This is a genomic window from Aquimarina amphilecti, assembly GCF_900109375.1.
GTDB lineage: Bacteria > Bacteroidota > Bacteroidia > Flavobacteriales > Flavobacteriaceae > Aquimarina > Aquimarina amphilecti.
On sequence record NZ_FOAB01000007.1, the window covers coordinates 1 to 57,671 of the forward strand.

Annotated in this window: 56 protein-coding genes (1 of these 56 running past the window's edge); 36 read left to right on the plus strand and 20 right to left on the minus strand. The window is 31.7% G+C overall.

Annotated features, from left to right (window positions below; all coding sequences use genetic code 11):
• Positions 1-532 (plus strand): T9SS type A sorting domain-containing protein (locus tag BMY33_RS17575; protein WP_139195694.1); only part of this gene is annotated, 532 nt, incomplete at its 5' end.
• A gap of 83 nt (positions 533-615) precedes the next feature.
• Here BMY33_RS17575 and BMY33_RS17580 read toward each other — a convergent pair.
• The 5 genes from BMY33_RS17580 to yaaA all read right to left on the minus strand — a co-directional run bounded on the left by BMY33_RS17580 (position 616) and on the right by yaaA (position 8,111).
• Positions 616-4,068 carry a pyruvate carboxylase gene (locus tag BMY33_RS17580; protein WP_091410993.1) on the minus strand — a complete coding sequence of 1,151 codons (3,453 nt, stop codon included), beginning with the start codon at positions 4,066-4,068 and terminating at the stop codon, positions 616-618.
• A gap of 176 nt (positions 4,069-4,244) precedes the next feature.
• Entirely contained in the window at positions 4,245-5,378 is a 1,134-nt protein-coding gene (locus BMY33_RS17585) for a TRAP transporter substrate-binding protein (protein ID WP_244543048.1), read from the minus strand.
• Between the two features lie 30 nt (positions 5,379-5,408).
• Positions 5,409-6,755 (minus strand): TRAP transporter large permease, encoded by a 1,347-nt coding sequence (locus BMY33_RS17590; protein WP_091410995.1) that lies wholly within the window; start codon positions 6,753-6,755, stop codon positions 5,409-5,411.
• Positions 6,755-7,258: a TRAP transporter small permease subunit gene (locus BMY33_RS17595; protein ID WP_091410997.1), complete on the minus strand. Its 504-nt coding sequence runs from the start codon at positions 7,256-7,258 to the stop codon at positions 6,755-6,757. The genes BMY33_RS17590 and BMY33_RS17595 overlap by 1 nt, the downstream gene beginning before the upstream one ends.
• Positions 7,259-7,349: 91 nt before the next feature.
• On the minus strand, positions 7,350-8,111 hold the full coding sequence (yaaA, locus tag BMY33_RS17600) for a peroxide stress protein YaaA (RefSeq protein ID WP_091410999.1): 762 nt from the start codon (positions 8,109-8,111) through the stop codon (positions 7,350-7,352).
• A gap of 337 nt (positions 8,112-8,448) precedes the next feature.
• On the opposite strand from yaaA, the gene BMY33_RS17605 reads away from it, so the two are divergent.
• Positions 8,449-9,813, plus strand: a complete 1,365-nt coding sequence (locus BMY33_RS17605) for a glycoside hydrolase family 99 protein (RefSeq protein WP_091411000.1) — start codon at positions 8,449-8,451, stop codon at positions 9,811-9,813.
• Between the two features lie 90 nt (positions 9,814-9,903).
• Here the strand turns inward: BMY33_RS17605 and BMY33_RS17610 are convergent, their stop codons facing one another.
• From BMY33_RS17610 to BMY33_RS17630, 5 genes are all read right to left on the minus strand, one after another.
• Positions 9,904-10,095: a cold-shock protein gene (locus BMY33_RS17610; RefSeq protein WP_027392365.1), complete on the minus strand. Its 192-nt coding sequence runs from the start codon at positions 10,093-10,095 to the stop codon at positions 9,904-9,906.
• A 130-nt stretch (positions 10,096-10,225) separates the two neighbouring features.
• Positions 10,226-11,548 carry an amidohydrolase family protein gene (locus tag BMY33_RS17615; protein WP_091411002.1) on the minus strand — a complete coding sequence of 441 codons (1,323 nt, stop codon included), beginning with the start codon at positions 11,546-11,548 and terminating at the stop codon, positions 10,226-10,228.
• An 88-nt stretch (positions 11,549-11,636) separates the two neighbouring features.
• Positions 11,637-12,731 (minus strand): helix-turn-helix domain-containing protein, encoded by a 1,095-nt coding sequence (locus BMY33_RS17620; RefSeq protein ID WP_091411003.1) that lies wholly within the window; start codon positions 12,729-12,731, stop codon positions 11,637-11,639.
• Positions 12,732-12,753: 22 nt separating this feature from the next.
• Entirely contained in the window at positions 12,754-13,800 is a 1,047-nt protein-coding gene (locus tag BMY33_RS17625) for an RluA family pseudouridine synthase (protein ID WP_244543049.1), read from the minus strand.
• A gap of 25 nt (positions 13,801-13,825) precedes the next feature.
• Positions 13,826-14,404 (minus strand): PASTA domain-containing protein, encoded by a 579-nt coding sequence (locus BMY33_RS17630; RefSeq protein ID WP_091411007.1) that lies wholly within the window; start codon positions 14,402-14,404, stop codon positions 13,826-13,828.
• A gap of 94 nt (positions 14,405-14,498) precedes the next feature.
• Between BMY33_RS17630 and BMY33_RS17635 the strand changes: the two genes are divergently transcribed.
• The 8 genes from BMY33_RS17635 (at position 14,499) to BMY33_RS17670 (ending at position 21,450) form a co-directional block, all read left to right on the plus strand.
• The gene (locus BMY33_RS17635; RefSeq protein ID WP_091411008.1) at positions 14,499-15,482 is read left to right on the plus strand and encodes a D-alanine--D-alanine ligase; all 984 of its coding nucleotides are present in this window, start codon (positions 14,499-14,501) and stop codon (positions 15,480-15,482) included.
• Between the two features lie 78 nt (positions 15,483-15,560).
• Entirely contained in the window at positions 15,561-16,022 is a 462-nt protein-coding gene (gene coaD, locus BMY33_RS17640) for a pantetheine-phosphate adenylyltransferase (protein ID WP_091411010.1), read from the plus strand.
• A gap of 29 nt (positions 16,023-16,051) precedes the next feature.
• Positions 16,052-16,798 carry a hypothetical protein gene (locus BMY33_RS17645; protein ID WP_244543050.1) on the plus strand — a complete coding sequence of 249 codons (747 nt, stop codon included), beginning with the start codon at positions 16,052-16,054 and terminating at the stop codon, positions 16,796-16,798.
• The gene (locus BMY33_RS17650) at positions 16,798-17,190 is read left to right on the plus strand and encodes a VOC family protein (protein WP_091411012.1); all 393 of its coding nucleotides are present in this window, start codon (positions 16,798-16,800) and stop codon (positions 17,188-17,190) included. The genes BMY33_RS17645 and BMY33_RS17650 overlap by 1 nt, the downstream gene beginning before the upstream one ends.
• Before the next feature lie 55 nt (positions 17,191-17,245).
• Positions 17,246-18,643: a DUF1800 domain-containing protein gene (locus tag BMY33_RS17655; RefSeq protein ID WP_091411014.1), complete on the plus strand. Its 1,398-nt coding sequence runs from the start codon at positions 17,246-17,248 to the stop codon at positions 18,641-18,643.
• A 10-nt stretch (positions 18,644-18,653) separates the two neighbouring features.
• Positions 18,654-19,847, plus strand: coding sequence for a DUF1501 domain-containing protein (locus BMY33_RS17660; RefSeq protein ID WP_091411016.1), 1,194 nt, complete (start codon positions 18,654-18,656; stop codon positions 19,845-19,847).
• A gap of 340 nt (positions 19,848-20,187) precedes the next feature.
• A complete protein-coding gene (locus BMY33_RS17665) occupies positions 20,188-20,529 on the plus strand; it encodes a hypothetical protein (RefSeq protein ID WP_091411018.1) in 342 nt (113 codons plus the stop codon).
• Between the two features lie 96 nt (positions 20,530-20,625).
• Positions 20,626-21,450: a class I SAM-dependent methyltransferase gene (locus tag BMY33_RS17670; RefSeq protein WP_091411020.1), complete on the plus strand. Its 825-nt coding sequence runs from the start codon at positions 20,626-20,628 to the stop codon at positions 21,448-21,450.
• A 16-nt stretch (positions 21,451-21,466) separates the two neighbouring features.
• Here the strand turns inward: BMY33_RS17670 and BMY33_RS17675 are convergent, their stop codons facing one another.
• Complete coding sequence (locus BMY33_RS17675) at positions 21,467-23,314, minus strand: SulP family inorganic anion transporter (protein WP_091411021.1); 1,848 nt, start codon at positions 23,312-23,314, stop codon at positions 21,467-21,469.
• Between the two features lie 151 nt (positions 23,315-23,465).
• On the opposite strand from BMY33_RS17675, the gene BMY33_RS17680 reads away from it, so the two are divergent.
• The gene (locus BMY33_RS17680; protein ID WP_091411023.1) at positions 23,466-25,211 is read left to right on the plus strand and encodes a M14 family metallopeptidase; all 1,746 of its coding nucleotides are present in this window, start codon (positions 23,466-23,468) and stop codon (positions 25,209-25,211) included.
• Between the two features lie 3 nt (positions 25,212-25,214).
• On the opposite strand, the gene BMY33_RS17685 is transcribed toward BMY33_RS17680, so the two are convergent.
• Both BMY33_RS17685 and BMY33_RS17690 read right to left on the minus strand, forming a co-directional pair.
• A complete protein-coding gene (locus BMY33_RS17685) occupies positions 25,215-25,895 on the minus strand; it encodes an ATP-binding cassette domain-containing protein (RefSeq protein WP_091411024.1) in 681 nt (226 codons plus the stop codon).
• Complete coding sequence (locus BMY33_RS17690) at positions 25,892-26,809, minus strand: hypothetical protein (RefSeq protein ID WP_091411026.1); 918 nt, start codon at positions 26,807-26,809, stop codon at positions 25,892-25,894. Before BMY33_RS17690 ends, BMY33_RS17685 begins: the two co-directional genes overlap by 4 nt.
• Positions 26,810-27,356: 547 nt before the next feature.
• Here BMY33_RS17690 and BMY33_RS17695 point away from each other — a divergent pair.
• The 7 genes from BMY33_RS17695 (at position 27,357) to BMY33_RS17730 (ending at position 33,310) form a co-directional block, all read left to right on the plus strand.
• A complete protein-coding gene (locus tag BMY33_RS17695) occupies positions 27,357-28,193 on the plus strand; it encodes a phytoene/squalene synthase family protein (RefSeq protein ID WP_091411028.1) in 837 nt (278 codons plus the stop codon).
• A 22-nt stretch (positions 28,194-28,215) separates the two neighbouring features.
• Complete coding sequence (locus tag BMY33_RS17700; protein ID WP_091411030.1) at positions 28,216-28,914, plus strand: lycopene cyclase domain-containing protein; 699 nt, start codon at positions 28,216-28,218, stop codon at positions 28,912-28,914.
• 178 nt (positions 28,915-29,092) lie between these two features.
• Positions 29,093-29,752 carry a carotenoid biosynthesis protein gene (locus BMY33_RS17710; protein WP_091411034.1) on the plus strand — a complete coding sequence of 220 codons (660 nt, stop codon included), beginning with the start codon at positions 29,093-29,095 and terminating at the stop codon, positions 29,750-29,752.
• On the plus strand, positions 29,749-30,369 hold the full coding sequence (locus BMY33_RS17715; RefSeq protein ID WP_091411035.1) for a 1-acyl-sn-glycerol-3-phosphate acyltransferase: 621 nt from the start codon (positions 29,749-29,751) through the stop codon (positions 30,367-30,369). The genes BMY33_RS17710 and BMY33_RS17715 overlap by 4 nt, the downstream gene beginning before the upstream one ends.
• Positions 30,366-31,469: a glycosyltransferase family 2 protein gene (locus tag BMY33_RS17720; protein WP_091411037.1), complete on the plus strand. Its 1,104-nt coding sequence runs from the start codon at positions 30,366-30,368 to the stop codon at positions 31,467-31,469. Before BMY33_RS17715 ends, BMY33_RS17720 begins: the two co-directional genes overlap by 4 nt.
• Positions 31,436-32,191: a tetratricopeptide repeat protein gene (locus BMY33_RS17725; RefSeq protein ID WP_091411039.1), complete on the plus strand. Its 756-nt coding sequence runs from the start codon at positions 31,436-31,438 to the stop codon at positions 32,189-32,191. The genes BMY33_RS17720 and BMY33_RS17725 overlap by 34 nt, the downstream gene beginning before the upstream one ends.
• Before the next feature lie 18 nt (positions 32,192-32,209).
• On the plus strand, positions 32,210-33,310 hold the full coding sequence (locus BMY33_RS17730) for a DUF4056 domain-containing protein (protein ID WP_091411041.1): 1,101 nt from the start codon (positions 32,210-32,212) through the stop codon (positions 33,308-33,310).
• A gap of 99 nt (positions 33,311-33,409) precedes the next feature.
• Here BMY33_RS17730 and BMY33_RS17735 read toward each other — a convergent pair whose 3' ends face one another.
• Entirely contained in the window at positions 33,410-34,378 is a 969-nt protein-coding gene (locus tag BMY33_RS17735; protein WP_139195695.1) for a hypothetical protein, read from the minus strand.
• Between the two features lie 81 nt (positions 34,379-34,459).
• Positions 34,460-35,065, minus strand: coding sequence for an NUDIX hydrolase (locus BMY33_RS17740; protein WP_091411045.1), 606 nt, complete (start codon positions 35,063-35,065; stop codon positions 34,460-34,462).
• Positions 35,066-35,073: 8 nt separating this feature from the next.
• Here BMY33_RS17740 and pyrE point away from each other — a divergent pair, with 8 nt between their 5' ends.
• Positions 35,074-35,715, plus strand: coding sequence for an orotate phosphoribosyltransferase (gene pyrE / locus BMY33_RS17745; protein ID WP_091411047.1), 642 nt, complete (start codon positions 35,074-35,076; stop codon positions 35,713-35,715).
• A gap of 13 nt (positions 35,716-35,728) precedes the next feature.
• On the plus strand, positions 35,729-36,121 hold the full coding sequence (locus tag BMY33_RS17750) for an orotate phosphoribosyltransferase (RefSeq protein WP_091411048.1): 393 nt from the start codon (positions 35,729-35,731) through the stop codon (positions 36,119-36,121).
• Between the two features lie 6 nt (positions 36,122-36,127).
• On the opposite strand, the gene BMY33_RS17755 is transcribed toward BMY33_RS17750, so the two are convergent.
• The gene (locus BMY33_RS17755; RefSeq protein ID WP_091411051.1) at positions 36,128-36,859 is read right to left on the minus strand and encodes a biotin--[acetyl-CoA-carboxylase] ligase; all 732 of its coding nucleotides are present in this window, start codon (positions 36,857-36,859) and stop codon (positions 36,128-36,130) included.
• 90 nt (positions 36,860-36,949) lie between these two features.
• On the opposite strand from BMY33_RS17755, the gene rsfS reads away from it, so the two are divergent.
• The 6 genes from rsfS to BMY33_RS17785 all read left to right on the plus strand — a co-directional run bounded on the left by rsfS (position 36,950) and on the right by BMY33_RS17785 (position 41,731).
• Positions 36,950-37,321, plus strand: coding sequence for a ribosome silencing factor (rsfS, locus tag BMY33_RS17760; protein WP_091411053.1), 372 nt, complete (start codon positions 36,950-36,952; stop codon positions 37,319-37,321).
• An 11-nt stretch (positions 37,322-37,332) separates the two neighbouring features.
• Positions 37,333-39,279: an ATP-dependent zinc metalloprotease FtsH gene (gene ftsH / locus BMY33_RS17765; protein WP_091411055.1), complete on the plus strand. Its 1,947-nt coding sequence runs from the start codon at positions 37,333-37,335 to the stop codon at positions 39,277-39,279.
• A 120-nt stretch (positions 39,280-39,399) separates the two neighbouring features.
• Positions 39,400-40,011, plus strand: a complete 612-nt coding sequence (locus BMY33_RS17770; protein WP_091411057.1) for an LUD domain-containing protein — start codon at positions 39,400-39,402, stop codon at positions 40,009-40,011.
• A 1-nt stretch (position 40,012) separates the two neighbouring features.
• Positions 40,013-40,822, plus strand: coding sequence for a phosphatidate cytidylyltransferase (locus tag BMY33_RS17775; protein WP_091411059.1), 810 nt, complete (start codon positions 40,013-40,015; stop codon positions 40,820-40,822).
• Positions 40,812-41,459: a phosphatidylserine decarboxylase family protein gene (locus tag BMY33_RS17780; RefSeq protein WP_091411061.1), complete on the plus strand. Its 648-nt coding sequence runs from the start codon at positions 40,812-40,814 to the stop codon at positions 41,457-41,459. The genes BMY33_RS17775 and BMY33_RS17780 overlap by 11 nt, the downstream gene beginning before the upstream one ends.
• 2 nt (positions 41,460-41,461) lie before the next feature.
• A complete protein-coding gene (locus BMY33_RS17785; protein WP_091411063.1) occupies positions 41,462-41,731 on the plus strand; it encodes an acyl-CoA-binding protein in 270 nt (89 codons plus the stop codon).
• A gap of 63 nt (positions 41,732-41,794) precedes the next feature.
• Here BMY33_RS17785 and BMY33_RS17790 read toward each other — a convergent pair whose 3' ends face one another.
• Positions 41,795-44,431 carry a valine--tRNA ligase gene (locus BMY33_RS17790; protein WP_091411064.1) on the minus strand — a complete coding sequence of 879 codons (2,637 nt, stop codon included), beginning with the start codon at positions 44,429-44,431 and terminating at the stop codon, positions 41,795-41,797.
• Between the two features lie 126 nt (positions 44,432-44,557).
• Between BMY33_RS17790 and BMY33_RS17795 the strand changes: the two genes are divergently transcribed.
• Positions 44,558-44,962 carry a DUF1573 domain-containing protein gene (locus BMY33_RS17795; RefSeq protein WP_091411066.1) on the plus strand — a complete coding sequence of 135 codons (405 nt, stop codon included), beginning with the start codon at positions 44,558-44,560 and terminating at the stop codon, positions 44,960-44,962.
• Positions 44,963-45,018: 56 nt separating this feature from the next.
• On the opposite strand, the gene BMY33_RS17800 is transcribed toward BMY33_RS17795, so the two are convergent.
• The gene (locus tag BMY33_RS17800; RefSeq protein WP_091411068.1) at positions 45,019-46,398 is read right to left on the minus strand and encodes an aspartyl protease family protein; all 1,380 of its coding nucleotides are present in this window, start codon (positions 46,396-46,398) and stop codon (positions 45,019-45,021) included.
• 104 nt (positions 46,399-46,502) lie between these two features.
• Between BMY33_RS17800 and BMY33_RS17805 the strand changes: the two genes are divergently transcribed.
• The 4 genes from BMY33_RS17805 to BMY33_RS17820 all read left to right on the plus strand — a co-directional run bounded on the left by BMY33_RS17805 (position 46,503) and on the right by BMY33_RS17820 (position 49,735).
• Positions 46,503-47,732, plus strand: coding sequence for a pyridoxal phosphate-dependent aminotransferase (locus BMY33_RS17805; protein WP_091411071.1), 1,230 nt, complete (start codon positions 46,503-46,505; stop codon positions 47,730-47,732).
• Between the two features lie 73 nt (positions 47,733-47,805).
• The gene (gene murB, locus BMY33_RS17810; RefSeq protein WP_091411073.1) at positions 47,806-48,819 is read left to right on the plus strand and encodes a UDP-N-acetylmuramate dehydrogenase; all 1,014 of its coding nucleotides are present in this window, start codon (positions 47,806-47,808) and stop codon (positions 48,817-48,819) included.
• 104 nt (positions 48,820-48,923) lie between these two features.
• Positions 48,924-49,130 carry a membrane or secreted protein gene (locus tag BMY33_RS17815; RefSeq protein ID WP_091411589.1) on the plus strand — a complete coding sequence of 69 codons (207 nt, stop codon included), beginning with the start codon at positions 48,924-48,926 and terminating at the stop codon, positions 49,128-49,130.
• A gap of 32 nt (positions 49,131-49,162) precedes the next feature.
• Positions 49,163-49,735, plus strand: coding sequence for an RNA polymerase sigma factor (locus tag BMY33_RS17820; protein WP_170837118.1), 573 nt, complete (start codon positions 49,163-49,165; stop codon positions 49,733-49,735).
• Between the two features lie 56 nt (positions 49,736-49,791).
• On the opposite strand, the gene BMY33_RS17825 is transcribed toward BMY33_RS17820, so the two are convergent.
• Positions 49,792-50,025: a hypothetical protein gene (locus BMY33_RS17825; protein WP_091411077.1), complete on the minus strand. Its 234-nt coding sequence runs from the start codon at positions 50,023-50,025 to the stop codon at positions 49,792-49,794.
• Between the two features lie 576 nt (positions 50,026-50,601).
• Here BMY33_RS17825 and lipA point away from each other — a divergent pair.
• Genes lipA through BMY33_RS17840 form a run of 3 tightly spaced genes read left to right on the plus strand, consistent with a single transcriptional unit; the run spans position 50,602 to position 54,753 of the window.
• The gene (gene lipA, locus BMY33_RS17830; RefSeq protein WP_091411079.1) at positions 50,602-51,474 is read left to right on the plus strand and encodes a lipoyl synthase; all 873 of its coding nucleotides are present in this window, start codon (positions 50,602-50,604) and stop codon (positions 51,472-51,474) included.
• A gap of 23 nt (positions 51,475-51,497) precedes the next feature.
• Positions 51,498-52,502: a type I glyceraldehyde-3-phosphate dehydrogenase gene (gap, locus tag BMY33_RS17835; protein ID WP_091411081.1), complete on the plus strand. Its 1,005-nt coding sequence runs from the start codon at positions 51,498-51,500 to the stop codon at positions 52,500-52,502.
• A 28-nt stretch (positions 52,503-52,530) separates the two neighbouring features.
• Positions 52,531-54,753 (plus strand): tetratricopeptide repeat-containing hybrid sensor histidine kinase/response regulator, encoded by a 2,223-nt coding sequence (locus BMY33_RS17840; RefSeq protein WP_091411082.1) that lies wholly within the window; start codon positions 52,531-52,533, stop codon positions 54,751-54,753.
• A 106-nt stretch (positions 54,754-54,859) separates the two neighbouring features.
• On the opposite strand, the gene lpxK is transcribed toward BMY33_RS17840, so the two are convergent.
• Complete coding sequence (lpxK, locus tag BMY33_RS17845) at positions 54,860-55,867, minus strand: tetraacyldisaccharide 4'-kinase (protein WP_091411084.1); 1,008 nt, start codon at positions 55,865-55,867, stop codon at positions 54,860-54,862.
• A 110-nt stretch (positions 55,868-55,977) separates the two neighbouring features.
• Here lpxK and BMY33_RS17850 point away from each other — a divergent pair, with 110 nt between their 5' ends.
• Both BMY33_RS17850 and BMY33_RS17855 read left to right on the plus strand, forming a co-directional pair.
• Positions 55,978-57,072, plus strand: a complete 1,095-nt coding sequence (locus tag BMY33_RS17850) for a Nif3-like dinuclear metal center hexameric protein (RefSeq protein ID WP_091411085.1) — start codon at positions 55,978-55,980, stop codon at positions 57,070-57,072.
• A gap of 3 nt (positions 57,073-57,075) precedes the next feature.
• Positions 57,076-57,671, plus strand: the 5' portion of a protein-coding gene (locus BMY33_RS17855; protein WP_091411087.1) for a zinc ribbon domain-containing protein. The gene runs 184 nt beyond the window's last position; the window shows 596 of its 780 coding nt (coding positions 1-596); the start codon lies at positions 57,076-57,078; its stop codon lies beyond the right edge, outside the window.

Consider the following 57,671-nt stretch of genomic DNA (forward strand, 5'->3'; position numbering starts at 1 on the left):
AGGAGTTCATACAATAACATATAGTTTTACGAATGCAAATGGATGTACTGATACAGCTTCAGATACTATTGAAGTATTTGGAATTCCAGACACATCTGTAGATGACACCTCATCACCAACTTTTACAGCCAACATTTCCGGAGCTTCTTACCAATGGATCGATTGTGACACCAATACTTCTATTTCTGGTGAAACAAACCAGTCTTTTACCGCAATAGAGAATGGTAGTTACTCAGTAGAAATCACTTTAAATGGATGTTCAGAAAGATCCTCCTGTTTTCTTGTTGCTACTCTTAGCGTGGAAGAGGAAGAATTAAAAGATCAAGATTTACGTATTTACCCTATTCCAACTAAAGGCCTGTTAAACATATCTGTTCCTATAAAAAAAGTGACAATATTCAATATGATAGGTGAAAAAGTTTTTGAAAGTAATACTAATACTTTTGATATTTCGGAATTAAACTCCGGTATTTACTTCGTAAATATTGAAGGAGAAAAAGGAAACACCGTAAAACGAATTCTAAAAGAATAAACTCTTATTCTGTAATCAAACAAAAAAGTCTCTAACTTTAAATTTAGAGACTTTTTTGTTTTATAAGTAAATACTCAACACCGTTACTTTAGTATAATTACCAAATCATCTGCTTCAACCATCGTTCCAGATTTCAAAACTATTTTCTTAATAGTAGCATCTTCATTAGCAGTAATTGTTGTCTCCATTTTCATAGCTTCTATAATAAACAATGGGTCATTTTTCTTTACCTCTTGACCGGTTTTCACTAATACAGAAGATAGAGATCCCTGTAAAGGTGCGCCAATTTGTTTACTATCTGCCTTATCGATTTTAGCGTGAACCACCTTATCTACTTTAATTGAATTGTCTTTAACTTCTACATTTCTTGTTTGTCCGTTTACTTTAAAGAAAACTGTTACCATCCCATCCTCATGGGGCTCTCCTATAGAAATTAATTCAATCAATAAGATTTTACCTTTATCTAGCTCTATGATAATTTCCTCTCCTGGAGTCATTCCATAAAAGAAATTCTTAGTTGGGATATTAACTACATTTCCATACTTAACGTGGTGATTATATGCTCCTGTAAATACTTTGGGATATAATTTATATGAAAGAAAATCTGTAATATCTAGTTCTCTACCCATTCCTTTCTTAAAGACTTTTACAAAATCTTTAAACTCTGTTTCAAAATCTACCGGTTCTAAATGGGCATTTGGTCTATTCGTAAATGGTTTTTGATCTTTTAAAATTGATTTCTGAAGATCTTTCGGAAAACCTCCTTCTGGTTGCCCTAATTCACCTTTAAACAAACTAACTACAGATTGCGGAAATGAAATAGTTTCTCCTCTTTCTTTTACATCTTCTATCGTTAAATTATTACTTACCAGATATTGAGCCATGTCACCTACAACCTTAGAACTTGGTGTAACTTTTACAATGTCACCAAATAGTGTATTAACCTCTCCATACATTTTGGTAATCTCATGGAAACGATCTGCCAACCCTAATCCTTGCGCTTGAGGTTTTAAATTAGAATATTGACCACCAGGAATTTCATGTTGATACACTTCTCCTGTCCCAGCCTTTAGGCCCGATTCAAAAACATAATAATACTCACGGACAGCTTCCCAATAATTAGAATATTCATTCAATTTTGTCGTATCCATAGAATTCTCGCGATCATGGAATTTCAACATCTCCATAACTGCATTAAAATTAGGTTGTGCTGTTAATCCAGAAAGTCCCCCTAATGCAACATCTACAACATCTACTCCAGCTTCTATTGCTTTTAAATACGTTGCAGATTGTACTGAAGAAGTATCGTGTGTATGTAAATGTATTGGAATATTAATTTCTGATTTTAAAGCAGATACCAATTCATATGCTGCATATGGTTTTAATAAACCGGCCATATCCTTTATTCCTAATATATGAGCTCCTGCATTTTCTATATCTTTTGCTAGTTGCACATAATACTCTAAGGTATATTTTGTTCGCTTTGGATCTAAAATATCTCCCGTATAGCATAACGAACCTTCTGCAAGTCCCTGCGTTCGTGTTCTAACATGCTCAATACAAGGAGCAATAGATTTCATCCAATTTAATGAATCAAAGATCCTAAATACATCTACTCCATTTTCCCAAGACTGCTCTACAAATTTACCAATAAGATTATCTGGATAAGCTGTATATCCAACACCATTAGACCCTCTAATCAACATCTGTAATAACAGATTAGGCATAGCTTTTCTCAAAGAACGAAGACGTTCCCAAGGATTTTCTTTTAAAAATCGAAGACAAACATCGAAGGTTGCTCCTCCCCAAACTTCCATACTAAAAACTTCTGGATGATTTTTAGCAAAACCTTCTGCAACTTTAAGCATATCATACGTTCGCATTCTTGTCGCAAGTAAACTTTGATGCGCATCTCGCATGGTTGTATCCGTAAAATGAACCTTCTTCTCATTTTTTAACCAAGAAGCGAATTTCTCAGGCCCCAGTTCTGTAAGTAAATCCTTTGTTCCTTTTTGATAATCAGCCTTCTCCTCAAATTTAGGAATTTGAGGAACTACAAAAGTTTTCGTTGGATCTATATTTTTAACATCAGAGTTACCATTTACAATAATATCACCTAAAAAATTAGCTAATTTAGTAGCACGGTTACGAGATTCCTTAATCTTGAACAGTTCCTTTGTATCTTTAATAAAGTTGACCGTTACCGCCCCTTTCCTAAAAGTATCATGATTTAAAATATTATCTAAAAAAGGCATATTCGTTTTTACACCTCGAATTCTAAATTCTGACAATGCTCTACGCATTTTTCTACAAGCGCCATCCAAAGTTCTACTATTGGCAGAAACTTTTACTAGCATAGAATCAAAGAAAGGAGAAATAGTTACTCCTTGATATACACTACCTGCATCCAATCGAATTCCAAATCCTGATGCACTTCTATACGTAGTTATGGTTCCATAATCAGGTTTAAAATCATTTTCTGGATCTTCTGTTGTGATCCTACATTGCACTGCATATCCATTTACCTTCAAACTTTCCTGACTTTCGATCTTAATCTGTTTGTCAGAAAGTTGGTATCCTCCTGCAATAAAAATCTGAGTTTTAATTAAATCAACACCCGTAACGATCTCAGTAACCGTGTGCTCAACCTGCACACGAGGGTTTACTTCAATAAAATAAATACTGTCATCATCATCCACTAAAAATTCTACTGTCCCAATATTATTATAATCTACTGCACCACAAATCGTTAATGCATACTTATATAAATTATTTAAAATTTCTTGTGAAACCCCATACGAAGGAGCATATTCTATTACTTTTTGATAACGTCTTTGTACTGAACAATCACGTTCGAAAAGATGCACCATATTCCCGTGATGATCTGCTACAATTTGTATCTCAATATGTTTTGGATTTTCAACAAATTTTTCGAGAAAAACAGTATCATCACCAAATGCATTGAGTGCTTCTCTTTGAGATTCAGGATATGCTTTTTCTAACTCCTCTACACTTCTAATAACGCGCATTCCTCTTCCTCCACCTCCAGAAGCTGCTTTTAGCATTACAGGAAAACCAATACGCTTAGCTTCCTTTATAGCAACTTTTACATCAGTAAGATCTTCTTTATTACTCTGAATAATTGGAATATCATTGGCTATAGCTACTTCTTTCGCCATAATCTTATCCCCTAAAGAACGAAGTACAGATACCTTAGGACCTATAAAAATGATGTCATTTTCCTTACAGCTTTGTGCAAAATCAGCATTTTCTGATAAAAACCCATATCCAGGATGTATTGCATCTACATTGTTCTTTTTTGCAACTTGGATAATCGCTTCAATATTTAAATAAGGTTTTAAAGGCTCATTATCAGCACCAATTTGATAAGCTTCATCTGCTTTATAACGGTGTAATGAATACCTATCCTCATAAGTATATACTCCAACCGTCTGTAGACCAATTTCTGTACACGCTCTAAAAATTCGGATGGCTATTTCACCTCGATTAGCAACTAAAACCTTTTTGATTTGCATGATTATAATTTTGTGTTTAAATAATATTTAGCGAACATTCGCTGCGAAGATATTGATTAGTAAGAATACTTGCAATACATTTTAATCAGAATAAATTAAATAATTAATTTTTATAGTAATAATTAACTGATTCACTTTTCTTGTTACGTTAAATACTTTAATTTATTATAAGGAAACTACTTCTGAATCTTATTGTAATAGGCTTTTTCAGTTACTTCAGACCATTTAGAAATTCTTTTCTGAAAAGTGGAATAACTTTCATACACTTCTTTAGACAAAGGATCATCTCCTATCATTTCTTGTATAGCTTCATCAGTAAAGCCTCTTAAAGCATCTAGAGTTTCTTTAGAAAATTCTCTAATCTCCACTCCTTCTTCATTCACCAATTTATCTAGGTAAATTCCATTCTGTTTGTCAAACTCTGATAACACCCAAACTTGTGCTCGTTTTGCTGCTGCTTGTAAAACAGCTTGTAAATGTGGTGGTAAACCATCGTGCAAGTTTTTATTGATAAAAAATTCTAATTGAGAACCAGTTTCATGCCAACCTGGCGTGTAATAATATTTTGAGATTTTATGAAATCCCATTTTATAATCATGATAAGGACCAATCCATTCTGTAGCATCAATGACTCCTCGCTCTAAGCTTGTATAAATCTCACTACCCGCAACTAAAACAGCTGCTCCTCCCGCTTTTTCAAGAACTTTACCTCCTATTCCTGGTAAGCGCATTTTTAATCCTTTAAAATCTTCTATAGAATTAATCTCACGATTAAACCATCCCCCCATTTGTACTCCAGTATTTCCCCCCATATAAGGTACCAGATTAAATTTTGCATACGTTTTTTTCCAAAGTTCATATCCTCCTCCTACCTCTAACCAGGATGTTATTTGTTGACTATTCATTCCAAAAGGGACTGCCGCAAAAAATTGCGCAGCTGGTGTTTTACCTGCCCAATAATATGCTGCCCCACAACCCATCTCAATCGTCCCTTGAGAAACCGCATCAAAAGCTTCTAAAGGAGGCACTAATTCTCCACCTCCATATACTTTAATTTTGATTTGGCCATTAGAAAGCTCATCTACCCACTGAGTGTACTTCTCCGCTACTTCTCCTACGACAGGAAAATTAGGAGGCCAAGTTGTAGTCATTTTCCAATGAAATACTTTATTAGGTTTAGTTACGTCATATGATGAAGAGTTCCTCATGCTGGCAGGCGGTTCTCCTAAACATGATAGAACTAGAGTTGTCATAACTGTTAGTATAAACCCTCTAATAACTTGTAATTTTTTTACTGAATATAAATTCATAATTTTATATTTATGAAGTAACTGAAAACATTAAACTTCGTTAAAAATAATCTCGGGAAAAAACATCACTAAACTCACAATGATTAATTGAATAATAATGAAAGGGATAATGCCTCTATATATTTGGCTAGTTTTGACCGTTTCTGGTGCAACGCCCTTTAGATAAAATAAAGCAAAACCGAATGGCGGGGTAAGAAATGAAGTTTGTAAATTTAAAGCCATTAAAATTCCAACCCAAAGCATATTCATGTCAAAAGCATTAAAAATAGGCGTTACTACTGGCACAATTATAAATACAATCTCTATAAAGTCTATAAAAAAACCTGCTACAAAAATTACAACCATTACTAGTAACAGAAACATCATTGGTGTCAACTGAGACGACATAATTAATTCTTGAAGATACCTATCCCCTCCTAATGTTCTAAAAACAAGTGTAAATGTAGTTGCTCCCAATAATATAAAAAATACCATCGATGTTAAACGAGTTGTCTCTTGAGCAACCTCTCTTAATATTTTAAGTGAAAATTTCTTCTGAATAATGGTTAAAAAAGTTGCTCCTAATGCTCCGATCCCTGAAGCTTCTGTAGGAGAAGCTATTCCTGTAAAAATAGAACCTAATACGATTACAATTAATAATACTGGTAACAATAATATTTTAATAATTTTAGAAGTAAAATTACTCCCTCGAAATGCTTTAATTTCATCTGCAGGTATACTTGGTGCGTCTTCTTTATGAACTAATGACTTTATCAATATATATACAACATACAACCCCACCAAAATTAAACCTGGTAACAAAGCAGCAGAAAATAGTGCTCCTACATCAACTGAAGCCGCTCCTCGGGATGAACTATTTATGGTATCTGCTAATAATACTAATACAATAGAAGGTGGAATAATCTGACCCAAAGTACCAGAAGAAGCGATTACTCCGACAGCAAGTTCTGTTTTATATCCTCTTTTTAGCATTGTAGGCAAACTGATCAATCCCATTGTTACTACAGTAGCTCCAACAATACCTGTCGAAGCAGCTAATAAGGCCCCTACTATAACTACAGAAATTGCCAAGCCTCCTCTAACACGACCAAACATCATTGCCATAGTTTCTAATAAACTTTGGGCAAGTCCAGATTTTTCTAGCATAATTCCCATAAAAATAAACAACGGGACCGCCATTAAAACATAATTATTTACAACTCCCATAATTCGAGAAGGCAATAAATAAAATGTAGACATTGTAAAATACTCAGGAGCAAAAATCGATACTCCAAAAGCAAAAGCTACAGAAATCCCTCCCAATGTAAAGGCTACTGGATATCCTTTTAAAATTAAAATAAAGATAACTACGAATAGAATGATTGCTAAAAACTCCATTAATTAACTCTATTAAAAATTATTTGAATTGATTTTAGCATCTGAGAAATTCCTTGTATTAGCAAGAATACAAATCCCAACGTAATACAAAACTTAAGAACATAAAGGGCCGGTAAACCTCCTACCTGAGGCGAGGATTCTCTTATCATAAAGGATGACAAACTATAATACCAAGAAGAGACAATCACTACATAACACCAAGGAATAAGTAAAAAAGCGCCACCTAGCAAATCGATCCAAGCTTTCCTCTTTTTAGAAAAATTGGTATAAAAAACATCTACTCTTACATGTTTACCATATTTAAAAGTATATCCCGAACCAACCAAAAACAGAATTCCAAATAAATAGATCTCTGTTTCTATCATCCAGATAAATGTAAATTGGAATACATACCTTATAATAACATCTAAACCTATTATAACAGCTAAAAAAACAGCAACCCAACTAACTAAGCTTCCCGTTTTTTCACCTATCCAATCAAGAAAACTTATGAATTTTTGCATCTATACATGTATCTAAATATAAGTGTTGAAGATACTAAAATTAGATACAATTGTTGTTTTCGAAAATAATTTACAGATAACTTAATTCGGTTTATCTCACAAAAACTAATTCATTTTCCTTGGTTGTATACTCTTCACTAAAGCTATATCCATCATAATTAAACCCTTTTAACTCTTCTATGGTTTCTGCTCCTGTATCAATAATGTAACGCACCATCATACCACGGGCTTTTTTCGCGAAGAAACTAATCATCTTTAATTTATCACCTTTCCAATCTTTAAACTGTGGAGTAATGATAGGAACCTTTAATACCTTCTTATCAATCACGCTGAAATATTCATTACTTGCCAGATTTACAAACAACTCATCTTCTTGTAATTCCTCATTAATTTGTTCGGTTACTTGTTTCTTCCAAAATTCGTATAAGTTATTTTTGCGTCCCACCTTTAGCTTAGTCCCCATTTCTAATCGATATGGCTGCATTAAATCTAATGGTTTTAACACTCCATATAAACCCGAAAGTATTCTTAATTTATCTTGTAAAGTATCTAATTTATCTTCTGGAATATTGTAACTATCTAATCCTATATATACATCTCCTTTAAATGCGTACACCGAAGGTCGTGCATTTTCTGTTGTAAAGGGAAGGTTCCAATCTTGATTACGTTGCCAATTTAATTGAGCCAAATTATCACTGATACTCATCAAATCTGACAATTTTTTAGGAGTTTTTTTCTGAAGAACTGAATTTAACTTTTCTGCCTCAGCTAAAAATAATGGTTCCGAATATTTTTTAGTAGGTAAAGGCGTTTCAAAATCCAAAGACTTTGCTGGAGATATTACGATTTTCATTCCGATAACTTTTGTTTTCTCAAAAATACAATAGTAAGTCGACATATAAAATCGGCCCAAGTAATTCTTGTCTATCGAAGTATTGACATGTTCTATTCTAACAAAACTAAAAGAATACTTTTTTTCAACACCAAAAACCTAATTAACTAACAAAAAGGGAATTATATTTTTTTTAACAGAAAAAATCCCTTAAATTTATAACGTTTTTAACGTAATTCACTCAAAAAAATTTACAATTGTCATATATAGTTTGATTGATATTTTTTCAATCAATAACACACCTATTTATCTTATTTAATAGCAAGCTCACATATTCTATTAAATAAACATATATGACATGAAACTACGAATTACAACCAAATGCATTTCTATTACTTTTTTAATTGTTTTATTTTATTCTTGCGAAAAGGATGAAATACTAAAAACCGAAAAAGAACAAACAATTCCTTTAACTGTTCAGGATACAACTTATACGAATGCACAACTAAAAAAAGTACTAGATGAAGAGCTAGAAATCATCAAACTAGCAAAAAACGGATATATAAGAGACGTATCTGGAATGAATGTAGAAAAAGAAAATCCTAAAAAAATTTACATGCATTATATGCCATGGTTTCAGAACAAAGATTTTGATGGATACTGGGGTCAGCATTGGACCATGATAAATCAAAATCCGGATAATATTAAAGAAAATGGCAAACGAGAAATTGCTTCCTACTTTTATCCAGTAATTGGTCCTTATTCTTCAAGCGATCCTGATTTACAAGAATATCATTTTTTAATGATGAAATTAGCAGGTATTGATGGGGTGATATTCGATTGGTATGGGAGTAAAGATCTACACGACTACCAAAAAATAAAAAATGCGACAGAAAGTTTTATAACAAGATTAGAAGATTTAGATTTTGACTTTTCAATTATGTATGAAGATAGAGTAGCGGTTCAAGCCTTTAACCAAACCCTATCCCCTAGTCCTATTGAAGCCGTACAAGAAGATTTATTATATATTAACGATACATACTTTTCTAGCCCCAATTATATAAAACATAATAATAAAAATCTATTATTTGTATTTGGGCCGCATCATATTACAACTCAACCAGAATGGGATACTATTTTTGATATATTACCAACAGATAATCGTCCAGATTTTCTAACATTATGGGCAGCAAATAATTTAGTAGGAGAAAATGCAACGGGGGAATTCCTATGGGTAGACGAAGATCACTTACTAGCACACGAACATTATTATGATTATTATCCAACCGAAAATTTAACTATAGTAGGATCATCATATCCAGGTTTTAATAGTTTTTACGAAGAAGGTGGCTGGTCTGAAGGCATCAATTCATGGAGTATAGATCATAACCAAGGTCAAATATTTGCAGAAACATTAAACTATACTCATCATGAAATTTCAGATTTTATTCAAATAATTACTTGGAATGATTTTGGAGAAGGAACTATGGTAGAACCTACAGAAGAATTTGGTTTTATGTATCTGCAGCTCCTACAACAATATACTGGTGTCGAATTCACTACGACTGACTTAAATGTTGCATTAGATCTATACTTAGCAAGAAAAGAATTTAAGAATAATATTATAGCCCAAAAATACCTCGACAGAACCTATAAATATATTAAACAGCAAAATATGGTACGTGCCGATAAAATTATTAAAGCAGTAAATCGGTTTCTCTAATTAAATTTCCTACATAACACTCATTTATAAACAAAAAAAAGCCCGTCTTGAAAGACGGGCTTATGTTTTAAAAAAGTCAAAATGTATATATTATAATACTTTCACGTTTACCGCGTTCATTCCTTTTTTACCTTCTTTAAGTTCAAACTCTACTTCATCACCTTCACGAACTTCGTCGATTAAGCCTGAAATGTGTACGAAATGGTCTTTGTTTGATCCTTCTTCTGTGATGAATCCAAATCCTTTGGAGTCATTAAAAAATTTTACTGTTCCTTTGTTCATTATAAATAATTAAAGCGCGAAGATAACATTAATAACCGAGCAATCCCTATTTATTTCAAAATAAAGTTTTTAGTAACAATTATTTAATATAAAAACTATGGAATCGCAACAGAGATTTTGCCCTTATTTTTTAATATTTAGATGTATATTCTACTTCCTTCAACATCAAATCAAGTGCTTTCCTATCCAACCATTTTCCTTTAAGCATTACTCCTTCAATGGTTTTGGTATTTTGTATATCCTCTAATGGGTTTTTACTTAATAACACCAGGTCCGCTAATTTACCTTCAGCAATAATACCACTTAATGGTCTTTCTAAATACTTGGCAGGGTTTACAGTGGCCGTTTTTAAAGTTTCGAATGGTGTAAGTCCCGATTCTTGTATCAATTCCAACTCTCTATGTAATGAAAAACCAGGTAAAAACAATCCATATGTATCACTTCCCGCTAACAATGGTACTTTTTCGTTGTTTAATATCTTAGTAAACCTTTGTTGCCATTCTAACTCGTTTTGCAATCGAATCAAGGATTCAGGAGCAGTAAACCAAGAGTTTGTGCGATAATGAATACTATCCGACATGCAATAAGCAGCATATTTTTTGGGAAGATATTTTATTTCATCATTTTTTTTCAAAATCTCGAACTTATCATCATCAGCATATCTACCAATCATCTCAAAAATACCTAAAGTGGGTGAAACATAAACACCACTCTTTTTCATTTTTATCGCTGCTTCTTTAAGATATTTGACATCTTCCTTTTCTTCAGAACTAAAAATATTCATAAACTCCTCTATGTGGGCTATTGACTTCATTTTTAAAGAATACCCTAAAGGCAATTTTCTTTGACCATGCCCAATTACAGGAATACCATATTTTGTAGTCTCTTCAAGAAGTTTCAGATATATTTCTTTTGGTAAATTATCTGCTATTTTTAGAAAATCATACCCTCTTTTTTTATGATTTTCAACTACATCTATAACATCATCTACAGTTTGTAAATTTTCTGCTTTAAGATAAGGTCCCGAAGTCACATAGTAAGGAGCTAACATTTTGTTAGTATTGGCTTCTTCTCTAATTTTTATTTGATCTTGCCCTTCATACTCCGCCATATTTCTAGCGGCAGTGACACCATTAGCTATTAATAATTTAAATTCATTCTGAATATTGTTTTCTAAGTGATAATGCATTTCTGCTAAACCAGGAATAAGATACTTACCTTTAGCATTTATAACACTATCAACGTTCTTGGTTATCTTTACTGAAACAGGTTCAATTTTAGATATTTTTCCATTTGTAATGATTACTCGTTGATTATATAATACTACTTCTCTATTCATTGGAATAATATTAACATCTTCGAAAGCAAAACTTTTTGATTGACTAAATAATGGACCCAAATTGATCACCATTAAAATACAATAAGAAATAAAGGACTTACTTAATTTAAACATTTTGTTTGATTTTATTGTTACAAAGTCAAACCTAGTAAAAGTGATTACTTACAATGTTCAGGATTGTAGGATTCTAATAAATCCGAACCTATTCTTGCTCCTTTTTGAAGGTATTAGGAGTCATTCCTGTCTCTTTTTTGAAAGCAGTATAAAAAGTTGTTTTAGATTTAAATCCAGCTTCTAATCCAATAGCTAATAAACTATATCTATTAAATTCTTTATCGAGAATCATTTGTTTTACATCTTGTATTCTATAATAATTAATAAACTCCGAAAAATTCATATCACTAAAAGTATTAATCTGCGTGGAGAGATAACCGGCGCTTATTCCTAATCGCTTAGCTACCATATCTCTATTTAGATCAGGATTATGATGAATATGTTCTTGTTGTAATAAAACCATCAATTGATCTATATATGGATTCTTGTCATCCTTTATTGATGATCTTATATTTTTCACAGAGCGATTAAGAAGTTGTCTAACTTCGTATTTATCATTAGACAATTTAAATTGATATAATCCTTTATAAATTAACCAATACATAAAAATTGAAACCGCAACCCATAAAAACGTTAAGGGGATTTTGGTGCCATACAGAAAACGTTTTCCTTCTATAACAACGCCATAAAGTTCTAAAAAAGACATGAATATCCAGATCCATTTAATCCACTTAATAGCAACTTCCTTTTTACTATTAAAAATATACTTTGCCGAAAAAAGCATTAAAATGACAGGGAAAACAATGGTTAAAATACTGACTATCTTATAGAAGTAAAATACAACTTCTTTCTTCCGTGCTAAGACAATCTCGTATACATCAAATATTGTATCCAAAGAGATTAAAATATTAATAATACTAAGAATCAAAAATGGAATATAAAGCAGTTTGCTTTTCTTAGTCTCTATAAAAGGATGTTTAACTTTCTGTAGAAAAAAAACAAATAGTGTTACAGGGTATAAAAATTGCCATAAAAAAAGATCCGAAATTGATATAATTATCGGGTTTTTATTTAAATCCCAAAACCAATTATTTATTCCAATTAAGGATAATATTATAAGGGTATATCCAAGATAAGAGTGTTCTTTATTTTTAAAGAATCTGGAAAACAAAATGATAAACCCTAAAAGAAATCCATGAATAATTCCTATTAAGGTAAAAATTTCTAAAAAAGATATTTCCATTTCTTTATTTGAACTCTATAAGCTAGGCATCTAATTGATTCTTAGCATAATTCCTCCAGCGTTCCACACATTGTTGCATATCATCAGGAACAGAAGTCTCAAAATTCATTTTCTCTCCAGTAACTGGATGAATAAAACCTAAAGTTCTTGCATGTAGTGCTTGTCTTGGCAATACTTTAAAACAATTTTCTACGAACTGCTTATATTTAGTAAAAGTAGTCCCCTTAAGAATTTTTTCTCCTCCATAACGCTCATCATTAAATAAGGTATGGCCTATATATTTCATATGCACACGAATCTGGTGAGTTCTACCTGTCTCTAACTTACAGGAAACCAAAGTAACATACCCCAATCGTTCTATAACCTTATAATGAGTAACAGCAGGCTTTCCTTTCTCTATATCATCTCCTTCAAAAACAGTATTTTGCAACCTATTCTTAGGATGACGACCAATATTACCCTCTACAGTTCCTTCTTCTTCGGTTACATTACCCCACACAATTGCTACATATTCTCTTTCCGAAGTCTTATCAAAAAATTGCTTGGCTAAATGAGTCATAGCATCTTCCGTTTTTGCTACCACCAATAATCCACTAGTGTCTTTATCTATACGGTGTACCAAACCTGGCCGATCACTACTGTTATTTGGGAGGTTATCAAAATGATAAATAAGTGCATTAATTAAGGTACCTGAATAATTTCCGTGACCTGGATGCACAACCATTCCAGCTGGTTTATTAACTACCAACAAAGCATCATCCTCATATACAATGTCTAATGGGATATTTTCTGGAGTTAATAAATTCTCATATGGAGGGTGAGAAAACAAAACCCTAACTATATCATTAGGTTTTACCTTATGATTTGACTTTACAGAAACATCATTTACAAAAACACTCCCAGCTTTAGCAGCTTGTTGTATTTTATTTCGAGTAGCATTTTCAACAAAATTCATCAAAAATTTATCCACACGAAGTGGAACCTGTCCTGCTCCAGCAACAAATCGATGATGCTCATATAAATCATCTTCATTAGGTCCTAGCTCTTCAATATCTGGATTTTCTTCCAAAAGTATTTTATTTTTGAATTTAATTTTATTGTGGAAGTCTTAAGTTCCCACTCTCATCACCAACTACAAGATCAATCGTTGATGTTTTCATTATTCTATCTCCTGGCTTTAATCTTTTCCCTTTATACCTAAGTTCTAACACTTGATCTGATGGATCGGGTTTAAATGTTATAGATCCAATCTTAAAACCTAAAGCAACCAATCTAGGCTCTACTTGTCGCCTAGTTTTACGAATTACATCAGGAACTTCAATCTTACGATAACCTGAAGGATTTAAGGTTACATAAATTTTTCTATTCTCTTTTACCATATTTCCGGCAGGAGGATTTTGTTCTATTACAGAGTATCTAGGGAAATCAGGGTTGAAATTTGCAGAATCCTGTACTTCAAATCGTAAATCCTTAGACTCCACAAGCATCTTTACCTCATCTAATGACTTCTTACTTAAACTTGGCACCACTATCCGTTGATCGTGGTTCGTGGAGCTGTCCAACCATTTAAGAGCTATAAAGCATATAATTGCGATCATAGCCACAGCAATCACTAATTGAATAAGAAATGTTTTACTCCAAATAAATCTCAAAAGTCCTTTTAAAAATTCCATGTATCGATTGATAGTTTCGGCAAAGATATAAAAACGGAAACTTTTTAGCTTTTGTTGTTAGATAAATGATATTTTTGTTTGTAAACCTTATTCAATGAAGAAAAATATTGCCATCCTTATGGGAGGTTATTCCAGTGAATTTGATATTTCTATTAAAAGCGGAAATGTAGTATATAAACATTTGGACAAAAATATATATGAACCTTATCGTGTTCATATAACCAAAGATTCGTGGTATTACATAAATGATAATGAGGAAAAAACAATTATTGATCGAAGTGATTTTTCATTACAACTAAACGGTGCTAAGATTACTTTTGATGCTGCATTTAATATTGTTCACGGTACTCCTGGGGAAGATGGATTATTACAAGCTTATTTTGAGTTAATAGGAATTCCACAAACTGCTTGTGATTTTTATCCAGCTGCACTCACCTTTAATAAAAGAGACTGTATTAGTGCATTGAGACCTTATGGTATTCCAACTGCTACAAATTATTTTCTAAATAAAGGAGATGTTATAAATCCTAAAGCAATCATAGATAAAGTAGGATTGCCTTGTTTTGTGAAAGCAAACAAAGCAGGTAGCAGCTATGGCGTTTCTAAAGTGAAAGAAGAAAAAGAACTACTTTCTGCAATAGATATAGCTTACAAAGAAGATGATGAAATTATCATTGAATCCTTTTTAAGCGGAACTGAAGTATCCGTAGGGGTCATTACATATAAAGGAAAGGACACTGTATTACCTATTACTGAAATTGTCTCCGAAAATGACTTTTTTGATTATGAAGCTAAATATTTAGGCAAATCACAAGAAATAACACCTGCCAGGTTAAATGAAGATGATGAAAAAAAGGTGAAAGATTTAGCTTTAAAGGTATACCAAACACTTAAAATGAAAGGCTTTTCTAGAAGTGAATATATTTTTCATAATGGCGAACCTCATTTTATTGAAATGAATACCAATCCAGGTTTTAGTGAAGCAAGTATTTTACCGCAACAAGCCATCGCAGCTGGTATTAGCTTAAAAGAATTATTAACCAATACTATCCAAGAAGCAACAAAGGGAAATAGTTAAGTACATAAAAATTAAGATTAAACTAATTTTAAACTTTGTAACTTTACCTATATTTATACAAATATTCAGAAATCACTTATGAGAAGAGCTGTTTTTCCTGGTTCATTTGATCCTATAACTTTAGGACATTACGATATAATAGAAAGAGGATTAACTCTTTTTGATGAAGTTATTCTAGCTATTGGTGTAAATGCTGAAAAAAAATATATGTTTTCACTTGAAGAGCGAAAACACTTCATCGAAGAAGCATTTAAAAATGAACCCAAAATCAAAGTAATGACATATAAGGGACTTACAGTAGATTTTTGCAAACAACAAAATGCTAATTTCATTCTTCGAGGATTAAGGAACCCGGCAGATTTCGAATTTGAAAAAGCAATTGCGCATACAAATAGAAAATTAACAGAAATTGAAACTGTCTTCTTGCTAACATCCTCTGGAAAAAGCTATATATCTTCTTCTATTGTTCGCGATGTCATTAGAAATAATGGTGATTACACAGGTCTAGTACCCGATACAGTAATTGTCAAAAAAGGATAAAATTCATAAAACCCCAAAAACCCACCTACATGAAAACTACATCTAATATTGGTAGACTACTAATTCTTTCTATTATTACATTATTTTATGCTTGTAGTACTGATAATGAAACTGATGATAACGATGATAACACCATCGACCCTATAACTTGTGAGAATTCTGACAGTGCTATTATTTATGAAGAAAAAGACGGACTAGTTGCTGTTGAATTTGAAAGTATTAAGGATAATAATGATTGGGTAAAGGAAAACTCAACTAGTGGTTTTTTAGGAACACATTACTTGGTATGGAAAGAGAATCAATTCTTAGGAGCTCCTGGCAATGGTCTTCTTACTTATAAAATAAAAATTTCTAATCCAGGTGTTTATCGATTTATCTGGAGATCCAGAATAACTAATGGAACATCAGGTTCTGAACACAATGATTCATGGTTGCGATTTGCAGATGCTTCAAAGTTTTATGGAAAAAAAGGAGAAAGCTTCGTCTATCCAGCGGATACAGGTCAATCTCCTATTCCTAATGGATCTAGTAAAGATGGTTGGTTTAAAATATATAAAAGTGGGGCCGCTGATCAATGGAAATGGCAATCCTCTACTAGTGATAATGATGCTCATGATATTTTTGTAGAATTTGATGCACCTGGAACTTATACCATGGAAGTTTCGGCTAGATCTACTTTTCATGCACTTGATAGATTTGTTTTATTCTCTGAAAATATCGATCAAAATGATGCAATTGACGAAACCACAGTATTAAGCGAAATCACATGTAATTAATGAAGAAAAGAAAAATTGGGACTATTAGTGTTGTAGTAAAAGACTATGACGAAGCAATCCGATTTTATACTGATAAACTAGGTTTTAAGTTAATTGAAGACATTAAATTAGATAATAAACGCTGGGTTACTATTGCGCCAGAGCACAATTCGGAAACTTCTATTTTACTTGCAGAAGGAGTAACTCAAGAGCAGAAAAAAACAATTGGTAATCAAACTGGAGGAAGAGTTTTTCTTTTTCTACATACTGATAATTTCTGGAGAGATTACAACAATATGAAATCTAAAGGAGTTGTTTTTCTAGAAGAGCCTAGAGAAGAGAATTATGGGACTGTAGTGGTTTTTATAGACTTGTATGGAAATAAATGGGATCTTATAGAACACAAAAAATAGACTCCACATTTAAACCTTATGCCTAAATCACGGTCTTACTAAAAAGGCTGCGATTATGGATACTTCTTTAACAGATAAACAAATACAACATCTTTATTGGCGAACTGGTTTCGGAATCAGTGCTCCAGAATTACAAAAGGCAAGGGAATTCTCTAAAAAGGAAATAGTCAATAATTTATTTTCAGAAAGCAGACAAAAAACTAAACTATTACTTGATTTTGGAGCATTATTAAAAGACCCTCGTGATTTATCCAGAGAAGAGCGAAAAGAATTACGAAAGCTTCGAAATCAAAAACTGTTAGAGCTTAATATTGTTTGGTTAAAACAATTAACCGAGACCAAACAGGTTTTAAGAGAGAAAATGACATTGTTTTTTCATAATCATTTCGCTGTGCGATTAAAAAGCCCTAGAGCCGCATTACATTTAAATAACATAATTAGAAAACACGCATTAGAAAATTTTGGAGATATGCTGATGGAAGTCTCTAAGTCTCCTGCAATGCTACTATTTCTTAACAACAGACAAAATCGAAAAAACAATCCAAATGAGAACTTTGCTAGAGAAGTCATGGAACTTTTCACCCTTGGCAGAGACAATGGATATACAGAAGAAGACATAAAGGAAGCCGCAAGAGCATTCACTGGATGGAACTTTAACAAAAGTGGTTCTTTTGTGTTTAGACAAAAACATCATGATTTTGGATCTAAAACTATCTTAGGAAAAACTGGAAATTTTAAAGGAGAAGATGTTATCAAAATTCTTTTAGAACAAAAACAAACAGCTAAATACATCACAGAAAAAATATATCAATATTTTGTAAACGAAAAAATAAAACCAACTCACTTAAAAGAATTAACGGATACATTCTACAGCTCTAATTACAATTTAGAAATTCTAATGAAAAAGATATTCATGAGCAATTGGTTTTATGAATCTCATCATATAGGGATCAAGATAAAATCACCAATTGAACTAATCATTGGTTTAAGTAAACCATTCTGTATAAAATATAAAGATCCTAAAGTACTAATATACTTGCAGCGTAAAATGAATCAAACTCTATTTCTACCGCCCAATGTAGCTGGATGGCCAGGAGGAAAATCGTGGATAGACAATTCTACATTAATGCTTCGCTTAAAACTAGCATCTGTAACCTTAAATGATGGTGTAATAGAATGGCATGATATTGACAATATGGAAGCTACAACAATGATGCGCCAAAAGTTTTACGAAAAAATAAAATCCCAAATGCAAAGAAGAGTTAAGGCAACACCTAATTGGGAAAATTATCTAGTTTCTTTAAATAATAAAAAGAAAGAAGAATTAATTGATTTTATCTTACAACCTAAATTATCTTATGGTGCGAAGACAGTAACAAATACGCTTGATTCTAAAAATACCAAAAACTTTATTATTGAACTAATGAGCTTACCCGAATATCAACTTTGCTAAAACCAGAATTATGGACAGAAGAGATTTTTTAAGACAATCAGTTTTTGCATCAGGAATGGCATTGGTTCCTTCATTCCTTAAAGGGATGGAGTTTTTAACGCCTGAACAATTATCTGGATATAAAAATTTGATAATTATCCAATTATCAGGTGGTAATGATGGACTAAATAGTATCATTCCAATTAGTAATGATATCTATCATCGTCTAAGACCTACTATTTCAAAAAAAGCTACAGAAACTTTAAAAATAACAGATGATTTGGCGTTTAACAATAACTTGAAAGAATTAAGAGAGTTATATGATCTGGGGGAAGTTTCTATAATTAATAATGTAGGATATCCAAACCCTAATAGATCACACTTTAGAAGTACGGACATCTGGCAAACGGCTAGTGATACTAACCAGTATTTATCATCTGGTTGGGTAGGCAGATATCTCGATGCTAATTGCCAGCATCCGTATCAAGCGATAGAAGTAGACAACTCTTTATCATTATCTATGAAAGGAAAAAAATTAAACGGTATTGCTGTCTCTGACCCTAATCAATTACATCGCACAACAAGAGAGCCTTTTTTTAATAGCCTAGCAAATAACACTAAAGAAGAAATGTTAAATGAAGATAATCAAGGATATCTATATAAAACAATGCTAGAAACACATTCATCTGCTTCTTATATTTATAATACTTCTAAAATTTATAAAACCAATGTAGAATATCCGCAATCATCATTTGCAAGAAATTTAAAAACAATAGCTGATTTTATAATATCAGGTTTAAAAACAAGAGTATATTACAGTTCTCTTGGTGGTTTCGATAGCCACGTAAATCAACTAAATAGTCAGGATCGATTGCTTAACACATATTCTGAAGCAATTGGATCATTGGTAAAGGATCTTAAAAAGAATGATCGATTTAAAGATACATTAATCCTTACTTTTTCTGAATTCGGAAGACGTGTGAAGCAAAATGGAAGTCATGGAACTGATCATGGAGCAGCAAATAATGTAATAGCTATAGGAGGCTCATTAAAAAAGACTGGTGTCTATAATGAATTACCTAATTTATCAAATTTAGATACTAATGGAGATCTAAAATACACCGTAGATTTTAGAAGCATTTATGCTACCGTTTTAAATAATTGGTTGGAGGTTAATGACCGACAAGTCTTGGGCAACTATTTCAAAAAGCTATCTTTTGTATAAAGTATTACAAGTTTTTCCAACGAATCAAATCTTTTTGCGCACGATGTAAGTAGTTGGTTACAAAATTAAAAAACCTATGCCAAATACACGTCTTAGTACTTTTAATAAAAACGCAGTAAAACTCACTAAAAATCAATGCTTTTACGCTTTATCAAAACTAAAAACATGGAATAATGACGGAAAACACAACACATATTTTACGGTTTTACCGTAAAATATGTGTTGTTTGTCGATACAAAATAACTCTTCATCTAAAACATGTCAAATCATTTTATTACATAACTATTTGATTGTAAATTTGATACAAATCAAGTAGTAAATTCATTAAGCCCCAAATAATATGAAAACTATCATTCTTTCCATTTTTGTTTTGTTTTCTCTATTCACAATTAGTGCTCAAGAGACCTCTTCTACAGAACTTGTAAAAGTAGAATCTAATAATGTAAAGAATACGAAAGTTGATTTTTATCAGACTTTAATCGCGGTAAATAATTTTGATATTAAAATCAAGAAAGTTGAGACTACTAGTGTAGAAACCAAAACCGATTTTTATAAAGCCTTGATGATCAAAAACGGTTTTATCACTGATAGCGAAAAAACTACTCGTTTAGCTAACAACAACCTAAAAGACAAGGACTCTACAATTACCGACACCACACAAATCACTGGATTATTGCCATAATTTTTTGAATATATATACACTAACCGCACCACTATTTTCTTGCTTGATATAGTGGTGTTTTTTTTTAGTTAAGTTTAGAAAAGCTTACATTTATGTATGCAAATTCATGAAACAGCTTTTATCGTATCTACATACCGCTCATATCACGAGAATATAAGTAAGGATATCTATGCCAAATTATGGAACAATTCTAAAACAGAAGCACTGATTCCTTCTATCATGGAGTCTGTCTCAAAAAAAGAAGCCATTTTACATAGCCTTAGAAATAGATTTTTTCATGAAAGCCTACAATCTTTCTTTGACAACAATAAAGGAGGAACTCTAATTAATTTTGGAGCAGGTTTTAGCATGTACCAATTCATGCTAAACGACAATGTATCTACCATAGAAATTGACAAAAAAGATATAATTGAATATAAAAAGAGTAAAATAAACCTATGGACTAAAGAAGGCAAGTTACCTAAACGCAATATACAATATCTAAGTCTAGATTTTAATTTAGATTCTGAAGAGACAATGATCAACTCATTAAAGAAACTAATTACCAGTCAACCAACATTTATAATACTGGAAGGAGTTTTATTCTTTTTGAATCAAAAAATAACAAACAAGCTTTTTAGAGTTTTTAAAAAAATTCAGAACACCAACGATATAGTTGGAAGCGTATCTTATCTCCCAGAAATAGAAAACACAAAAGTTTATAAAAGATTATTAAATTACTTTGACAGTAATAATGACACGAATGATTCTTTTAATCACCAAACCATCCCAAATTCATATTACAGAAACTTAGATGGGTATTCTCTAAAAAAACATATTGACGAATATAATTTATCAAAAATTTATACTCCAGAACTTGATATTAAAGATAAAAATCAGATTCTTAATGAAAACATGTATTTACTAGAAAGAACAGATTAAGGATTTTATTCAAACCCTATTTCATAACTTTTGCCATCACATGATATCTTGGATCATCAATATCATGCTCTATAACATTAGCCAACCTAGGAGAAGCTTTTATCATCAATGCCTGACACTCTTCACTCAAGTGTTTTACTCGAACCGTCTTACCCGCCTCTTCATACTTCCCAACCAGATTAAAAACCGCTTCTAACGCAGAGTGATCACTAACTCTAGATTCGATAAAATCAATTTCTATGTTCTCTGGATCATTTGCTACATCAAATTTAGAATTAAATGCTTGAATACTTCCAAAAAACAAAGGGCCCCATATCTCATAAACTTTGGTTCCATCTTCTTTTATATGTTTTCTAGCTCGAATTTTCTTAGCATTCTCCCAAGCAAATGCCAATGCAGACATAATTACACCTGCAATTACCGCAACGGCTAAATCAAAAAAGACGGTTAGTAATGAAACAGAAATCAATACAATAGCATCAGTTAATGGGATTTTATTAAGTATCCTAAAGCTAGACCAAGCAAAAGTTCCAATTACCACCATAAACATCACACCTACTAATGCTGCAATCGGTACTTGCTCAATTAACCCAGATGCAAACAATATAAACATCAATAATGTCACAGCCGCAACAATACCCGATAAACGCGTACGACCACCACCTTTTATATTAATAATTGATTGTCCAATCATAGCACAACCACCCATTCCTCCGAAAAGACCTGTAACAATATTTGCTCCACCTTGCGCAAGACATTCTCTGTTAGAGTTTCCGCGTGTTTCTGTTAACTCATCAATAAGATTAAGCGTCATTAAGGATTCTATTAAACCAATTGCAGCTAAAATAATAGCGTACGGACCTATAAAATATAAGGTTTCAAGATTCATAGGAATCTTATTGAAAATATCAAATTGAAATTGAGGTAGACCACCTTTCAATCCTTTTCCTCCTCCTTGTTCAATGAAAGTACCTACTGTAGCAACATCAAGTTTTCCTAATATTACTATTGCAGAAACAACAACAATTCCGATTAAAGCTTCAGGTAGTTTTGATGTAACCTTTAACTTTGGAAGTCCCCACATAATTAGCATGGTCAAAAGAACGAGGGCCAACATCATTAAGAGTTTATTAGTTGAAATCCATTTTTTTACTTTTCCTCCTTTTTTAACACTATAAACACCGTCTTTTTCTACATTAAAAAGCACCTTTTTAGTATCTACATCAAAAACCTGATTATCATCAACTATATATTTGGTTTCCTTAGTATTAAAATCTTCAAACCTATTATTAGTTCCAAAAAGATATAGTGGCTCTTTAGTTATCAAATCATAAACTACCCCCTCCTTGATATCATATTGTTTTAACTCAGAAGATGTTTTATACTTATCATTTCCAAAAATATCCTTCACACCTTCCTTAAACATTCCCAATTGAGAAAGAAAAATTACAATCGCTAATCCATTAACAAACCCCATCATTACAGGATGTGGAATTAATCGCACGAATTTACCTAGTTTAAAAACTCCTGCTAACATTTGGATAACTCCCATTAATATGACTGTAGCGAAGAGATAATACAAGCCTAATTGTTCCCCTTCTACTCCCATAGCATTCCCTTCCGCAACTAAACTCACCATTACAACCGCAAGTGCCCCAGTAGCACCAGAAATCATTCCAGGACGTCCTCCAAATATAGAAGTAATCAATCCAATCATAAACGCAGCGTATAATCCTACTAATGGATCTACTCCAGCCACAAATGCAAAAGCAACAGCTTCAGGAACCAAAGCTAAAGCTACTGTTAAACCAGATAGAATATCATTCTTAGCATTTGCTACTCTTTTTCTTACAAACTCAGTCATAATCAGTCTATTTTGAGGGTGCAAAAATACAGTTATTTTATGTCTTGACAAGTAAAATCACTACCTATATACCTCAAGAATGAAACTAAAACGTTATAGAAGATCTTAAAAATATAAAACTTAGTATATTTATGCCTAACTCACATCATACATGCGAAACATCACTCTCATTATCAGTATTTTGACTATTATTTCCTGTAACACCAAGAAAGATAATTCAACTGAAAATTTTGATTTCACTACAATTTTTGAAAAAAGTGATGGAACGGAAACTCCGACATACCCCGAAGTAATAACATTTTATCAAAACTTATCTAAAGCATACCCAGAAATCAATATTCAAGAAATTGGAATTACAGATAGTGGCAACCCTCTTCATATTGTTACACTTAACCCTGATCAAGTATTTGATTTTGAAAAAATAAGATTAGACAAACGTATTTTACTAATCAATAATGGAATTCATCCTGGGGAAAGCGATGGTATTGATGCAACTATGCTTCTTTTTAGAGATATTGCTAACGGAACTATTGAAGCACCTAAACAAACTGTTTTAGCTACAATTCCAATTTATAATATTGGAGGTGCGCTAAATAGAAATACAGGCACCCGAACCAATCAGAACGGTCCTAAAGCATATGGTTTTAGAGGAAATGCACGGAATTATGACTTAAATCGTGATTTTATAAAAAATGACACAAAAAATGCCCAGACGTTTGCAAAGATTTTTCATTTAACAAAACCTGATGTTTTCATAGATAATCACGTTAGCAATGGTGCTGATTATCAATATACGCTAACCCATCTATTTACGCAGCATAATAAATTAAATGGTAATCTCGGCAACTATTTACATAATGAAATGCATCCACAATTGGAAAAGTCATTATCTAATAAAGACTGGGACATTACACCTTATGTAAATGTTTGGGGAACAACTCCTGATAAGGGATGGACACAATTCATGGATTCCCCTAGATATTCGACAGGATACACAACATTATGGAACACCTTAGGAATGATGGTAGAAACACACATGCTAAAACCTTATAAACCAAGAGTTTTAGGTACATATGAATTAATGAAATCCATGATTGATATTACAGAAAAAGATGGGGAACAAATAAAAAATCTTCGTCAACAAGCTTTTATTGATTTACCAAAACAAAAGACATATCCTGTAAACTGGAAAGTAGATACTACTAAAGCTACTAATTTCAGTTTTAAAGGGTACGAAGGAAGTTACATAGACAGTAAAATTACGGGTGCCAAACGGTTAAAATATGATCAAGAGAAACCCTATACGAAAGAAGTTAGATACCAAAACTATTTTCTTCCTACTTCCGAAATCACAATTCCTTCTTCCTATATTCTCCCAAAAGGTTTTTGGAATGTTTTAGAAAAACTAAGTCTTAATGAAATATCTTATAAAGCTTTAGAAAAAGACACTACCATATCTGTAGAGGTATATCATATCCAAGATTACAAAAGTAGAGAAACACCTTATGAGGGGCATTACTTACATTACTCCACTTCTATCAGAAAAAGTATAGAAACAATAACTTTTCTAAAAGGAGATTATATAATTCCTACTAACCAAAAAGGATTTAGATATTTATTAGAAACATTAGAACCAGAAGCTCCGGATTCATTTTTTAACTGGAATTTCTTTGATACCATTTTACAACAAAAAGAAGGTTTTTCGCCATACGTTTGGGAGGATAAAGCATTGGAATTATTAGAAAATGATGAGAGTCTCAGACAAAATTTTGAAAAAAAGAAAGAAGACTCTCTTTTTGCTAACAATTGGTACGCACAACTTGATTGGATCCACAAACAATCAGATAATTATGAAAAAGCCCATATGCGATATCCTGTTTATCGAATTCTGAAATAATTATTATTTCAAATTTAGATTATCAATTTTAACCTTAATACCAGATGCTTGCATCTCTTTTTCTATGCTCTCAAATTGTGTTTTATCTACACTTTTTACAATACTCCCTTTTTTTAAATAATGTAAATAATCGCACGTTTCATAAAGGGTAGAAAAAATATGAGATGATAAAACTATTATTTTATTAAGTTGTTTCAGTTTAGCAAGAATTTCAGTAATAACTGTGTTACTATAAATATCAACCCCATTAAAAGGTTCATCTAGAATAAAAATATCATTATCCTGAAGCAGAATACCGGTAAAAGCCAACTTCTTTTTCATACCAGTAGAATATCTTTCCGCATATTGTTGTAATGGTAAATCAAAAATATTCTTTTCGGCAAAATTATTAACTTTAATATTTCTTGCATTGCATAATAACTGCAGATATTCTTTACCAGTAACCTTGGATAAAAAATCGGGATCCGTTGGCAAAAAACCCATTACATTCTTAATATTACCTTTTGTATACTCTACTGTTCCATTAAAGTTTTCTATCCCAGATATCGATCTAAACAAAGTAGTTTTTCCAGCTCCATTTTCTCCAACAACACCATGAATCTCTCCAGGATTGAATGTTAGATTAATATCCTTAAGCACATGATGACTGCCATAGTATTTTTGTAAAGACTTTATTGATATCATTTTAGTAATAGATCTAAATTATTTAAAGCTTTATTATAAAAATAAGGTAATGTTATTACCATTAACGGAGGAAACAAAATGCATAATACTCCAATTACTCCTTGCATAATTTCTAATCCTTGACTCTGAAAAGCATATTTCATAAACACATACATAATCAAGTACACCCAACCTAAAATCAAAAAAAGTAATATTACATGTATCTGATCCGCATAAAAAAGAGATAAAGATATACATATCGGAATGGTTAAAATAAAACTATACCAGAGAGCAGTTACAACTTTATATTTCAAAAATTCTTTAGAATTCATTGCATATATCCAAATATAAAATTCTGGATCCTTTTTCAGGTAGTAAGTAGAACATATAAAAAAGATAGCTACTATAGAAAACAAGCCAAGATTAAAATTACCCTTAACAATAGCTACAATAACCAATGCATATATTAAAAAAAACAACCAAAAAGTTTTACGGAATCCAATTATAAACTCCCAAGGTTGTTTATTAAAAGGAGTTGGTATTATTAGAGATACTTTATTTCTCTTTCTACCCCACGAAGTTAACAAAGCTAATACAAATATCAAAAACACCTCTATGTAACATGCTTTGTACAATGAGAATACTACAAATGGCATTACTCCTATCAAACTATTAAGCAATTTAATTTTTCTGAAATTAGAAGTTGAAAAATGTTGTTTTATGAATTCATTATGCCCCGAAGTATTAAAAGCATAAATAAAAACTGTACTTAATAATACATAAACATAGGACGCATAAGGCACTTGATTAAAAAAAGATAACGACAACCAATAAAACAATCCAATGATTATAGGAAACCCAATTATAGGTTCAGTCCCAAAATCTTTAAAAGAACGATAAAGACGTTTACATTGTAATTGATAATAATACTTCAAAAATTATTGATTAAAAAAATGAATACATATCATTGGTCACATCATAACCATAAAAGTTACAATGTTAATTATTCAACTTTTAAAAGATTATTGATAGTTTTAATTTACCAAAAAAACATTCTAATGACTTTAAAAAATAATTAGAAGTAGTAAAAAAATTCTTAAACATCATATAACCCATATAATTTTTCATTAGATTTTTATCATAATCTTTAGTAATATTTTCAGATATACTTTAAATTATCACAAGTATATCTAATAATTTATTATTAAACTCTAATGATAATCAAACCACACTACAGAAGGTTTATTGAATAGTTTGATTGCAAATTTAAAAAGTGGGGTAGTTTGAAAAAGATGATTACTTTTGCAAATGATATTAACTTATCAAAATACTAGGTAACAACAATTAAGAATTAAATAGTTTTAATGCTTAAACAACTTATTGGACACTGATCGCTCTCTAGCAAAAAAGTAGATTGAAGTAAGAAGAATAGCCATATTCTACCAATGCAAAATTGCATTAAAAAAATTTAAAAAACAGTAAATGAAGGAATTATTTGATAATGTATCATTTAAGTGTAGTAAAATTGTTACACAAAACTATAGTACTTCATTCTCTATGGGTATTAAACTGTTTGATAAATCAATAAGAGACAGCATCTTTAGTATCTATGGTTTTGTACGTTTTGCAGATGAGATTGTTGATACATTCCATAATTACGATAAAGCTACTTTGTTTTCGAATTTTGAGGAAGACTACTACCGCGCCTATAATCAAGGTATAAGTCTTAATCCAATATTAAACTCGTTTCAAATAACTGTTAAGAAATATAATATTGATGATGAATTAATACAAGCCTTCTTAAAAAGTATGCGTAGTGATTTATCAAAAAAAGAGTTTGATGATGAAGAAATCAAAGCTTATATCTACGGATCAGCTGACGTAGTGGGATTAATGTGCCTTAAGGTTTTTGTTAATGGTAACGAAGAAAGGTATCAAGCATTAAAACCTGCAGCGATGCGTTTAGGTTCTGCTTTTCAGAAAGTAAATTTCCTTCGTGACATCAATGATGATATCAATCAACTACACCGCATCTACTTCCCTATTTTAAGGGATAATGAGCTAACTGAAAATATTAAGAAAAAAATCATAGAATATATAAACGAAGATTTTAAAGTTGCTTTAGAAGGAATTAAAGAACTACCGGACAATTCAAAAAATGGAGTTTATGCAGCCTATCTTTACTATACTAAACTTACGACCAAGATAGAATATACTCCTGTTGAGAAATTACTCAATGAACGAGTTCGAATACCTAATAGATCTAAAATATGGACATTAGCATCTATTTACATTAGCAACAAACTTAAACTGGCATAGAGTGCAATAAAATTACAGAACTATGTCTCTCTACTTAATTATTCTTATTATTTCACTTGCTGGACCTCTAGCTTTGAGTTTCGAAAAAAACCTTAAACTTTATAAGCGTTGGAAATATTTGCTTCCTGCCATCCTTATAACATTGGTTGTTTTTGTTACTTGGGATATAATTTTTACTCATATAGGATGCTGGTTTTTTAATCCAATGTATAATTCAGGGATTTATATAAATAAACTTCCTTTAGAAGAATACTTATTCTTTATTGCCATCCCATATGCTTGCGCATTCTCATTTTATGCAGTTAAGTTTCATTTTCCTAACTTTAAATTAAATGAAAAATGGACAAAAATTTTAACCTTTCTAATTGTAACAGCATCGATTACAACCTCGTTTTTAAACACAGATCTCACCTATACTTTTGTTAATTTTCTTGTATTACCAGTAGTCCTTTTACTAAGCTATTATTTTACCAGAGAAGTAGTACAACATTATTTAGCAATATATCCGATTTTACTCATCCCTTTTTTTATCATAAACGGAATCTTAACAGGAACAGGAATTGAACAAGCTGTTTTCGACTATAATCCAGAAGTAATATTGGGAATTCGAGTACTTTCAATTCCACTTGAAGATATGTTTTACAATTTTTCATTGCTTTTATCACCTTTAATGCTAACTCATATTTTTGAGATGAGATCTAAAAAAAACAAAAAGGTATGAAGATTGTAGTGATAGACTTTGTATTTAATGAATTGATTAATTTTTTATTAGAAAAAAACACTTTTCCTATAAACAAAAAAACACGTAAGCAATTAACGAAAGTATTCGACTACATTATGGAATATCAATCTATCCTATTAGTACGACAATTCTCGTTAATGAAATACTCCCACGATAAATGAATCGGATAATTAAATATATTATGAACGAAGGGCTTCCGATAACTTTCATAGTTTTTTACTGTGTAGGGTTGGTCTTATATTTCACCCCTTCTACTCATAATTTATTTATACTAATAACACCTTATACCTTAGTATTAGTTTCCGCAGCTGTATTTTCTCATCATAAAGGATGGAGTACAAAAACGATTGCTGTTTTAACTAGTATTTTTATACTAAGTATTATCATCGAAATTATTGGTGTAGCAACTGGCAAACTATTTGGTGTGTATGCGTATGGCGAAGGACTCGGTATTAAAATAGAAAATGTACCTGTTATTATTGGTCTTAACTGGGTTTTCCTATCGTATGCATCTAATGGAATCATTTCTAGATATACATCCAAGAACGTTCCTATTATTCTAGGTGCAGCATCATTGATGGTTATATATGATTTATTACTTGAAAAAGCAGCTCCTTTAATTGACATGTGGATGTTTTCAAAAAATGATCCTCCTATAAACAACTATATAGCTTGGTTCCTTCTTGCTTTAATATTTAATTGGGCTGTTCAGAAATTTAAGATAAACACAAACAATCGACCTGCTCGTTGGTTATTCTTTATCCAATTTAGTTTCTTCATAATCCTAGTTATTCACAATATTTACATTAAGAAATGATACGAGCTAATCATAGTAAACTCTGGGTGAAATTTTCTGGTTATTACACGAGAATACTAATAGGTTTTTTTTTCGGAAGCATTAAATACACTGGTAATTATGAAGAAAAAGGACTACCTATACTTATGATTAGTAATCATTTTTCTTTTTATGATGGCTTTATCCAAATCTTATTAAATATCAAAATTTTTAAACGAAGGTTTAATTTTATGATGTTAGAAAAGGAATTGAAAAAAAATATGCTATTAACCAAAATTGGAGCTAGTTCAATCAATAAGGGTAAAAGATCAAGTATAGCGAGCCTTGATTATGCTGTCGAAATGCTACAAAATAAGGAGAACTTATTTTTATTTTTTCCACAAGGAAAAATTCAAAGCATTTATACAAGAGAATTTACTTTTGAAAAAGGCTTACTTTCGCATATTCTAGAAAAGACAAAAAACGATTATCAATTGGTTTACAATGTCAACCTTATTAATTACGGAACCAAACTCCGACCTGATATGCATGTTCATTATGAAACACATACTATAAGTTCAACTATGAATGCCGAAGATGTAGAACGAGAATTTAATCGTTTTGCAAAATCGTGTTTCTCAAAACAAGGTGTAAGATGATTTATTTCTGTTATTTCTTAATAACTCTTCTAATTATCAGATTGCTTGTAGCATTTGTTAACTACCTTTCGTTTGCGTACCTACCAAAAACTACTCCGTTAATATCAGTACCATCTGTTTCCGTTTTAATACCTGCGCGTAATGAGGAAGAAAACATTGGAGCTTTACTTAAGCAATTATCAACGTTTGAATATAGTATGCTAGAAATCATAGTCTACAACGATCATTCTACAGATAAAACAGAAAGTATTATTAAGCATTGGGCTGCACTTAAATCTAATATTAAGCTCATCAATGGAGATGCGCTTCCAAAAGGTTGGTTAGGTAAAAATCACGCTTGTCATCAACTAGCGCAAGCTGCAACTGGTGAGATATTACTGTTTTTAGATGCAGATGTAAGTGTAAAAAAAGGCGTAATCAAACGTAGTATCAGCTACTTGCAGAAACACGAGCTTCACTTGCTATCAATATTTCCAAAGCAAATAGTAAAATCTTTTGGAGAAAAAGTTTCTGTACCTCTAATGAATTGGGTTTTATTGAGTATACTTCCAATATATCTAATTCGAAAGTCAAAAAACAAAATTTTTTCTGCTGCCAATGGTCAATTCATGATGTTTAAAGCAGCTACATATAAGGCAATATGGCCTCACGAAAAATATAAATCTCATAAAGTAGAAGACATAGCGATTATAAGGTTATTTAAACAAAAAGGCCTTGCTAGTGATACTCGCTTAGGGGATAACGATATTTCTTGCAGAATGTATGTTGGATTAGATGAAGCGATTGAGGGGTTCATAAAAAACATATTTCAATTCTTTGGAAATAGCATTTTAGTAACTATAACTTTTGGGATATTAACTACTATTGCTCCATTTGTAGTATATCTATACATGGGCTTATGGTGGTTAACTGCTTACCTAGCTGGCATAGTATGTATCCGATTTTTTGTAATGCTGGCAAGCCAACAATCAGTTATTCAAAATGTACTATTAGTCCTACCACAACACATTATATTTCTTTTAATAATAATTAAGGGACTCATAAATAACAAACAGAAAAAACTAATATGGAAAGACAGAAATATATTACAAGATCTATAATTGCGATCGTTACTTTACTGTTTTCAATACAATTAAGCTTTTCTCAAAGCCCTTATCGTGATCCTATTTACAAAGCTTATTCTAGAGGTAAAATGGATAAGTGGTTCCAGTTAATGGATTCGTGCGAAAAAAACGTAAACCCCAATAGTTTTGAGGAACAACTAGAGCTTATTAGTTATTACTATGGTTATACAGCCTGGTTAATTGGAGCCGAAAAAGATGATATTGCCGAAGAATACATCGACAAATCAGAGGAAATTATTGATCAATTATTAGAAAAATCACCCGATAACGCAACCTTGCTAGCCTACAAGGGCGCTTACATTGCATTTACCATAGGTATCTCTAATTTAAAAGCTATTTATTTAGGAAGAAAAAGCATGAGATACATAGATAAATCTATTGAACTAGATCCAGAAAATATCCAAGGGAATATTGAAAAAGGAAACTCGATGTATTATCGCCCATCTGCATTTGGCGGAGATAAAGCTGAAGCGATTAAATACTACATAAAGGCAGTTGAAAGCTTTGAGAAACAAGGACTGGTTGTCAACAATTGGATGTACATCAATACAATGACTGCATTAGGACAAGCATACGAAGCTACAGATCAAATACAGCTAGCCAAATCATGTTATGAGAAAATAATGCGAATATTTCCTAATTTCATGTGGGTTGAAGATGAACTCTATCCTGATATGTTAAAGCGTAACAATCTATAACACTTATCATCTAGTTCAATGAAATTTACAACATACAGAACAGTATTACATTGTATAAAACTCTTTATACTATTAAGCTTTATTGCAATCCCTACAAACTTAAGCGCTCAAAACACATCAGATAGTGACGTTAATCTAAGTAAAACTCCTCCTCGTATTATCAGAGCTTGTTGTGCATTTGGTTATGATTTAAAAATATGGGGAGTGCCATTTGTTTCTATTGATCAAGTAATTAGCATTGATGAATTAAGTGATCATCACTATATGGGCAAAAAGAGTGAAGGTACTGGGACTATTTACACTAATAAAGGTGGTTTTATCGACGTTGGTCACTTGCGGGATCAAATTGATTGGACTCGTTATTTATATACTACTATTCTAAATAGTAAAGGTAAAGGCGAAATAATTTTGCCTTTACGTAACGAAGCAGGACGCAAAACCTTATACTTAAATATACCCGAAGAGCTTAGCAATAGTGATTGTATTCTATTAGCCGGAAAAATAACATATGATCTTTCTCTATGGCATGAGATTTCTACTTGGTATGGAGCATCAACTATTCCATTCATCCCAGAAAAATTTTCTAGTTTTTCAGTTGAAGATGTTTATTCAAACTTACTTGGAATCCACATAGGGATGAAAACTTTGAAATCAAAACTTCCCTTTAACAAGGCAGCAACGATGATTATCGAATCGACATTAGATAGTTTAGATGTCGTAAAGACAGCAAAAGAAACGTATGACGCATATGATGCTATAAACAATAAGTGGTATACCAATAAAAAACGAATCCCTAGTTCCAAAATTACTCTAAAACGAGACCCTAATGTTCTTAGTTCGAGTCGTCCCTGGATAATACCAAATCAAACCAATAACAATAATGAATCAATTACGTTAGACGTTCCTCTTTTAAATACAAAAGGTGAGTTACTTACTAATTATTATCAATTTACTATTGACCTCAATTACAGATTTCCTGTAGAAGAAATTTTTCCAGGTCGAGAAAGTAGCCTAATCAATCAAGATGATTTTAGCGTATTATTGAATAGAATTGGTAATGAGATACAAGTCATGGAACAAAGCGTATTGACAGAAAGAAAAGAAAGTCTTCGAAAATAATAACCTTTTCAAATTAGTGGTTACTCTCTATAAAACATAATAACAAACCAAGCACATAAAGGGTTCCTTTATCAAGCAAACCTATCATCCGAAAGAAGTCTATTTTTTTAAATTATCATAAAGCCTTTCCAACTCCTTAAAAACATCATTATAGCTAACAAAAAAAGATTCCTCCTCCTCATCACTATATCTAATTTTATCACCTATCACTAAACCTCCTTCGTAATCTTCAACATTACGTCTAAAAGGATACTTTAATCTCCCCAAAACACCTGTTTCTATATTACCTACATATATGCTATCAAATATATCGGGTGCACCAGAAAATTGAATAATTAAATACTTATCAATTAAATCCACTTGTAATATAGAATCCCATCTCAATTTTTCAGGACTACCGGTTAAATTAAGATCATTTACCAAAAGCCATTTTTGTAAATCGCCTTTTACAACAAAAATTCCGTGAGAGGTTTTATATATTTTATATTCATTATCACTTACAACTAATTCTGGAGAAGACTTATTATAAAAATGACAATTCCCGCAATAGGATAAAAAAGCAGTTTTATCTTTTACACTAAACAACGAATCTTCCTCGTTCAATAATAAATTCAACGTATCATTATTTAAGACAAGAGAATAATTATCTGGGATTTTGATCTTTTCAGTATCCCAGTTAACTTCAGGATAAATAATTAAGTTAAAGTATTTATTTTCAGGTATTTTTTTCTTTGAAGAATACCCTTTGAAAATCCACTCAAGAGAAGGATCCGGTTTTTCCCTTGGTTCTGAAAATAATTTTTTCTGAATAACTGACAAGAATGGTTTGTTTTCAGGTTTACTTAATAAAGCAGGAATAGGATAAATACGTTTCATCTCACAATAACAACCAAAATCACTGAATTTATAAACTTCATTGCTCTTCCCATTCACAATTTTAATATCTGTCCCTCCAAATGTACTCCCACTTTCATAAAAAGAATACAACGTATCCAGTACATTATCATTATTAAAATCTTCAATCACAGGAGGATACTCCTTATATGATTGAGCCTGTAAGTTTATCATTAACATTAAAAAAACATATCGGATACAGGACCCCTTCATAAACATACTACATATCTTAATCATAAATAAGTAAACTTATTATTACAAATACTCATGCGAAAACAATTGTCTAATATTTGCATATGAATCCTTAAGGGCCTTTCGAGCTTTTTTTGCATCTTTCCATTTAACTTTCATAATCCCTTCATCCTTCTGAGGTATCAAGATTCCTTTATATTCAGTTTTCATTTCAAACCAATAGGTAACCTTTAACCTAAATTCTCCATTTCTTTTAAAAACATGATAGGTTCTATATAAAAACTTGGTGATTTCTAACCCAGAAACACCTGTTTCCTCCTCTACTTCTCTAATAGCAGTTGTTTCTATGTCTTCTTTTTTTTCCGCTTTTCCTTTCGGAAGATCCCATTTACCATTACGATGAATAAAAAGAACTTCTTTTTTCTTATTATACACCTTACCTCCTCCTGCTACCACCACCGGTAACTTCGTATATAAATGTTCTAATAATTTTTCTTCATTTTTATGATAAAAATGATATTTAGCTTCCTTATCCTGATTTTCTTTCTCTAAAATATCTCTGATAATTTTAGGAAAATCTATTTCTTTGATATGAATTGTCTCATAATCCTCAATAACCTCTTTTGTTGAAAGAATAATAGGCGTATTATTCACAAAAACTTTATACATTTGCAACTATGATTTTTGATAAAAATACAGCTAAAAAAACCGCTGAACTACTGTTGCAAATTAACGCAATTAAATTACAACCGCAAGAACCTTTTACATGGGCTTCTGGATGGAAGTCTCCAATTTATTGTGATAATCGAGTTACTTTGTCGTATCCTGTTATTCGTAATTTTTTACGAGAGAATCTTGCTAAATTTATTGAAGAAAAATATGGAAAACCGGATGTTATTGCCGGTGTAGCAACAGGAGCTATAGGCATTGGCATGCTAGTAGCAGAACAACTAAATCTTCCTTTTATTTATGTTAGACCTGAAGCAAAAAAACATGGAAGAAAAAACCAAATAGAAGGAATCGTTCCTTCTGGTAAAAATGTTGTTGTCGTAGAAGATCTAATTAGTACCGGAAAAAGTAGCCTCAACGCAGTTAAAGCATTGAAAGAAGCCAATGCAAATGTAAAAGGAATGGTTGCTATTTTCAACTATGGTTTTGATATTGCTTCGAAAAATTTTAAAGAAGCGGCATTATCTTTGCACACATTAAGTAATTACGAAAATCTTCTGGAACAAGCATTAGATACTAATTATATAACACAAGAGGAACAAAAAACGCTGCAAAGCTGGAGAACAAATCCTGCAGAGTGGAATCAATAAATTTTTAATCTCAATGAATTTAGAAAGCCCTACAGTTACTGTAGAAAAAACTCAACAAGAAGTATTCGAATTTTTAACAAAAGTTGAAAACTTCGAACAATTAATGCCGGAAAGCAAACAGAAATTTGAAAAGCTAAACGACTCCAGATTTCTTTTTCAATTAAAAGGAATGCCTGAGATTGTTTTGGAACAAAAAACAAGCACGGAACATACTACAGTTGTACTTGGGGCAGCTAGTGAAAAACTGCCATTTACACTTACCGCAAATATTGTGGACACACAAGACGGAAAAAGTACAACTCAACTTATTTTTGAAGGACAATTCAATGCTATGATGGGAATGATGATTAAGAATCCTATTCAAAACTTCATCAATACATTAAGTGAAAATATTGGCAAAATTTAATTTTAATCAATATAATAATTTTACTTCTTTTAGGTCAAAACTTTGAATGATTTCATCTTCTAGAAGTATTTGAAGTTTTCCTGCCGAAGTAATATTTTGAATAATACCCACAAAAGAATCACCCTTTACATCTAAAAATGTAGAGGGTTTATTTTTTCTAAACAACAAAGACTCATATTCTTTCTTTATATTTCCGAAATTAGAGCTATGAAGCATCGAAAACCTATATTCTAGTTTTGCCAACACTACTTGCAAAACCTCATCTAAATCAAAATTTCTTCCCAAAATCTGTTTTAAAGATCCAGCTAGAGGAAGATTATTAAAATCTTGTTGATTTACATTTATCCCAATACCAATAATTGCTCCACGTAATCTGCCATTATTAACAACGTTTTCAATTAAAATACCACACATCTTATACTTATCTGACAGAATGTCGTTCGGCCATTTTATAGACAACTTAGGTAACATTAACAAATCTAAAGCATCATAAACACCTAATGAAACCGTCATCGAAATATAAAACTGATCCATTACATCGAGATCAGCAATAGGCATAAACACACTAGAAGTAAGGTTTTCTCCGGGATTGCTTTGCCATATAGTTCCCATTTGCCCTTTACCTTTCAATTGTTCTCTTGCAACAACACAAATAGATTTTGTTAAATATTTTTCCCGATTCATATCCCTCAGGAAAGTATTTGTAGAGTCAATGGCATCAACTTTGATTATATCCATAAATAACGATGTGAAAGTTTTTACAAATGTCCGGAAATACAGACATTAAAACCATAAAAAGTAATAACTTTACACAAATTAAAAAAATGCATGATTAAAAAAGAAATCGGTACTGATCAATTAATAACCCAAATTATTAAAGGTATTGAAGAAGTAAAGGGTAATGACATTACTATTTTAGATTTAAGAGAGATCGAAAATACAGTTTGTAGTTATTTCGTTATTTGTAACGGAACTTCTAACACTCAAGTAAATGCCATTGTCAATTCCATCCAAAAAACTGTTAGCAAATCAATAAAAGATAAACCTTGGCACGTAGAGGGAGGTGAAAATGCTGAATGGGTACTGATCGATTATGTAAATGTAGTTGTACACGTTTTTCAAAAGCATATCAGAGAATTTTATGACATTGAAGGATTATGGGGTGATGCAAAAACAACAACTATTGAAACAAACTATTAAAAGAAGCGTAAATGGCTAAAGAGAATAAAAAAATGGAACCAAATAAAAAACCAAAGTTTAGCGCATATTGGATTTATGGTGTTATAATTGTTGGTTTTTTAGCATTGAATTTTTTAGGTGGAGGAAATATGGGATCTGCTCCCGAAACAACTCCATCGGACTTCAATAACTTTTTAAGTAACGGCGAAGTAGAGCGTGTATCAATAATCAATAGACGTAAAGCTAAAGTTTTTCTGACTCAAGAAGCAAAAAGTCAGGAAAAACATACCAAGAACAAAAAAAATTCAATCTTACCAACTAGTCCAAATGATCCGGACTATGAATTTGAATTTGGAGATTTACAAAATTTCGAAAATGAAATTGCTAGGATAAAAAGTGAAAACGGCGTATCCACTGAGGTTGGTTATGATACTGAAAGTAATATGTGGGGTGATATTTTCATCACCTTACTTCCTTTTGCACTTATCATAGGTGTATGGATTTTCATAATGCGTAGAATGAGCGGTGGCGCTGGTGGAGGTGCTGGTGGTCAAATTTTTAATATCGGAAAATCCAAAGCAAAACTTTTTGATCAAAATACAGATGTAAAGGTATCTTTTGAAAATGTAGCCGGTCTTGAAGGAGCTAAGGAAGAAGTACAAGAAATTGTAGACTTTCTTAAAAACCCTGAAAAGTACACATCATTAGGAGGAAAAATACCAAAAGGAGCCTTATTAGTAGGACCTCCAGGAACAGGTAAAACACTATTAGCAAAGGCTGTAGCTGGAGAAGCTAAAGTTCCTTTTTTCTCTCTATCAGGTTCTGATTTCGTAGAAATGTTTGTAGGTGTAGGAGCTTCTAGAGTTCGTGATCTTTTTAAACAAGCTAAAGAAAAATCTCCTGCAATCATCTTTATCGATGAAATTGACGCCATTGGTCGTGCAAGAGGTAAGAGTAACTTTTCTGGATCAAATGACGAAAGAGAAAATACGCTAAACCAGCTTTTAACAGAAATGGATGGTTTTGGCACAAATACTAATGTAATTGTTATTGCTGCAACAAACCGTGCTGATGTATTAGATAAGGCATTAATGAGAGCTGGACGTTTTGATAGACAAATTTATGTAGACCTTCCTGATGTTAGAGAACGTAAAGAAATTTTCGAAGTACACTTAAAACCTCTTAAAAAAGAAGAAGGACTAGATACTGATTTTCTATCAAAACAAACACCAGGATTCTCTGGAGCTGATATTGCTAATGTTTGTAATGAAGCTGCACTTATTGCTGCGCGAAAAGGAAACAAAGCAGTTGGAAAACAAGATTTCCTTGATGCAGTAGATAGAATTGTTGGTGGATTAGAAAAGAAAAACAAAATCGTAACGCCTGGAGAAAAACGCGCAATTGCTTTTCATGAAGCTGGACATGCAACTGTAAGTTGGATGTTGGAACACGCTGCACCGTTAGTAAAAGTAACTATTGTACCTAGAGGTCAATCTCTTGGAGCAGCTTGGTATCTTCCGGAAGAGCGACTTATTGTTCGTCCTAATCAAATGTTAGATGAAATGTGTGCTACTCTTGGAGGTCGTGCTGCAGAGAAAGTAATTTTTAATGAAATTTCTACTGGAGCATTAAGTGACCTAGAGAAAGTTACGAAGCAAGCTCGTGCTATGGTTACTATATATGGTCTTAATGATAAAATTGGAAATTTAACCTATTATGATTCTTCTGGTCAAAACGAGTATGGATTTACAAAACCGTATAGCGAACAAACCAGTGAACTTATTGATAAAGAAATTTCTAATATTATAGAACAGCAATACCAACGTGCTATAAAACTATTAGAAAACAATAAAGATAAACTTACTGAACTTGCAGAGGTTCTATTAGAAAAGGAAGTTATTTTCAAAGATAATCTTGAGAAGATATTTGGAGAACGTCCGTTTGGTAAGAAAGAAGAAACAATAATCGAACCATCGTAAACGAATATTTCGATTTTTACTAGTAAATTAAAAAAATCTTAATCTAATACTCTTTTTAGATTAAGATTTTTTTATCTTTGAAAGTATTGTTAACCCGTAAATCCCCGATCGAATCTAAAGATGAGTCTATTTAGAAGAATATTTTCCTCAAAATCTAAATCAGACCAAAAGAGTAAGGAACGACACACTGAAGATCGCAGTAAATATATGCCCGAAATCAATCTTCCGGTTGATGAAAGCTTTATGATTAATTTCAAAAGGAATGGAGGCAAATTTTTGTATTGTGATAGTGATGAAGAAGTTCTTGATTCTTTTGACAAGATACTTTTAGAGAATGATTGGTACGAAAAGGATGTTTGCTGTTTCGATATGGGGCTAGAACATAAATTTTCCGGATTCAATCTTAACTATGTAAAAAAATCACCCGCGTCTTTCTTTTTTGCTACTTGTGAATATTTGATTGCAGATAGTGGCGCCATTCTTATTTCTTCAAATCAACTAAGAGAAAAAAAATTAATTGAACTACCAGATGATTTTATTATTCTAGCATCTACTAGCCAACTAGTTAATAACATTGGCGAGGGTTTAAAAGGCATCAAAGAAAAAAACAAAAGTGCAATCCCATCGAATATTACTACGATAAAAAACTTCGAACCGCAAAAAGAAAAAGACTTCTTAAGCTACGGAAGTAGCTCAAAAAATCTATATTTGCTGCTGCTGGAAGATTTATAATATGAAGGAACTGCTGACAAGGTCTTTATCGGGATTTTTATACATCGCGATATTATTAATTTCTATATTTATTTCTAAATATACCTTTATTGGAGTATTCTTAATCTTTGGTATTATTTGCATTTATGAATTTCAAAAGCTAATTCATTTAAAGAACACTTGGCTTTATATCATATTTATTGGGTTCTTACTTTTATTTCACACTCCAAGTTTAAAGATTCCTATATCAATTATCCTAATTACCCTAGGACTTACTATCATCACTCAATTATTTTTGGTAAGAGATCTCTTGACAATTAGGATCATCCCAATGTTTGAAAAAAGAAAATATTTTACTAGTATATTTTTCCTTATCACATCTATCGTTTTCTTAACTCTTATCCCTTGTTATGATGAAGCGTACGATCCCATTATGATAGCTGGGCCTCTTCTTATGATTTGGACTAATGACACTTTTGCTTATTTAGTAGGTAAAAACTTTGGAAAATATAAATTGTTAGAACGTATATCTCCAAAAAAGACCATAGAGGGTTTTGTCGGTGGTTTTCTTTTTACTTTGTTAGCAGGATATTTAATAGCAATTTTTTCAAACTCTTTATCAATTACTCTTTGGTTGATTATAAGTATAATTATGAGTATTTTTGGCACTCTTGGAGATCTTATTCAATCCAAGTTCAAAAGACAAGCTGGAGTAAAGGATAGTGGATCAATAATGCCAGGACATGGTGGTATTTTTGATCGTTTAGATAGTATTATTTTTTCGAGTCCATTTTTATACGCGTTTTTACAAATTTTGAAATATGTTTCATAAAGAAGGTTACAAAATTATATCGGTAGCAATAGTACTTTTTCTTGGTATTAATGCAGCAGCTTATGTATCAATTCAAATAGATGAATGGATTATTGCAATATTTTCTATTACACTTATTTTTTTGATATTAATATTACAATTTTTCAGAAACCCAAAAAGACGTACCGATGTTAATGACAATACGGTAGTAGCACCGGTAGATGGAAAAGTAGTAGTAATAGAAGAGGTATTTGAAAAAGAATATTTCAAGGAAAATAGATTACAAGTTTCTATTTTTATGTCCCCCATTAATGTTCATGTTACTCGACACCCAATAAATGGCCAAGTAAAGTTCAGCAAATATCACCCAGGTAAATACCTTGTTGCTTGGCACCCTAAAGCATCAGAAGAAAACGAAAGAACGACTGTAGTTGTAAAAAATAATTTTGTCGAAGTTCTTTATCGACAAATTGCTGGAGCATTAGCAAAAAGAATTGTGAATTATGCTGAAGAAGGTGAAAAGGTTATTCAAGGTTCCGATAGTGGATTCATTAAATTTGGTTCTAGAGTAGATGTTTACTTACCAATTGGAACAGAAGTAAATGTAACTTTAAACCAGAAAGTTAGAGGTGGAGAAAGTATTATCGCTAATGTATAAGTATGACCGATGAGGATTTAAATATCGCTTTTCAAAAGGCTTTTGACAAAGCCAGCAGCACCAAAATAGAATTACCTCCTGATGTTATGCTGCATTTTTACGCATACTACAAACAAGCTATGCACACAGAAGGCTTTTACACTCCATCTGGAAACAGCGAGTTGAGAAATGCGTTTAAACTAAATGCTCTTTTCCAAGTAAAAAACCTTACTCCAGAAGAAGCTAAGCTTAAATATATTGAGATCGTAAATAAATATATAACAGATATATAAAAAAAGCCCTTTAATAGTTAATTAAAGGGTTTTTTTAAATTACAATCCTTGTTTATTAAGGAATTACTCTTGCAAACCTGAAAGACTTGATTTTAACGTTGCTATTTTAGCCTCAGCATCAGCCTCTTTCTTTCTTTCATTAGCAATGACTTGTTCTGGTGCATTATTCACAAAACGTTCATTCTGCAATTTTTTCTGCACAGATTTCAAAAAACCTTCCGTATACGTTAATTCTTCTGTAAGCTTTTTTATCTCATCTTCTACATTTACAGCTCCAGATATAGGTATAAAATACTCATTAGATTTCACTCTAAAGGAAAGCGCTCCATCCACCTTTTCCCCTACATAAACCAAAGAAGAAACATTACCTAATTTTGACACAACCGAATCAAAAGTTGTTGGAGTATTTTCGCTATTTACTATTAACAACTCAATAGTATCTTTGAACGAGATATTCTTTTCTTTACGAATCGTTCTAATTCCAGAAATAACATCACTAGCAACTTCAAATTCTTTGATCAAATTTTCATCGACAGAAGTAACCACAGGCCAACTCGACACGATCAAAGCATCCTCTGGCTTACGATCAGCAATATCTTGCCATATTTCTTCCGAGATAAAAGGAACAAAAGGATGTGAAATTTTTAAATTACCTTCCAAAATTTCGATTACTTCTTTATATGTTTTAGCATCAATCGGAGCTTGATAAGCTGGTTTAATCATTTCTAACAACCAACTACTAAAATCATCTCTAACTAACTTATAAGTAATCATTAAAGCATCGCTAATTCTATATTTCTCATAAGCATCCTCTAATTCGATTAATGCTTTCTGGAATTTAGATCTATACCATTCTATAGCTACCTTAGAAGCTTCTGGCTGTTCAATTGTAGAATCCACTTCCCAACCACCAATAAGATTATAAGAGTTGTAAATTTTATTTACAAATGACTTTCTTCCTTGATCGCATAAATCTTCATCAAACATCAAATCATTACCAGCTGGCGAACTCAATAACATTCCTACTCTTATCGCATCTGCTCCATATTTATCAATTAAATCTAATGGATCTGGAGAATTACCCAAAGATTTCGACATCTTACGTCTTTGTTTATCTCTTACAATACCCGTAAGATATACATTAGTAAAAGGTTTTTCTTTTCTATACTCATACCCCGCAATGATCATTCTTGCAACCCAAAAGAATAAAATTTCAGGAGCAGTAACCAAATCATTAGTCGGATAGTAATAATTAATCTCTTTATTATCTGGTTCTAAAATACCATTAAATACACTCATTGGCCATAACCAAGATGAAAACCAAGTATCTAAAGCATCAGGATCCTGAGTTAAATCAGCGTCAGTTAAAGAAGTATTCCCTGTTTTTTCTTTTGCCAATACAAGTGCTTCCTCCCTAGTTTCTGCAACTACGAAATCTTCTTTACCATCAGCATAAAAGTAAGCAGGTATTTGATGCCCCCACCATAATTGACGAGAGATATTCCAATCTCGTACATTCTCCATCCAATGACGGTAGGTGTTAATAAATTTCTCTGGAACTAAGTTCACATCTTTATCTATAACTGCATCCAATGCAGGTTTCGCCAAACCTTCCATTTTTAGAAACCATTGATCACTCAATTTTGGTTCAATTACAGCTTTTGTCCGCTCACTTGTACCTACTTTATTAAGGTGTGTTTCTGTTTTCTCTAGTACACCTAGAGTCTCCAGTTCTTTTAGAATTTCTTTTCTTACTACAAACCTGTCTTTACCCTCATAATGTAATCCAAAAGAGTTTAATGTAGCATCATCATTAAAAATATCTATTACTTCTAATTTATGCTTATCACCTAAAACTTTATCATTTTGATCGTGTGCAGGTGTTACTTTTAAACACCCAGTACCAAACTCCATATCTACATATTCATCCTCTATAATCGGAATAGCTCTATTGGCAATTGGTACTATAGCTTTTTTACCTTTTAGATGAGAAAAACGTTCATCATTAGGATTAATACAAATTGCAGTATCACCCATTATTGTTTCTGGACGTGTAGTAGCAATTGTTAATGTATCATTACTTCCTTCAATCTTATATTTTAAATAATAAAGATTCCCTTGCTTTTCTTCATGAATTACCTCTTCATCAGACAGAGTAGTCTTAGCTTCTGGATCCCAATTAACCATTCTATATCCTCTATAGATAAGACCTTTATTATATAAATCAACAAAAACTTTGATTACAGACGCAGACAAATTGTCATCCATGGTAAAAGCTGTGCGCTCCCAATCACAAGATGCTCCTAATTTTTTAAGTTGTTCTAAAATAATTCCACCATGCTTATGAGTCCACTCCCAAGCATGTTCCAAAAACTCTGGTCTTGTTAAGTCATTCTTATCAATCCCATCTTCCTTTAATTTTGCCACTACTTTTGCTTCCGTAGCAATAGAAGCATGATCGGTACCTGGAACCCAACAAGCGTTGTAACCCTTAAGACGAGCTCTTCTGATTAAAACATCTTGTATCGTATTGTTAAGCATATGTCCCATATGCAAAACTCCTGTAACATTTGGCGGAGGAATGACTATAGTATACGCCTCTCTTTCATCAACCTCAGAATGGAAATAATTATTTTCCATCCAATAGTTATACCACTTGTCTTCTACTGATTTTGCATCATATTTTCCTGCTAAAGCCATAGTTTGGTCCGATTTTTGGATTTTAAAGTGCAAAAGTAATTATTATATACGACAACTTGAAAGTCTTTTACAATTTTGAAGTTGAATAAAAAGTAACTACTTTTACACATTATAAAAACCTACGTTATGAAAAATGTAATGATGATTTTATTTATTGGTTTTCTAGGAATTACCCTAAACGCCCAGGATACCAAAGCGAAAATCGATTTTAAAACAGAAGTGATTGATTATGGGGAAATTTCCAAGGGTAGTGATGGTATTCGCCAATTTGAGTTCACAAATACAGGAAATGCTCCACTAATCATTTCCAGAGTATATTCTAGTTGTGGTTGTACCATACCTAAAAAACCAGAAGATCCTATTGCTCCAGGAGCAACAGGAGTCATTGAAGTAAAATATGACACAAAACGTGTTGGTCCTATCCGTAAAACAATAACAGTATACTCTAATGCAGAGGAATCTACTAAAGCGATTAAGATAAAAGGAACGGTTTTAGACGACACAAAAAGTGTTTTAGAAAAAAAGAATTAAAAAGAAATAACATATTAAGAAAAAGGGTTTTACAAATAGAATTGTAGAACCCTTTTTTATATCACTTTTTTAAGATAGAATGTAAATTTCATCTCTACTCTCAATCGTTCAACTTTTATAGTAATTTTTTTTCCTTCTTCTGAATAAAATAAATCATTCATATCAGAGAGCTTATAAAGGTGAGATTTTCGACCATTAACTTCTAAAATCCTATCCCCTTTTAACAATCCGGCCTTCGCTGCAGGTGAATCAGGCCTAACCTCTGTAATTTTATATTCCGGTTGTACTGAGTATACAAAGGAACTTACATCCGCTTTAAACACATTGATCGAAATTTTACCATCATCTTTTGTCACAAAATCTAAAGACGGACGAGAAGGACTTCTACGGATATTATAATCCTTTAAAACTCTAACTCCACTATGCTGAATAGTAAGTCCACTCATATTATAATGAAAAGGTTTATTAAAAAAACTGTTTTTCCTATAAGTTATTTTTTGATTGGGATAATCAATAATCATATTGAATCTTTTCAAAACACTACCCCCAATAGATCCTTGACGTGATTTCAAAGAGATCCCTTGTATATAAAGAGAATCTGGAAAAGAAGCTGTTACTTCTTTTATCTCGAAATCTCCAATAGTCAAACCTTCCACTTTAGTTTTCTTTCCATATATCTCTCCATTAAACCCTGTTCCCAAAAAATCATCAAAAGAATCATCAGGAGCTTTAAGATTAATTTTAGGGTTTTCAAAAAGCCATAATGCAGAACTAGACCCTGAATCTAACAAAAGATTGACGTCTAAGAATCCGGTATTTGTTTTGTACTTAGCTTTAATCAGAGGTCTTTTTCTTCCATTATTTAGATCTAAATCAGACTGATAACATCTCTTGCATTTTTTATACTTATATGATGCTGGATCATGGATTTTTATATACTCTTTTGTGTAATTAAGATTAAGTATAAACTTTCTAAAAAAATCATACCCAATAATACCATGAATAGGAAATCCCATTAGAGGAGAAAAGTTCATAGACTCATCAAAAATCATATAAACTGTATGATCATCACTGTAAGTATCTCCTATTTTTAATAAATTATTGGTGGACTTAATAGCTTCTGCTGGCGCCTCGTTTCCTAATCCTCTAAGAAAAATTTTTGAAGCATTTTTTAGTTCTAAAGATTCTCTTTTATCAATACTAAACAAAATTGTAGATCCTACTCCTGTATCTAGGATAAATGATAACTTAACCCCGTTTAGTTCAACAGGAATAATAATAAGATTATTAGCTAGCTCAAACTTTATTTTATCACTTGTTTGACCCTCTGGGAATCGAAAACCTTCTTGAGCGTTTAGCATAAAAGAAATAAGCAAGAATAGAATTAGGGCCTTCTCTTTAAGAAAATGATAAAAATCCCAGTACAAAATCTTCATTCCACTAAATATAGAAAAATACTTGAAAATTCCTGATAATAATTAACTTAAATCCTAAATAATTTAAGAAATTTACCGCTATTTTACTTTTAAAATTAAATGAAATGCCTGTAATATCAAGTAAAGGAAAAGCGATGCCCGAATCTCCAATTCGTAAGTTAGCTCCTTTTGCAGAAAAAGCGTTAAAAGAAGGAAAGCATATTTTTCATCTTAATATCGGACAACCAGACATAAAAACACCTGTGGAAGCTCTAAATGCAGTAAGAGATCATAAATTAGATGTCCTAGCATATAGTCATTCCGCTGGTTTTGAAAGTTTTAGAAAAAAACTAGCCGGTTATTACGCTAAACATGATATTACGATCTCATCTGATGACATTTTGGTTACAACTGGAGGAAGTGAAGCATTAATTTTTACGATGGGTAGTATAACAGATCCAGGTGATGAAATTATAGTTCCTGAACCGTTCTATGCCAATTATTATAGTTTTTCTACGCAATCTACAGTAAAGGTTGTACCCGTGATTTCTCAAATTGACAATGGATTTGCGCTACCACCCATAAAAGATTTCGAAAAACTAATCACTTCTAAAACGAAAGCGATTCTCATATGTAATCCAGGTAACCCGACAGGTTATCTCTACAGTAAAGAGGAAATAAAACAACTCGCTGATTTAGCAATAAAGTATGATTTGTTTTTAATTTCTGATGAAGTATATAGAGAATTTGTGTATGATGATTCAGAACATTATTCCATTTTACAGGAAAGCATTCTGGACGAACATGCCATAGTAGTTGATTCGGTTTCTAAACGTTATAGTATGTGCGGGGCTCGAATTGGTTGCATGGTAAGCAAAAACAAAAGTGTAATGGAAACCGCTATGAAATTTGCACAGGCGAGATTAAGCCCTCCTACCTTTGCTCAAATTGCAAGTGAAGCTGCACTAGAAGCACCTGAATCATATTATACTGAAACTGTAGCGAAGTATAAAATAAGAAGAGACACTCTTGTAGAAGGACTTAGGCAAATTCCTGGTATAAAAGTAGCAATACCTAATGGTGCGTTTTATTGTATCGCGGAATTGCCCATAAAAGATGCTGATCATTTTACAAAATGGCTCTTAGATGAATTTCACGTAAATAACGAAACAGTTATGCTTGCGCCAGCTGCTGGTTTTTACTCCAGCCCAAATGAAGGATTAAATCAGGTTCGTATTGCCTATGTTCTTAATAGAAGAGACTTAAAAAAAGCCATTAATATATTAAAACTAGCATTAGCAAAATATACTGATCAAGAATCTTTTAGTACAGTCAAAGAGAAAGTTACCCTATAAAATGATAAATAATCATATATTTCGCTCATAAAACCAGAAAGAAAATCCATATTCAACTAAAACTATATTTTTTTTGAAAATAGAACACAATAAATCTCTTAAGAACTATAATACATTTGGCATTGATGTCAAAGCAACAGAATTTATAACGATTAATTCTAAAAAAGAACTTGTAGAGGTCCTTTCTATTCACAAAGATAAGAACATCTTTATTCTAAGTGGAGGAAGTAACATGCTACTCACAAAAGATCTAGAATCCTTGGTGCTACATATAGCAATAAAAGGCATAACCACTTCTATTGAATCTGACAATTACGCACTAGTTTCTGCTTCTGCTGGGGAAAACTGGCATGACTTTGTTCAATTTTGTATACATAATGATTTTGGAGGTTTAGAAAATCTTTCATTGATTCCTGGATATGTAGGAAGTGCTCCTATACAAAATATTGGAGCGTATGGCGTAGAATTAAAAGATAGTTTTGTTAGCTGTGAAACTGTTAATTTAAAAACTGGAGAAAATAGACTTTTTACTAAAGAGGAGTGTAATTTTGAATATAGAAACTCTGTTTTTAAAAGTAAATTAAAAGGAAAATATATAATCACTAAAGTTACATTTAAATTATCTACAAAAGAACATATTCTAAACACTAGTTATGGAGCTATTGAAAATGCTTTAAAGGAAAAAAATATTGACACTCCGACTATTAAAGATATTTCTGAAACAGTAATAGCTATTCGAAAAAGTAAATTACCTGACCCAGCTGTTATAGGAAATAGTGGAAGTTTCTTTAAAAACCCAGTAATTTCTGTCGAAGCTTTTACCCTTTTACAAAAATCGTATGCAAATATCCCACATTACCAAATAGATACAAAAAACATAAAAGTCCCTGCAGGATGGCTTATCGAACAGTCAGGCTTTAAAGGAAAACGATGGGGAGATGCGGGCGTGCACAATAAACAAGCTTTAGTATTAGTGAATCACAGCAATGCTAGCGGTCAAGAAATCTTAGAACTTTCTTTAAAAATCAAAACAACTGTTAAGAAAAAATTTGGTATTTCTCTAGAAACAGAAGTAAATATAATTTAGGATAAAGTAATTTTAACTTCTCAACATATCTAATTTTTTAAAAATCATATTTTCAGGTGATTTTTCTTCGTATCTTTGTCAGTAAATTTCGAGAAGATAATATTATGAAATTGTTTCTACTTACGATCGCTCTTCTTTTAGCTGCTTTTGCAGGAATTGCAATTAAATTATGGGCAAAAAAAGACGGTAAATTTGCTGGAACCTGTGCAAGTCAAAGTCCATTTTTGAATAAAGAAGGTGAATCCTGTTCCATGTGTGGAAAAACTCCTGATCAATATGCTATTTGTAATGAAACAGGACATTCTAAGTAATTTTTAAAATACTTTTGTTCAAAACCTTTTCATTGGAAAAAGAACCTTTAACTCTTTCAGATCATATTAAAAAAGCCAAAGAAGGCAAACAAGCATCTTTTAATTATTTATTAGATACTTTTTGGAATGATGTTTTTAACTTCCAGCTTAAAAGAACTCAAAACGAATACGAATCAGAAGATATTACTATACAGAGTTTCTCTAAAGCATTTGATAAAATAGACACCTTTAAAGAGGAATACAATTTCAAAACTTGGATAATTCAGATTTCGAAAAATATTCATATCGATCTTTTACGAAAAAAAAATGCTTCTATACGCTCTAAAACAACTAGAGAAGTAGACGATGTGGTTTATAAAATTATTGACGACACACCTTCACCAGAAGACAAATTAATTACTGAACAAAACCTAGCTCAATTACTTAGGTATATTAAACAATTAAAACCGCACTATCAAGAAGTAATAAACCTAAGATATTTTCAGGAGTTAAGCTATAAAGAAATTTCTGAAGTACTGGATGAACCGATGAATAATGTAAAGGTTAAATTACTAAGAGCTAGAAAACTTCTTTCCGAAATAATAACAAATAAAAAAGAGAACTAATTAAGTCTACAAGACCAATCAATCCTCTTTTATTTGCTACAAATAAATCACTTGTATTATCTGAGACTAAAAGTCGCTATTCTTTTTAACACTTCGTGTAATGGGTTGATCCATTTGTCATTTATTTTTTTATCATATTTGATAAATTTTTGGACCAGTCCTTTTGGCGCAGATATTTCTTTTTCGATTCCGGTGATATTAATAAAATTTTGATTACTAATTAACCACTTTTCAACTCTTTTTCTGTTTTTCTGTAATTGTTTCTGTTGTTCTAATTCTTCTTTTGACATTTTTAATTGGTTTTTTAACTTTTTTTTAATGAATAAAAAATGGGGTTAAGCTAATTTTAACCATGATTTAAAGTATGATACTAAAAATTATGTGTTCCAAAAATAGGAAAAGAAATTTTATTAATCCTTAAAAACCTCATTAAAATTACGGTTTTACCATAATTTTAATGAGAAAAAATCCCTAAAGACTTATCTAATATCATCACAAAACACGTGTAAGAAACTGATTTACAGTCATAAAAGTTGTTTTTGTTATTTTTTTTTACAACAACTATTTAATATAAAAATTCTCTCTTTTTTTACCCAAAAATTCCCTTTTGGATAATATTTTGTAATGATCCTATCATTATCATATTATTAACACAAACAAATACATCGATTTTATATTGTGTATTATCAAATTTTAGATCATGTATATCTAATTATGGATCTTTGAAATCTCAACCGATTATTAACACAAATTCTTGTAAATCTAAGGTCTAAAATTCGGGCGCTAAATCAGAAAATCTTAAGAATATCGAAAACTATATTTTAATCTAAGCTTTCTTCGTATTTTTGCGTAAAACAATGCTGAGTATGAATAATGATGTTGCTTCAGTAGCTCCTCCCAAAGGAAAACCAAAATGGCTACGAGTAAAATTACCTACCGGAAAAAAATACACCGAACTTAGGGGTTTAGTTGACAAATACAACCTACATACTATATGTACATCTGGTAGCTGTCCAAACATGGGTGAATGTTGGAGTGAAGGGACTGCCACTTTCATGATTTTAGGTAATACTTGCACTCGTTCTTGTGGTTTTTGTGGAGTAAAAACAGGAAGACCAGATACGGTAGATTGGGAAGAACCTGAGAAAGTAGCACGTTCTATAAAATTAATGAACATAAAACACGCAGTGATTACTTCTGTGGACAGAGATGATTTAGCAGATGGAGGATCAATTGTATGGCGGGAAACAATTCAAGCTATTCGCAGGATGAACCCTGAGACTACATTAGAGACTTTAATTCCAGATTTTCAAGGGAAGACTAAAAACATAGATCGAATTGTTGCCGTAAAACCAGAAGTAGTTTCTCATAATATGGAAACGGTAAAAAGACTTACCAGAGAAGTTCGTATTCAAGCTAAATATGAACAAAGTTTGCAAGTATTGAAATACCTAAAAGATAATGGTATTGAGCGAACAAAAAGCGGAATTATGCTTGGACTTGGTGAAACAGAAGAAGAAGTTATACAGGTCTTAAAAGATCTTAGATCAGTAAATTTAGATATCGTTACCATAGGACAATATTTACAACCAAGTAAGAAACATTTACCGGTAAAACAATTCATTACTCCAGATCAATTTAAAAAATATGAAGAGATTGGATTAGAAATGGGGTTCCGACATGTAGAGAGTGGAGCATTAGTTAGATCCTCCTACAAAGCTCAAAAACACCTGACCTAATATTTTTTTGAAGAACTTATTTAATGAACACACCTATTAGAATAGCCATCAATGGTTTTGGAAGAATTGGTCGAAACCTTTTTAGATTATTGATGAATCGTTCAGATATCCAAGTTGTTGCTATAAATGATCTTGCCGATACTAAAACACTCAGTCACCTCCTTAAATATGATAGCATTCACGGAGTACTATCTCAAAATATTTCCTATACGGAAAACTACATCATAATTGAAGGTGAATCCATACCTTTATTAAACAAAAAACACCCTCTTGAATGCAACTGGAAAAAGTATGATGTTGATATTGTAGTAGAAGCAACAGGAAAATTTAAAACCAAAGAAGCTGCTCTAGATCATATTAAAGCTGGAGCAAAAAAAGTAATTCTTTCCGCTCCTCCCCTTGAAGATTCAATAAAAACAATCGTACTAGGAGTAAATGAGCATATCCTCAACGGCAAGGAAACAATTATCTCTAATGCTTCGTGTACAACAAATAATGCTGCTCCTATGATCAAAGTTATTGATGAACTTTGTGGAATTGAACAAGCATACATTACTACAATACACAGCTACACAACTGATCAAAGTTTACACGACCAACCACATCGTGATCTAAGACGAGCTAGAGCCGCTGGTCAATCAATAGTACCAACAACTACCGGAGCTGCAAAAGCATTGACCAAAATCTTCCCGGAATTAAGTAGTGTTATCGGTGGATGTGGAATTAGAGTTCCCGTTCCTGATGGATCTCTAACAGATATTACATTTAATGTAAAAAAAGAAACTTCAATTGAGGAAATAAATCAAGCTTTTAAGGAAGCTTCAGAATCTCACTTAAAAGGAATTTTATCTTATACCGAAGATCCAATCGTATCTGTTGACATAATAGGAAACCCACATTCTTGTGTTTTTGATTCTCTTATGACTTCAGTAATTGGAAAAATGGTTAAAATCATTGGCTGGTATGATAATGAAATAGGATATAGTAACAGAATAATAGATTTAATCGTCAACATTTGTAAGAAATAACTATATTAGTTGAGTTATTTCAAGGAAAATGCCAACCCGAATCAAAAAATTTATTATCATATTCATACTTGGATGTAACTTCATTGCTTATTCGCAAATTGAAGATACCAAGGATAGTATCCAGGTCAAAGATTCTATTGAAAACTATCTTATCAATGCTTCTGAAGCTATAAATACAGCTAGATTATCTACAGCTTTATATAACATTACCCAAGCAAGAGAACTAGCTCTAGCTAATCAAGACAAAACATACAGAGCAAAAACCAATCGAGTACTTGCTGAATTATACTTAGAACTAGGAGATCTTAAAAGTGCTAAAGAGCAAATAAAAAAAGCAATAGAAATCCAAAACGAACAACAAAATGAAATTGCCTTAGCAAATTCTTATAACGTTTGTGGATCAATACACACTAAGCTTAAAGAATTCACAGATGCAGAGAAACATTTACAACTTGCATCTTCGTTAATTAAAAAAAATAATTTAGAAACCCTGGAAGGCCCTGTTAAAATTAATATTGGACTTCTCGCTCTTGAGATGAATCAACCGGAAGTAGCTATTAAACATTTTAATAATGGATTGCCGAAAATTGAATCTCTAGGACAATCTTATTATAAAGCAAAGTTATATACTAATAAGGCCAAAGCTCAGATGATCTTAGGTTCACTTGATGAAGCTATAGCAACTAATGATTTAGCTATGCTAATAGGAACTGAGATGGGATATTCTGAAATACAATCAGAAAGTTTTGAGTTATATAGTAGAATTTACGAAAAGAAAGAAGACTTTAAAACCTCGCTCACTAACCTGAGATCTCATCAGCAATTTAAAGATTCTCTATTTAATATCAACAAAGAAATAATTGCTCAAGAAGCAAGAGCAAAACTAAACATAGGCGATGATAAAGTAAAAATTGAAGAACTCACCGAAGAAAACAAACAACAACAAAAATCATTAAAACTAGGGAGGCTTACGACTATCTTAAGTATCGCTTTAATAACAATATTATCTCTTCTCACCCTTTCACTTTATAAGAACAACAATCTAAGAGCAAGAGCAAATGAGCTACTACAAAATAAGAACACAGAACTTATTTTAGCAAAAGAAAATGCAGAAAGAGCTAGTGAAGCTAAGGTACAATTCTTATCTACCATAACACACGAGCTTAGAACTCCACTATATGCCGTTACAGGGTTAACACATTTATTACTAGAAGAAAGCCCTACTCCAAATCAAAAAGAACATCTTAACTCTCTTAAATTTTCGGGAGAATACCTACTTTCTTTAATAAATAATATTCTAGATTTAAATAAACTTGAAGCTAATAAAGTAGAGATCGAAAATACTTCGTTTAACTTACAGAAGAGAATTAATGATGTATTAATCGCTCTAGGGAAATCTGCAAAAGACAGAAACAACAAACTACACTATGAATTTGACAAATCAATTCCTTCTAAACTCAAAGGAGATCCTCTAAAAATATCTCAAATCCTTATTAACCTTATTGGAAACTCCATAAAATTTACTCAAAATGGAGATATTTGGATCAAAGTCAAAATGATAAATCATATAGAAAATAAAGTTTTTCTTAATTTCGAAATTAAAGACAACGGAGTTGGTATATCTGACAAAAAGCAACAAAGCATTTTTGAGAACTTCACACAAGGATCGGTACAGATAAATAGAAAATTTGGAGGTACCGGTTTAGGATTATCTATCGTAAAGAATTTACTTTCATTAATGGATAGTGAAATCAAATTGGAAAGTGAACTTGGGCAAGGCTCTAGATTTCATTTCGATCTAAAATTTGATGTATTTGAAGATGTAGTTTCTAATTACCAAGAGGAAGCTAAGAAAATCGATTATAGTGTAATGATTGATAAAAAAGTATTGGTAGTAGAGGACAATAAAATTAATCAACTTATCACAAGAAAAATATTAGAGAAAAACAAAATGGTTTGTGATGTTGCAGACAATGGAGATATAGCTATCAATAAAACAAAGAATAATGAATTTGACTTAATCCTTATGGATATTCATATGCCTGGAATAAGTGGAATTGAAGCAACAAAACAAATCAGAGAGTTTAATACGGAAATTCCTATTGTAGCATTAACAGCAGTAACATTGGATGACAATCTTGATGAGTTTTACAATAATGGTTTTAATGACATCATTCCAAAACCCTATAAAACTGAGGAGTTCTTCACAAAACTACATAAGGCACTATCTAAAAAAACAATAACTTCTTAATAGTTTGGCACATCTATTGATAAGTATATAACTCAAAGCAATGAAAAACATTTTTTATTTATTTGAGTTAGCCAAAACACACAAAATGAGGTTTTATTATAAGACCTCATTTTTTTATATACTCTAATATCTTAGCATCAAAAGTATCCTGATCACTAATAAATTTCATTTCTATTGGTTGATACCACAACGCTCCTTCTGAAAAATTAGAAGCCAATCTTACATAATCCTTTTCTGTAGTAACTATACAACTATGTTCTTTTAATCGATTAAGTTCAACATCTGTAAAATTATGATGATCCGGATAATTCAAATGGTTAAATTTTAAACCTAAAGAAGAATAATATTCTAATAGAGGTTTTGGATTAGCAATTCCTGTTACAAGTGTAAATGAAGTATCTTTTAATGAAGATATTGATCGCTTTTTAGAACCACTAATAATATCCAAACTATAATCAATGGTAGAAAATAATAAAACCTGATTGCGTTTAATATTCAATTTTTTTTCTATGCTACTTTTCAATTCACTACTTATAGTATTAGGACATTTAGTAACTATAATTATATCTGCTCTACTAGCTCCACTTCTAGGCTCTCTTAAGTTTCCTGTTGGCAAAACAATATCATTGCAATACAAATCGTAATATGGTGTAAGCAAAATATAAAAACCTGCTTTTACTTTACGGTGCTGATAAGCATCATCTAACAAAATGACTTCTGGATTTATTTCTTGATTTCTTAAATTTAGTATCCCGTTACGTCGGTCAGCATCAACAGCAACCATAACATTTTTGAATTTGGTCTTAAATTGTAACGGTTCATCCCCTATATCCTTTGCAGCAGAATTAATCTGAACTAACTGAAAGCCTTTTGTCTCTCTTTTATAACCTCTACTCAATGTTGCTAACATCACCTTATCCTTTAACAATCTAATGAGATATTCAATCATTGGAGATTTACCCGTACCACCCACACTTAAATTCCCCACTGCTATAACAGGAAAGTCATAAGAAATAGATTTCTTAATCCCGAAATCATATAATTTATTACGCAACCAGGTTATGAAATAATAAACAGGAACAACAGGTAAAAGTATTTTTCTTAATAAATTCAAACGTACAGACTTACTTTTTATATTATGATAATGACAAATGTATAAAACGAAACTTTGATTATTGACAAAAGTTTTTTTACATTCAATTTATATTTTAAAAATAGACACCAATGCAAATTAAAGAGGTTATACAACACCTTGAAACTTTAGCTCCAATGAAATATGCTGAAGATTTTGACAATGTAGGATTATTAGTTGGAGATAAAAAAACAACAGTTACAGGGATTCTTGTAACACTAGATACTTTAGAAGTCATCATAGATGAAGCAATAGAAAAAAAATGTAACCTCATTGTAAGCTTTCATCCAATTGTTTTCAAAGGAATAAAGAAATTTAATGGTAGTAACTATGTAGAACGAGTAGTTATGAAAGCCATCAAGCATGATATTGCTATTTTTGCAATCCATACCGCTTTAGACAATTCATACCATGGTGTAAACGATATGATGTGTGAACAACTCGGATTACTTAATCGTAAAATTTTAATCCCGCAAAGCGGAAGCATTAAAAAACTTGTCACTTTTACCCCAGAAAAGGAAGCTGATTCATTATTATCCGAATTGTTTAAAGCTGGAGCTGGAACTATTGGTAATTATGAAAATTGCAGCTTTTCTTCAAATGGAATAGGAACTTTTAAAGCTACCAAAAATGCAAATCCTTCTATTGGTGAAGTTGGAAAAACAAATCATGAAAAAGAAACCAAAATACAGATTACCTTTCCGAAACATCTAGAAAGTAAAATATTAAAATCCCTTCACGTCAATCATTCATATGAAGAAGTGGCTTATGAAATCACAACTTTAGAAAACAAAAACCAGCACATTGGGATGGGAATGATTGGAGATTTACCCGAAGAAATGGAAGAAATAAAATTCCTAGAACATATAAAAAGGGTATTCAAGACAGGATGTGTGAGACATTCTCCATTATTAGGCAATTCTATTAAAAAAGTTGCCGTTTTAGGAGGTAGTGGTAGTTTTGCTATAAAAAATGCGCAAGCGGCTGGGGCAGATATATTTATAACTGCAGATTTAAAATATCATCAGTTCTATGAAGCAGAAAACAAACTAATTCTTGCAGATATTGGTCATTATGAAAGCGAACAGTACACAAAAAACCTAATTGTTAGTTATCTTAGAAAAAAAATCAGTAATTTTGCAATCATTTTATCGGATAAAAATACCAATCCCATTCAATACATATAAAATATGGCAAAGAAAGAAGTTACTGTTGAGCAAAAATTAAGAGCACTATATGATTTGCAATTAATTGACTCTAGAGTTGATGAGATCAGAAATGTACGTGGAGAGCTTCCATTAGAGGTAGAAGATCTTGAAGATGAAGTAGCCGGATTAAACAAAAGATTAGAAAAACTTAATACCGACCTTGAAACTATTGATGAAGGTATTAAAACTAAGAAAAACCTAATCGAAGAAGCTAAATCCTTGATTAAAAAATACGGAGAGCAACAAAAAAATGTGCGTAACAATCGTGAGTACAACTCTCTAAGTAAGGAAATGGAATTTCAAGAGCTTGAAATCCAACTATCCGAAAAACACATTAAGGAATTCAAGGTTCAAATAGTTCAAAAAAACGAGATTATAGACCAAACCAAAGAGCGTCTAACAGAACGAAACAAACACCTTACTCATAAAAAAGGTGAACTTGACGCTATTCTTGCTGAAACTGAAAAAGAAGAACAAGCATTAATTGCTAAGTCTGAAGATTTCCAGAACAACATCGATGAAAGATTGGTAGCTGCTTATAAAAGAATAAGAAATAATGTGAAGAATGGCCTAGCTGT

Coding starts and splice junctions, on each gene's coding strand:
- BMY33_RS17825 (WP_091411077.1), bottom strand. CDS start 50,025: ATGTCAAAAGAAGAATTAGAACAACAGAAACAATTACAGAAAAACAGA.
- BMY33_RS17775 (WP_091411059.1), top strand. CDS start 40,013: ATGAAGGAACTGCTGACAAGGTCTTTATCGGGATTTTTATACATCGCG.
- BMY33_RS17815 (WP_091411589.1), top strand. CDS start 48,924: ATGAAATTGTTTCTACTTACGATCGCTCTTCTTTTAGCTGCTTTTGCA.
- coaD (WP_091411010.1), top strand. CDS start 15,561: ATGAGAAGAGCTGTTTTTCCTGGTTCATTTGATCCTATAACTTTAGGA.
- BMY33_RS17750 (WP_091411048.1), top strand. CDS start 35,729: ATGAATTTAGAAAGCCCTACAGTTACTGTAGAAAAAACTCAACAAGAA.
- BMY33_RS17630 (WP_091411007.1), bottom strand. CDS start 14,404: ATGGAATTTTTAAAAGGACTTTTGAGATTTATTTGGAGTAAAACATTT.
- BMY33_RS17725 (WP_091411039.1), top strand. CDS start 31,436: ATGGAAAGACAGAAATATATTACAAGATCTATAATTGCGATCGTTACT.
- BMY33_RS17770 (WP_091411057.1), top strand. CDS start 39,400: ATGAGTCTATTTAGAAGAATATTTTCCTCAAAATCTAAATCAGACCAA.
- BMY33_RS17795 (WP_091411066.1), top strand. CDS start 44,558: ATGAAAAATGTAATGATGATTTTATTTATTGGTTTTCTAGGAATTACC.
- BMY33_RS17710 (WP_091411034.1), top strand. CDS start 29,093: ATGAATCGGATAATTAAATATATTATGAACGAAGGGCTTCCGATAACT.
- rsfS (WP_091411053.1), top strand. CDS start 36,950: ATGATTAAAAAAGAAATCGGTACTGATCAATTAATAACCCAAATTATT.
- lipA (WP_091411079.1), top strand. CDS start 50,602: ATGAATAATGATGTTGCTTCAGTAGCTCCTCCCAAAGGAAAACCAAAA.
- BMY33_RS17665 (WP_091411018.1), top strand. CDS start 20,188: ATGAAAACTATCATTCTTTCCATTTTTGTTTTGTTTTCTCTATTCACA.
- BMY33_RS17580 (WP_091410993.1), bottom strand. CDS start 4,068: ATGCAAATCAAAAAGGTTTTAGTTGCTAATCGAGGTGAAATAGCCATC.
- BMY33_RS17670 (WP_091411020.1), top strand. CDS start 20,626: ATGCAAATTCATGAAACAGCTTTTATCGTATCTACATACCGCTCATAT.
- BMY33_RS17805 (WP_091411071.1), top strand. CDS start 46,503: ATGCCTGTAATATCAAGTAAAGGAAAAGCGATGCCCGAATCTCCAATT.
- BMY33_RS17620 (WP_091411003.1), bottom strand. CDS start 12,731: ATGGAAATATCTTTTTTAGAAATTTTTACCTTAATAGGAATTATTCAT.
- BMY33_RS17590 (WP_091410995.1), bottom strand. CDS start 6,755: ATGGAGTTTTTAGCAATCATTCTATTCGTAGTTATCTTTATTTTAATT.
- BMY33_RS17680 (WP_091411023.1), top strand. CDS start 23,466: ATGCGAAACATCACTCTCATTATCAGTATTTTGACTATTATTTCCTGT.
- BMY33_RS17755 (WP_091411051.1), bottom strand. CDS start 36,859: ATGGATATAATCAAAGTTGATGCCATTGACTCTACAAATACTTTCCTG.
- BMY33_RS17605 (WP_091411000.1), top strand. CDS start 8,449: ATGAAACTACGAATTACAACCAAATGCATTTCTATTACTTTTTTAATT.
- BMY33_RS17700 (WP_091411030.1), top strand. CDS start 28,216: ATGTCTCTCTACTTAATTATTCTTATTATTTCACTTGCTGGACCTCTA.
- gap (WP_091411081.1), top strand. CDS start 51,498: ATGAACACACCTATTAGAATAGCCATCAATGGTTTTGGAAGAATTGGT.
- BMY33_RS17595 (WP_091410997.1), bottom strand. CDS start 7,258: ATGCAAAAATTCATAAGTTTTCTTGATTGGATAGGTGAAAAAACGGGA.
- BMY33_RS17650 (WP_091411012.1), top strand. CDS start 16,798: ATGAAGAAAAGAAAAATTGGGACTATTAGTGTTGTAGTAAAAGACTAT.
- yaaA (WP_091410999.1), bottom strand. CDS start 8,111: ATGAAAATCGTAATATCTCCAGCAAAGTCTTTGGATTTTGAAACGCCT.
- BMY33_RS17695 (WP_091411028.1), top strand. CDS start 27,357: ATGAAGGAATTATTTGATAATGTATCATTTAAGTGTAGTAAAATTGTT.
- BMY33_RS17790 (WP_091411064.1), bottom strand. CDS start 44,431: ATGGCTTTAGCAGGAAAATATGATGCAAAATCAGTAGAAGACAAGTGG.
- BMY33_RS17785 (WP_091411063.1), top strand. CDS start 41,462: ATGACCGATGAGGATTTAAATATCGCTTTTCAAAAGGCTTTTGACAAA.
- BMY33_RS17685 (WP_091411024.1), bottom strand. CDS start 25,895: ATGATATCAATAAAGTCTTTACAAAAATACTATGGCAGTCATCATGTG.
- BMY33_RS17740 (WP_091411045.1), bottom strand. CDS start 35,065: ATGTATAAAGTTTTTGTGAATAATACGCCTATTATTCTTTCAACAAAA.
- pyrE (WP_091411047.1), top strand. CDS start 35,074: ATGATTTTTGATAAAAATACAGCTAAAAAAACCGCTGAACTACTGTTG.
- BMY33_RS17730 (WP_091411041.1), top strand. CDS start 32,210: ATGAAATTTACAACATACAGAACAGTATTACATTGTATAAAACTCTTT.
- BMY33_RS17780 (WP_091411061.1), top strand. CDS start 40,812: ATGTTTCATAAAGAAGGTTACAAAATTATATCGGTAGCAATAGTACTT.
- BMY33_RS17610 (WP_027392365.1), bottom strand. CDS start 10,095: ATGAACAAAGGAACAGTAAAATTTTTTAATGACTCCAAAGGATTTGGA.
- BMY33_RS17655 (WP_091411014.1), top strand. CDS start 17,246: ATGGATACTTCTTTAACAGATAAACAAATACAACATCTTTATTGGCGA.
- BMY33_RS17645 (WP_244543050.1), top strand. CDS start 16,052: ATGAAAACTACATCTAATATTGGTAGACTACTAATTCTTTCTATTATT.
- BMY33_RS17635 (WP_091411008.1), top strand. CDS start 14,499: ATGAAGAAAAATATTGCCATCCTTATGGGAGGTTATTCCAGTGAATTT.
- BMY33_RS17585 (WP_244543048.1), bottom strand. CDS start 5,378: ATGAATTTATATTCAGTAAAAAAATTACAAGTTATTAGAGGGTTTATA.
- BMY33_RS17720 (WP_091411037.1), top strand. CDS start 30,366: ATGATTTATTTCTGTTATTTCTTAATAACTCTTCTAATTATCAGATTG.
- ftsH (WP_091411055.1), top strand. CDS start 37,333: ATGGCTAAAGAGAATAAAAAAATGGAACCAAATAAAAAACCAAAGTTT.
- BMY33_RS17715 (WP_091411035.1), top strand. CDS start 29,749: ATGATACGAGCTAATCATAGTAAACTCTGGGTGAAATTTTCTGGTTAT.
- BMY33_RS17660 (WP_091411016.1), top strand. CDS start 18,654: ATGGACAGAAGAGATTTTTTAAGACAATCAGTTTTTGCATCAGGAATG.
- BMY33_RS17850 (WP_091411085.1), top strand. CDS start 55,978: ATGCAAATTAAAGAGGTTATACAACACCTTGAAACTTTAGCTCCAATG.
- BMY33_RS17615 (WP_091411002.1), bottom strand. CDS start 11,548: ATGTTTAAATTAAGTAAGTCCTTTATTTCTTATTGTATTTTAATGGTG.
- BMY33_RS17840 (WP_091411082.1), top strand. CDS start 52,531: ATGCCAACCCGAATCAAAAAATTTATTATCATATTCATACTTGGATGT.
- BMY33_RS17800 (WP_091411068.1), bottom strand. CDS start 46,398: ATGAAGATTTTGTACTGGGATTTTTATCATTTTCTTAAAGAGAAGGCC.
- BMY33_RS17735 (WP_139195695.1), bottom strand. CDS start 34,378: ATGATAAACTTACAGGCTCAATCATATAAGGAGTATCCTCCTGTGATT.
- BMY33_RS17675 (WP_091411021.1), bottom strand. CDS start 23,314: ATGACTGAGTTTGTAAGAAAAAGAGTAGCAAATGCTAAGAATGATATT.